Origin of the sequence: Daejeonella sp. (assembly GCF_030695525.1) — a bacterium.
Taxonomy (GTDB): domain Bacteria; phylum Bacteroidota; class Bacteroidia; order Sphingobacteriales; family Sphingobacteriaceae; genus Daejeonella.
Genome location: NZ_JAUYSS010000065.1, coordinates 57,672 through 115,342 on the forward strand (window position 1 = coordinate 57,672; position 57,671 = coordinate 115,342).

Here is a 57,671-nt window from a genome sequence, read left to right on the forward strand (position 1 = left end):
AGTGGTACGAACCACGGTATCCTGCAGGTCTTTACGAACATACATAAACCCAAACCCTTTACTACCCATGAGCCATTTGAAGGTTGAACAGGCAGCAAGGTCGATTCCCATTGCTTTAACATCAACCGGCACAGCACCAACACCCTGAATGAAATCGACATAGAGCACCGCCCCATTGGCATGGGCCAGGTCACTGATGGCCTTGACATCTTTTACCAAAAATCCATTCACATTGGAAACCAGAGTGATGGCTACCAGTTTTGTGTTTTTGTCAATAACCCCTTCAAAGTCTTTCACATCAAAACGCCAGTCATTATGTTTAATGATTTTCACTTTTAAACCATCACGCTGTTCACGCATTTTGTAACTGTAGAGACTGGCAGAATAGTGAAGGTCTGTGGTTACTACATTGCCCCCTTTGAAATCCATTCCATTCAGGATATTGTTTTCAGCTTCAACAGTAGTTCGGGCAAAGGAGATCTCGTCATTATCTGCATTGATCAATTTTGCAAAACTATCTTTACATTCCTGTCTGGTTTCTGAATAAAGGGGCCACCAGGGTTCTCCAACTTCGTTCTTCGCCCATTCTGCATAACGATGTAAAGCCGCTGCAGTGTAAATATTGATTGGGTGGGTGGAGGCATTATCCATGTATATCTCCTCTTTCACCCTCGGAAAATCCGCTCTGATTTTTGTAAAATCCGGCGAACTGCCGGTAATATGAGAGGGCATTACATCCGGATCGACGGAACTGTTTTCCGGTTTGCATGAACTCAGGGAACCCAGTCCGATGGTGCTAACACCCACTCCAGCCAGGGATTTTAAAAAGGTTGATCTTTCCATTTTTGTTTTATGTTTAATTAATTCTGTAGACAGTTTATCAAATCTATTGTGTCAGAGCTTATTATCCTGCTACTTTCATTTGGATTTACAATACTATCTTCTATCAGGCGTATCATAATACACCTGATAGAAAACAATCTGGCTTAATACTTAATTGTATCAATAACCCGGATTTTGTGTCATGTTCTTGTTCACATCAATTTCTGATTGAGGTATTGGTAACAGATAATTTCTTGAGGGATAAAATGTTCTGTTTTCGACCAGAATATATCCTGTTCCCCAGGTAACTTCACCTGTAGTTTGATTTACTGTACCCATACGGCTTCCATGAAATGCTCCGTTCATTACCGTTGGACCAATATTCCAGCGTTTGATGTCAAAATATCTTAACCCTTCAAATGCCAGTTCAACCCGTCTTTCACGGCGAACCAGTTCGCGGTTCAATACAGTGGCATTGATTTGTCCGGCTCGGGTCCTGACTCTATTTAAATACTCAAGTCCCAGAACCAGATTCTGACCGCTTTCCACCGCTGCTTCAGCATAGGTGAGGTACATTTCGGCTAATCTGATTACCATAATAGGTGCATCGAAATTCTGACGTTCAGCATTCTGAATTCCTGCATCAAGGTACTTTTTAGACATTTGAGCCGCTTTTGAGCCATCATTCAGGTAATAATCAGGATTTGAACTTCCACCAAACTGAGGATCCAAAGCTGTATATATTCTGCCAAACCAGTTGGAACCCGGATAAGCAATAGACATGGCCAACCTTGGGTCGCGGTTTGCAAACGGCTTATTTGAGTCATAAGCCGGATCCTGAGAAATTTTCAATCCGTTTATAGTTTCATATTCTTCTACAATACTTCTGGATACCGCATTTTCAGAATAACCGCCCTTCCATGCCGGAAGTCTTTGCCATGGGATTGAAGTCGCATAATCATTTTGAATATGCTGAATCTCAGCGATGGCTTCCTTATTATTTGCTTTATTCTGACGATAAAATAGTTGCTCATAATTTGGATATAGCTCATAAACGCCCATGTCGATCACAGCTTTAGATGAAGCCATGGCTTCGGCGTATTTACCCATATACAGCTCTAATCTGGCCTTTAATGCCAATGCGGAGCCTCTGGTTATATGCCCCTTTGCTGTGATGTTATTCTGTACTGGAAGGATCTTGCTGATCTTGTCAAGTTCATCCAGGATGAAAGCATAGATTTGCGCAACCGGAGTACGGGATGGTAATTCTGTTGAGGGAGTAGTTTTTGTGATTAGAGGCATGTCCCCGAAGAACATGGCTTTCAGAAAGTAATTATAAGCCCTTAAAAAACGTACTTCAGACTTTAGCCTTTCCTTCAATGCTGCATCTATGGTCATTCCCTCAATATTCTCGAGGAAGGAATTGTATTTTCTGATTTGGGCATAGCTGAAAACCCTTCCGCCATTACCAATGGAGACGGTTTGTGGGTTTACTGATCCATTTCCAACTTGCTGGTAACCCGTTACAGCCATCCAGCTATAATCATTGTCGGTCATCGCATCCCGCATAACCACATCCATCCCATTTTCCCAACCCCGATATGCACCCGCGAGTGCCATATTAATATCACTTTCTGTTTTCCAGAAAGTGGCCCCACTTAATTGATCATTAGGTACGGCATCCAGAAATTTTTCAGTACAGGAACTCATTCCTAAACTGATAAAGATCATTGAAAATATATATTTAAATTTTTTCATCTGTTTATTTGTTAGTTTTTCAATGGCGATGAATCGATCATGATTTGAATTTACCCTGCGGATTTTAGATAAATCATGATGGTTTCATAACCTTAAATTTCTATTAAAACAATTAATACTGTGTCTCCAATGATTAGAAGTTTACATTCAGACCAACTGTGTAGAATTTCACCTGAGGATAACTCCAGCCTGCAGCACCTCCAAAAACATGCCCATGGAATGCCGTATTATTTGCTTCCGGATCATATCCATCAGGGAACTTAGTGAAAGTAAGCAGGTTTTCACCACTCAGATATAGTCTTGCCCGCGAAATAAATGCCTTTTTTGTTAAGGAAGCTGGTATAGTATACCCAAGCTGGATATTTTTCATCCTCAGATAAGATGCATCATGTATTGAAAATCCACTGGCAACCACATTTTTTCCTCCAGCACCACCTTCCAGTTGTGTTTTAGGGAAATAACCTTCTTTTACAACTACTCCGTTTTGTACTATCATTCGATCAAGGTGCATGCTCAAAGCTTTACCGTTTCGCATAAATGGCATATAACCACGAACTCTCAAGTACCTTGATACACCTTCTGTGCCATGAAAAAAGGTTGAGAAGTCAAATCCTTTGTATCTGAAACCAAGGTTCATACCATAAGTGAATTTTGGAACTGTATTTCCAAGGACAACCCGGTCATTTCCATCAATTTTACCATCTCCATTCTGATCCTTGAACTTTAAATCTCCGGCACCAACACTTGGATGGTGAACAGCTCCTGCCTTTGCCTCTGCGTCGCTCATGAAATAGCCATCCCACTCATAACCTATGTAGGAGTTCCAGGGTGTTCCTTTCTCTCTTACAATTGCACCACCTTCGCCGGCAACATCGAAAATATCCCTGCTGAAATATTCTTCTACGTTGTTTTTGTTATATGAACCATTCAGGGAAACATCAAACTGGAATTCACCCTTCATTTTGGAATACCTCATCTCAGTTTCGATGCCCTTATTGCTCATTGCTCCGTAATTAACTGTAGGAGCAGGCAAGCCGAAAGCTCCTGATACAGGGACAACAGTCAGGATATCATCGGTATACCTATCGTAAGCATCAATGCTTAATGAGATTCTGTTCTTTAACATTTTAAGGTCTACACCAATGTTCTTCTCAGTGGTTGTTTCCCAGGTAATATCTGGATTGTTTGCAGTGGTCTGTGCTGCACCTGTGGCACTTGCACCACCGAAAGCGTAATTCTGACCTAATGTGATTAGAGGTAAATACATGAAATCAGCTATTCTGTGATTCCCCAACTGACCCCATGATGCCCTTAATTTTAAGAAATTAAGCCAGTTTATATCTTTCATGAAACTCTCATCGCTCATCACCCATCCTGCAGAAAATGAAGGGAACCATCCCCAGCGATTTCCTCTCGCAAATTTTGAGGAACCGTCTCTCCTTATATTAGCCTCGAACATATACTTGCCATCATAATCATAGTTTACTCTTGCAAAATAAGAGCCCAGCGTTGCTCTTCTGTTCGTGCCTGAATTTAAAAGACCGGCAGTGCTACCTGCACTGATTGCCGTGAGGTCATTTGACGGAAAGCCCAGGCGAAAGGCCATGGTAGAATACATGTCCTCGGTTCTGGTTGATGCACCCGCGAGGCCTTTTACACCATGTTTGCCAAACCTGTTATCATAGTTCAATAAAGATTCCATATCAAGTATTCCGAACCTGTCCAAAATCTCCTGATTTGAGGAAGGGCCTGAAACTTGTCCGCCACCATAAGTAAACTGAGAAATATGGTTGGTAGTTTCCCGGAACGTATAATCCAAACTCGCTCTGTTTCTCCAGGAAAGGCCTTTTATGATTTTTGCATCTGAGAATATAGTACCTACTAATTGATTGCCCTTGATTGCCCTTAGGTTCCCCTGATCAATCCATGCTGCAAAATTTCCAAGCGGATATTCCCCTGACCATGAGCCGTCAGCTAATTTAAGTTTTTGAGTAGGAGGAATATGAGTGACAGAATTGTAGAACTGCTGCAGGTCACCTCCACGGGTAAGTTCCGGACCGGTTAAGGGAAGGGTATTTACTGCACGGTTTAGTGCGGTATTAATACCCACATTTAGCCATTTATTGATCTTATTGTCAACGTTGAAGCGGAAGTTTAATTGTTCTGCATCAACTGACTTTATCACACCTTTTTGCTCGTTATATGCCATGGAGATGTTATATCTGGTAGCCTCAGTTCCACCCGAAAAATCCAGTCCGTGATATTGTGAGCCACCTGATCCTGAATACAATACACTCATCCAGTCGGTGCTTGGGAAGTTGGGGTCATTCCCAGCTCTATATCTGGCAATGGCATCAGCGGTAAAGGTTGGGGATAATCCGGCATTTGCCCTGGCCTCATTGTGAAGCTCTGCATAATCTGCAGAACCAAGAAAGTCGGGAACAGCAGTCGGGTCTTGCTTTCCAAAATAGGTATTGTATCTTATCTGGATTGGTCCTTCTTTTCCTCGTTTTGTTGAAACAAGAATTACCCCATTGGCAGCTCTTGTTCCATAGATAGATGCAGAAGCTGCATCTTTCAGCACGCTAATGCTTTCGATATCAAATGGGTTGATATTATCCATAGAAGATTCCAGGCCATCCACAATTACAAGTGGTTGTGAATCTCCCATACTTCCCTGACCTCTGATCAGTACATTCATCCCTTCAGCCCCCGGCTGTCCCGAATTTGTATGAATAAATACCCCTGAAACCTGACCTTCAAGCATTGAAGCAACGTTGGTCGCAGGTCGCGAGGACATTGCTTTTTCTACATCCACCGTAGAAACTGAACCGGTTAAATTAGCTAAATTAGAAGTACCATAACCAATCACAACAACTTCAGTCAATGCGGTATTGGCTGCTTCAAGAGTTACATCAATCGAAGAACGGTTGCTAACCACCACTTCTTTGGTTACATAACCGATATAAGTAAATACCAACACAGAATTATCCTCAGGTACCGTAATAGTATAATTACCATTTAGATCAGTAGTAGTACCTGTATTTGTGCCTTTTATTCGAACACTCACACCCGGGAGGGTTTCACCGGTAGCATCTGTGATTTTTCCTTTTACTTCTTTTGGAGGGGCTTCTTTAATGATTTGAAGTTCAGAATTTGGTGTAAACAGCTCCTTTTTTGATAGAATAATTGTTTTATCAACAATTGAATAATTCACAGGCTGGTTATAAAAGCAAATTTTAAGAACTTCATCAATTGAGGCTTGTTTCACATCAATATCAACTGACTTTACCTGTTTAATCCATTCCTGATTGTAAAAAAATAAATAACCCGTTTGTTTTTTTATCTCTTTCAAGACTTGCTCAACCGGAGCGTTCTGCCTTGATATCGTAATCTTTTGGGCAAATCCTGATGCACTTACCTGTAAACAGGCTATCAATAATACAACAGCGGTTAATTTCATCTTCAGGATAATTTGCCTTGTTAATTTGGCCTGATTAAGTTCTGTAACTAAAACCGGAAAAAAATCCGGACTAATGAATTTTATTGCTCGTATAAAATGAGAATTAGAGAACCTGCCCAGCTTACTGAAAGGTTCTTTTTTGCAAAAAGCATTAATTTGCATAACTTTACATGATTTAGGGTGAATAGAATATTACTTAACAGTGTGTTTTTAGCCCCTTTATTTTATTTCCGGGAACGCTGCAACGTTTCCGGATTTTTTTTGGGCCTTTTTTTGGAGTAGATTTATGGGTCCATAGGCTATATAATTAAGGTAAAACAATAATTTTTTTCTCTTCGACTTTGAATTTAACGCCACTGATTTCGAGTATTTTTAAGACCTGTGATAATTTCGAATCACGGGATATATAACCTCCAAAATGTTTTTCAGGAACAGAGCCTTTGTATTCGACCGAAACATCATACCACCTGCTAATTTGGTTCATCACCGTGCGCATATCTGTATCGTTGAATTGAAACAATCCATTTTTCCATGCTATATTTTGCTCAACATCTGCTGTACTCTTACTTAGTTTCGATCCTTGATTTGAAACTACCTGTTCACCTGGTTTGAGAGTAATGTTGCTACTGATATTGCTTACCTGAACAGAACCTTCTACAAGTGTAGCGGCACTATAGTTTTCATCGGCATAGGCCATTACATTAAACTGGGTTCCGGTTACAAACACATTCATATCGTTAGTCTTTACTTTAAAAGGTGTTTCTGTATTTTTTGCAACTTCAAAAAATGCTTCTCCTGTAAGTTCTACATTTCGTTCTTTTCCATTGAAAATGGCCGGAAAACGAAGTGAGGAAACGGAGTTTAACCAAACTTTGGAGCCATCAGGTAAAATGATCTGATATTTGCCGCCTTTTGGTGTTTCTATAGTATTGAATAGAACTGTCTCTGAGCTAAGTCCTGCCATTTCTGGCATATTATAAATTATAGATCCATCTGCGGCTTTACTTATATTAATCCCACCCTGTTCTGCAATAGTGCCTTTGTTTGCATCGTCAAGGATAATTTTGGACCCATCTGCGAGTGTTAATACCGCTTTATTGCTGCCTGGATTTTTGTCATAAACATTATTGATATTTTCCGTTTGTACTAATTCGGGCTCACTATCTTTTAAAAAGTTGCTGCTAATGCTGATCGCGATTAAAACTGCTGCTGCAATTGAAGTTCCCCATAGCATAATTCGTAAGCCCTTATTCTGAGTTTTAATACCACTCATCTTACTAATTTCAGACCACATCTCTAGCTTCTCAGTGCTGTAATCATCCTGTTCTGAGAGTACCGATTGTTTTGATGATTCTGATTGGTACCAATGCTCCACCAAGGCCTTTTCCTCAGTTGTGCAATTACCTTGATTATATTTTTTTAGGAGCTGTTTGGCTTCCGGTCCGGTCATAATTATTGTATATATTATGATAAGACAATTTTAAACGGGACAGGTAGTAGATAAATCGAAAATAAATTTCAAAAGCCTTATAATTATTATAGGCTTGAGATGTCGCTTGCCAGGCTGAGGCAGATGCTAAGGATGAGTATAAAAATGTCTAACCTTAAGCGCAGGATTTTAATGGCATTATTAATTTGCTTTTTAACTGTTTTGTCAGATATGTGCAGTTCTTCAGCAATTTCTTTGTGAGTGCGGTATTTTTTGCGGCTTAGTTCAAATATTTCCCGCATTTTACATGGAAGGTTCTGTATTTCTCTTTCTAAAGCAATTGAAAGATCTTTAGCAGTTAATTGGTCAAGCACTGAATTCTGATGATAGCTGGCGAAATGGCTTAAGGAAGATAAGTAGTTGTTCTTTATTTTATCATGTCTGATAAGATTGATTACTTTATTTCTTGCGGAAACATACAGGTAGGCAGACAAGTTAGTTCCGGGCTCTATATGTTCCACATTCAGCCAAAGGTTTGTGAATAGTTCCTGAACAAGATCTTTTGTTTCATCCTTATCACCGGTCATTTTAAGGACATGATGAAACATAAGTCCCCAATACCGTTCGTATATCTCAGCGAATGCCAACTGGTCACCCGATTTGATATAATCCAGTAAATGATTGTCAGTAAGGGAACTATAAACACTCATATTAATGCAACGCGTAAACGAATATATTAATTCTGCCTTAAAATAACAATTTGAAATTGTAACAAGAGCGTTTGAGTGATTTGATTATAGCTTTTCATAAATATCAAATCAGGTAAAAAAAACAGGCCCCTGGTATAAAGGAGCCTGTTTTTTTTACCTGATTTGCCGGAATCATTTTCCAGGCAAGGAAGCTTTATTTAATCGCTTCGTTTATTACCCTCCCAATATTGCCGTTTGGTTCCTGAATACGCAGGATTCCACTGATTGTAGGAGCAATATCAGTCATGTTATATGAAAGGTTTGTTTTCCCTTGTTTGATTCCCCAGCCCATGAAAAGCATTGGGATACGTGTGTCTGCCGGGTTCATGGTTCCATGGGTTGCTCCGGTTGCTCTGGGCGATGAGCCCGAATACCAGGCTGGTTCCAGTACAATCTGTATAACCCCGCTACGTTCAGGATGATACCCGTTTATTATTTTTTCTTTATAAACTTCCGGAATGGTAGCATTCTGAGCATTTGGAATATCAACTACAAAAGCAACACCTTCTTGCTTTTTCAGGAATTCCATCGTGCTCTTCTTGATTGCTTCTTCGTTTAATTTATTTGCATTAATTACTGCATAATTGAAACTTACTGCATAATTGCTAAAACTCAGTGCAATATTTTTAAACTTAAACTCAGCCTCAAGCTGATTATTTAATTCTCTTAACACTGTACCAGTAGGGAATACCCCGGCACTGATTTTATTGTCATTTAAAAACCCTGCATTATGTTGAGCGGCATGGTCAGCTGTAAGAAATACAGTATAATTTCCTTTTCCGACTTTTGTGTCAAGATAGCTAAAGAATACTGCCAGGTCGCGGTCTAATCGCAGGTAGGTGTCTTCAACCTCAACAGAGTTTGGGCCGAACTGATGTCCTACATAATCGGGTGAAGAAACACTGACTGCAAGAAAATCTGTAATTGCATCTGCTCCAAGCGCTTCATTTTCAACGGCAGCTTTTGCAAGATCCAGAGTCAGGGAACTACCATAGGGGGTATTGGTGATTAGGCCTAAACCATTGTTCAGCATTTCCGAAGTCTTTATAGGAAATGTAGATGTGCTCATGCCAGGGAATTTGCCTTCATAAGGAACATCATCCTTAGTACTTTGTATATAAGTATCGATAGGATAAAGGGTATTCCAATCCTGCTTCAAATATTTTTCTGCTAATTTTTGCTCATTGAACTTCGTAACCCAATCGGGAAGTTGGTTCATGTAATAGGTGCTTGTTATCCAGTTTCCGGAACTTCCATCGTACCAATATGCCGCATTGGCACTATGCCCACCGGGAATAATGGACCCGCGGTCTTTGGATGCAATAGCGATTACCTTAGATCTGAAATTCGTAGCAAGCCTCAATTCATCGGTCATACTTGTTACCAGTAAGTTTTTTGGTGACATTTTTCCGGCTGTTACTGAATTACTTCCCACCGTGCTTACTGTTGAATCGGCCGAGCAATACATGTTTTTTCCTGTCGCCTGTATAATCCAGTCATTCCCTGCAATACCATGAATTGCGGGTACTGAGCCGGTATAAACTGTAGCATGGCCAATTCCGGTAACACTTGGTATATAATTAATGTAGGCGTTTTCACAGGAAAACCCTTCGTTCAGCATTCGCTTGAATCCTCCGTTTCCATAACGCTCGTAGAAACGGTATAAATAATCCCATCTCATCTGATCCACCATTATTCCAACCACTAATTTTGGACGGGGGACGCTGGTATTCCTGACAGGTGTTTGTGTTTTTGATTGCTGTGCACTGCTAGTTAAGCTTGCCAGTACTAATGAAGTAAAAAACAGGAACTTTATTCTCATTGGATTTGGGATAAATAATTGATTGGTTTATTGTCTTGTATGTTGAATTTTCATAGATCAGTTACGAAGAATTTTTGTACATCTTTTGCTTATGCAAATGTCGCTTTATTAGAGTAGTCCATATGTAAAATTATACTATAGATTCTGGCAAGGAGAATAAGGGTTTCATGGATTTATAGCTTGAAAGAAAATCACAACAGGCAATAAGTATTATTTTGAGATTGGAGTACCCTCTTTTTTAACCTGTATGTTATCCATAGTCACATTCCCAATATAGATAGCACCAGTTTCAACCTGTAAGGAGTTTGTATGAAGTTCGCCCAGAATGTTGCCTGAGCTTTTTATGTCAATGGAATCTGCAGTAACATTTCCGTTAACGGTTCCAAAAACTACAATTTCCCTGGCCTTAATATTTCCCTCAATTATTCCGTCCTCACCAATGATTAAGCCCTCGGCAATTATCAGATCACCTTTGATATTGCCATCAATTCTCACAAAAACTTCCGACTCTATTCTGCCATGGACTACACAACCTTTACTGATCAGTGTCGGGGCAGATGTAGTTTGTCCGTTTTTAGAACCAGCCATTTGTTTAATTTATACTTAGGAAATTTTTTGGATTGACAGGTTTCCCATTCTTCCTCACTTCGTAATGAAGATGGTTTCCGGTAGAGTGTCCGGTTGATCCCACATGCCCTACCACCTGTCCTGTATTTACAGTTTGACCTACTTTCACATTAACCTTTGATAAATGGCCATAAAGAGTTTCAAGATTATTTTGATGTCTGATCTTTACGCATTGGCCATATCCCTGAAACCAACCTGCAATCACAACTTTTCCGTCTGCAGTACTCTTAACTGCGTCGCCCTTCCGGCCCTTAAAATCTATACCCGGATGAAATTCAACCCTTCCCCGCCTGATTGGATCACCCCGGTAACCAAAGGCTGAATTAATCACATAATTTGCAGGATATCCCATAGGGGTGAAGGCAACACCAAGGATAAAATCTTCAAGTCGTTCATCATATAATGCATAGGTTTCTTCCGGACTGAGTTCAGAGGAAGATTCATTATTGCCACCAACCTCATCCACAGTAAAACCTTTTATGCCTCTTTTAATAAGGTATTGATTGATTTTTTTTAGCTTGTTTTCAATGTTCTGAATATAGTTACGCGCCTGGGTACTATCGGTTGGTGGTGGAATCTGTTTTTTTAAATGGGCGATCTCCCGGTTATAGGCAATTCTTTCCTTTTCAATCTTACTGATTTCAAGTGATAGGAAAATTATTGTACAGGTTAGAATAAAGATAGTAATACCAATGCTAAGGGCATAATGTTTTAAGCGGTTGATGTGTTTTGTTTTGACGCGGAGTGATTTTGTTTCGCCTTTATTTGAGCCTACTATCAAAACAGTACTGAAATCTGATTTTGAAAATATCATTTATCTTGTTTTTTATGGATAAAAGCTATTTTATCCTACATACATTTTCAAAGCTATGATACAGCATTTTATTGTTTTTTTAAAACATTTTATCAATTTAATTATATGTTTATTCTAATTCAATAAAATTATCCTAATTTAGAGTGCATTTGTTTGCTTCGTATTCTCTCATTATGAATATATATATCCTTTCAAGAAATTTTATTCTTTTGAAACGAAATTTAGTAAAATTGAAATTAACACATATATAAACTCTAATTAAAATAACAGAATGTTTGCAATTCAGTCGTTTTCCAGCTTAATAGAAAATAGTAACGCCAATCTCAGTAATACATCCAAGGACCTATTGAATGGTTTAAAGATCTTTCATGAGAATCAGTGGTATATATGTGGTAATCTAGCTATGAGTGAGGGTCAACTGCCACATAAGTTTATTAATTCGGCTCCAACAGATCTCGATTATCAGTTACTTGTTAAAGCTGCATTGCTCTTGATATCAGATTCAGCTGAGCAGCCATTAACGATCACAACAGGTTTTCCGTATTCTACTTACAGGATATACAAAGATATGGCAACAGAATTTCTGAAGAAGACCCATATCATTGAATTTGATGCATCTACTTACAGCAACAGCGGGAAGAGATCTGTTATTTTAGATGTTCAGAATGTTGAGGTAATACCTGAGATTGTAGGCTGTACCATTGCATTAAGAAAAGGTGAACATCAGGCTGAAGGGAATTTCTTCGTATTAAGTTGTGGATTCGGGACATTTGAATCAGTTCTTAGTATGGAATCAGGAATTGTTGAACAGACTATGGTCAGTACTCATGGGTTAAAGTATGCTGTAAATATGATGATGAGTGAGCTTGAGAAGAGCCATTACCTTGGTTTCAGAAATGCACACCTGATGGATGAAGCCTTCCAGAAAGGTTATATTATTTTGAACAGAAAGAATGTTGATCTGAAAGAAATCAGAAAAAATGTCTTAAGGTCATATTATAACGAAGTTATTTCTCCAAATCTGAGAAATGTCATCACAGATGCAAACCTGATGAAATCCAACAAGGTATATCTCTGCGGCGGTGCAATGTTATATCAGGATTTGGTTGAATGCTTTAAAAATGAGTTTGGTGATGTCGCTCAACTTGAGTTTGTATCTGATCCCGCCAGCCTTGCAAGTAAGGGATATACACTAAATTCACTTCGTGTCTCAGGTGGTAAAAAGCAATCCTCCGTTGGTTTGGATATTGGTAATGCTACAACTGTAGTAACTACTCTGACGGAATGATCGGCCGGGCTGTAAATTTTATTAAGAAGTATCTCGATAAAAAAGACCGCCAAAAGGAGATAATTGCAGACTTTCACACTACGATAATCAGGGTTGAAGACAATTTTATTTCATCAACTTCTGTAATGCTCGACGAGCGATTAATTGGGAACATATATTCCCTGAAAGAAGTTACCGTAGCTTCAGGTGCTGAAATATCGGGTAATATCACTTCCAGGACAAGTAATATTCATGGTAAAGTAATTGGGGATATTATCTCCACCGAGTCAGCAATCATTAGAAGCTCGGCCATAATATGCGGGAATATCAGGGCTAAATCAATAAATGTAGAACCTGGATGTACTATAAATGGGATGATCCGGATTGAAGGGAATATTGATGAGCGCGATCTTATTGAGAAGGTTGAGAACAGGCTCCCTCCAAAAAGCCAGAAAGAGATTATTTCTTTGCCTTATTTGATTTCTGAGCCGGCTGAAACCGAAATGGAAGCTGTTGCCAAACCAACAAGTCAACATGACAGACCATCTGAGGTGAATAAGCGGGCGCCGGTTCCTGTGACTAAGACTAAGTTAGTTGTGCCTTCGGCCGATCAGGAGGAAGCTAACAAACCCAATACCAACAGCTGGTATTGATTCTGCTTCTATTTTGACACTAAGATTATAAGCAGCTCCTTAAATGAAATCTAAAATCATAATTTTGAAGGATATTTCCGGGATATAATCTACTGGAATATCCTGTACAATTATGGAAGAAACCTCTGCCCCGGACTCAAATTTAACCATACCATTTTCAGTTCTGGATCTGGTTCCTGTTTTGTCAGGGAAAGGCCCTTCCGACTCGTTTAAGAATAGTATGGATCTTGCCAGGAATTGCGAAAAATTCGGATATTCCAGGTACTGGATAGCTGAACATCACAATATGGCAGGTATTGCGAGTTCAGCCACCTCCATTCTGATCTCGCATATTGCAGCCGGCACAAACTCTATACGGGTTGGTTCGGGTGGAATTATGTTACCCAACCATGCACCTTTGATTATTGCAGAGCAGTTTGGTACACTTGAGTCTTTATTTCCAGGAAGAATAGATCTCGGACTCGGTCGCGCGCCGGGTACTGATCAGTTAACTGCTATGGCATTACGCCGAAACCTGGAAGGTGCGGGAGAAGATTTTGCAAAAAGTCTGATGGAACTGAGATCATATTTGTCATCAGATAATTCAGAGTCAGCAGTGAGAGCAATCCCCGGGGAAGGCCTGGATATTCCAATATGGCTGCTTGGTTCCAGTACCTACAGTGCCCAGTTAGCCGGAATTTTAGGTTTGCCATTTGCATTTGCAAGTCATTTTGCACCAGCTCAGCTATTTTCTGCATTGCAGGTTTATCGTGAAAGTTTCAGGCCATCTTTGTCACTGAAGAAACCCTACGCGATAGCTTGTGTAAATGCCATTGCAGCAGAAACTGATGATGAAGCCGAATTTCAGGCCACTTCTTTGTTTACTGCTTTTCTGAATGTAATCAGAGGAAAACGGACAAGTCTTCAAGCGCCAGTAGCTTCAATGGATATGATCTGGAATGAACAAGAAAGGTTTGCAGTGATGCAAATGCTCAAATATACCTTCATTGGTTCAGGAGCTAAAATGAAATCCCTTCTGTCTGAATTTGTTTCAAAAACCGGAGTTAATGAGATTATGATTAATTCTCATATTTTTGATCATAAAACAAGGGTTCGTTCCTATGAAATTATCTCGGAATTGGTATCCTGAAGAATCTCATGTATATTCAATCATGACAGAGGGAAAATATTTTTTGAATTTCTAAACTATGTCTAGTCTATCAACATACAAAGCTGCATCTGCTGTTGCATTAATTGCGGAAAAACATTTTGCAGACCATTTGGATGAGGCAATGCAAAGAGGTGAGCCAGATCTGGCAGCTGCACCATCGGCTATACAGATTGAAATTATGCTAGATATAGCATTCTGGGCAAGCTTAAGAAGAGAGGAGGGTAATTCTCCAAAAATTTCAATTGCTTTCCTTTCCCCTGAACAGGCAGGTTCTGCACTTCAGTTCGAGCAAAAACTTGCTTTTAACAGCAAAGTGCTCACTAAACTTGGTCCGGGGGTGGAGCGCCCCGGTATTCATTTGGGAGTATGGTATGATGAAAACGGCTTGTATATTTGGGGAACGACTCATAAAATCCCTAATTGCTGTTTTGTACTGGATGTTTCTGAACCCGGTCTGCTGGTTATAAAACATAGAAGGATGCGTGGCTTTGGAAAGTATACCAATATAATGGTACTCCGCGGTGACCAAATCAAGGTGGTCGATGAGAGTAGCGCAAATTTACCGGATTGCCCGATGTTATTGACCTCATTACTTGGTTTAACGTCAGAATCTGATGATAATTCTGTAAACGTGCTGATCCAGCTTGCCACCTCAATGCGTGCACACAAACATGGTGGAATTTTACTAGTCGTTCCTGCAGGTACTGATACATGGCGTGAATCTATATTAAAGCCTGTTAAATATGCTGTTTATCCGGCATTCGCCGGACTGACTGACCTGATGAATGATGATCAGAATAAATGGACATCAAGTGTATGGCTCGGGGAACTTAGCCGGGAAATTGAAAGCATTGCCGGTCTTACAGCAATTGACGGTGCAACAGTAATTACTGATAATTATGAGGTGCTGGCTTTTGGCGCTAAAATCAGCAGGATAGATGGGAGTCCGAGAGTTGAACGGGTGTTGTTAACTGAACCTGTGGTTGGTGGGGAAGGAAAAATTGTAAATCCTGCAAGTAGTGGAGGTACAAGACATATTTCTGCAGCACAATTTGTCCATGATCAGCGTGATTCTATTGCACTGGTAGCTTCTCAGGATGGACACTTTACCATCTTTACCTGGTCACCCTGTGAGAATATAGTACATGCCCACAGGATAGATAGTTTGCTGCTCTAATTTGAAGATTTGAAGATTTGAAAATTAGCAAATTTGAAAATGAGATTTGCGTATTCAGGAATGTTTATTACCAGGCATTAAATTATATATAATATTCTATCCAACTTGTTATTCTGCTTTAATTTCCCATGCTAGCGCAGATGTGTCGCGTGTACTTATTTAGTTCATTCATGGGACGCGTGGCACGCCCGTACCAGCAGCGTCATGCTATCCGTCCCAATGAAAAACAGCTCCGTGTAAAATAAACCTTGCCGGAGGAGGTAGCTTCCGGCTAATGGTAATTTGAAATAATAAGTATTTCTTGCCGGAACTAACCGGAGGAAAGGGCTGAACTAGCCTATAAAACACAGGCGCTGCTTTCCAAAATCAAATTATTATGCTCCAGAGCCTAATCTGACCGATTATAAAGTATTTTTTTACTCTTTCTTCTGTCGAACTCAGGTTAAATTAAATAAAACTCAATCCAACCTATGATTATGCTGTAATTTCTCTACTCCGGTATTTGCTGACTTAAACAGTGCAAGGTCCCAAATCCCCAGATCAGGTCTGTTGCATTTATTGGAATGATCTTTCGGTCAGGGAAACATCCTGCAATAATATTCAATGCCTCACGGTCTCTGTAATCATTAAATACCGGTACAAGGACTGACTTGTTTAAAATAAGAAAGTTAGCATAACTGGCAGGTAAACGGAGTCCATCGAAATCAAGCCTGGAAGGCATGGGCAAGATTACAATTTTTGGTGATTTTCCATTCTCTAATTTTGCCTCCTGAAGCCGTTTCAGGTTATCCTGTAATGCTTTATAATTGCTGTCCTTAGGATCTGATTCTATAACGGTGACAATCGTATGCTCATTCACAAATCGGCAGAGATCATCAATATGTCCATGAGTATCATCTCCGGTGATTCCATCCCCAAGCCAGATTACATTGCTCACTCCAAGGTACTCCCTAAAGACCGCCTCATAATCCGCGCGACTAAATCCAGGATTTCTTACCTGAATATCCGGATGCATCAAACATTCTTCTGAAGTAAGGAGGGTACCCTTTCCGTTTACATCAATGGCGCCTCCTTCAAGAATAACCGGTTTGCCATCTCGAAAAACAGGTGTCAGCGGTATGTTAAGATGATTGGCTACACTTGATGGTACCTGTCTGTCGAGTGTATAGTTCCTGTATTTTGCCCAGCCATTAAAATGGAAATTTAAAGCTTCCCTTTTATTACCATTTTTAACGATAATCGGACCAGAATCACGCATCCAGCTTCGGTTGGTTTTTTGAAAAATAAAATTCAGCTTTTCAAGATCTACATGAGCCTTTTCCAGCATCTCAGAGACTCTATTCTTCTGTTTTTCATCACTGACCAACAGAAAGACTTCTTCAAATTCAGCTATTTTTTTGATGAATTCGACAAAATCCCATTGTACAGCGGCAAATTTGCCCGGCCAGTCATTGCCATTGTGTGGAAAGCAAAGTAATATACCCTGCTGTTTTTCCCATTCAGCAGGAAATCTTCTACCTGTACTCATATTAATCTATGGCTCTTTTTGTGATATCGCCAAAGGCATCAATTCTTCTGTCTCTGAAGAAAGGCCAGTTTTGACGTACATTTTCCTGTAACTCGAGGTCGACCTCTGCAATAAGAATCTCTTCCTGATCGTGGGAGGCCTGGGCAAGTATCTCTCCCTGCGGACCCGCAATGAATGATGAACCCCAGAATTGAATCCCTGCAGTATCGGGTAAATATTGTTCGAGGCCAATACGGTTTGCAGCAGCAACATATACCCCGTTTGCAACGGCATGTCCTTTCATGACATTCATCCAGGCCCCATGCTGTTTTTCTCCATATTGTTCCTTTTCGAGCGGATGCCAGCCAATGGCCGTAGGATAAAAAAGTACTTCAGCACCCTGCAAAGCCGTTAATCTGGCTGCTTCCGGATACCATTGATCCCAGCAGATCAGCGTACCTATCTTTCCTTTTTTTGTTGGAAAAGTTTTAAAACCGATATCTCCGGGAGTGAAATAGAATTTCTCATAAAAATGTGGATCGTCTGGAATATGCATCTTTCGGTACAATCCAGCCTCCGAACCATCAGTATCAATGATATAGGCACTGTTATGATAAATGCCGGCCATTCTTTTTTCAAAGAAAGGAACAATAATCACTACACCAAGTTCTTTTGCCAGTGCACTGAAAGCAATAAATGAGGTGCTGTAGAGTGGTTCTGCCAGAGCAAAATTTGCGGTGTCTTCAGACTGGCAGAAATAATGACTGCTGTAAAGTTCTGGCAGTGAGATTACTTCGGCTCCTTTTTTTGCAGCCTCACGAACCCAGCTCAGGCATTTATTTAAATTGTTTTCCGCAATATCATTGAGGTTAAGCTGAATCACAGCAATTTTATAGGTACTTTTTGACATATGGAATCTTATAGGAACCGTAAAGCTGCAAAATTAATGAATTTAATTTAATAAGGCTGGCAGGGTTAACGAGAAGGCTGACAGGGTTTTAAACCCTGTCAGCCTTTAGATTAGCTTTTTCGTAACTTAGTTGCACAAGTCCTGAAGCGAAGGTTTGGCTATTAACAAGCTTGATGTTTTGTTCAGGCAGGCCATCCCTGAATAACCTGATCCCGCTTTCCAGAAGGTGAGGGATGATTGAAATAATCATTTTGTCGATTAGTGAATACTTTAGCATTTCTTTGATAGTTTCGGAGTCACCATCACAATAGATATCCTTTCCCGGTTCTTTTCTTAAGTCTGCGATAAGAGCTTTTACATCGTTAAAGTATTGAATATGAAGCTCTGATCCTGTTTTGGACTTAGAGAATACATAGACTTTTTGTCTTTATAAGGAAATTCAATTCCAAATGTTTTAACCTTATCGTATGTTTTTCTGCCCCAGATTATTGTGTCGACCGTTTTTGTAAATTCAGCGTATCCGTAATCTTCACCTGGGCTCTCAACTTTCGATAGAAAATCTATGGTGTCATCCTCTTTGGCGATATAACCATCGGGGCTCATTGCTATAAAGAGAATAACGTTTCTCGTCATGAATAAGCTCTGATTATTTAAAACAAAAACTTATTTAAATGTTAAACCAAGTCCCAGGCGGATACTGCCAATATCAAAGTTCTCTGAAACCTGAAAATTGGTGGGGAAGTCGATCTTTTGATAATTATATCCTGTTTGAAGTCCAAGATTGAGCCCGGGATTTACAGGTATTGAATAGGAGATACCTGCTCCTGCTGTCAGACCTCTGTTCAGATTATTGAAAAGCTTTACTGCATAGCCGCCATAGGCATCTAATTTGAGTCCGTTAAGTTGAGGGTCGATATAATATGATGCATTAAGTGTGATAGGGAGGGTATTGTAATTTCCTCCACCCGATTTGCGATAGTTATCAGTCCCTAATGCAAATCCAATTCCAAAATTTTCATTCAGGAGTTTAGTAACCCCTGTACGTGTTCTGAATCCATTAAATGTTGGGTTGCCCGTCAATGAGGTGCTGCCATGGATCAGAGCACTTATTTCAGTATAATTTATCAAACGTCTTTGCTGAGCAATTGCACTGTTGCTATGCAATAGGAAGACAGCAAACAAAAACAGAATTCCGGGAGAAAATGATTTTATATTCATAAGTTTCAATAGCAGATTGATTTATTTCTCCGGCTAATATAAATACATAAGCTGATGTCTTTAATCCTTTTTCTGTAAATTTATGGCCAAACTAAATTCAAATTTTTTTTTAACACGAATGGCATTAAGTTTTGCATCTTTAAATTCAGGGAGTAACGGCAACTGTTATTATCTTGAAAATGAGCAAGATGCAATTTTTGTTGATGCAGGGATTTCCTGCCGTGAAACTGAAAAACGGATGGATCGGCTGGGGCTCGCAATGAATAAAATCAGGGCGATCTTTGTTTCGCATGAACATGCAGATCATATCCGGGGAATTACGGTAATTGCTAAAAAATACAGATTGCCGGTTTACATTACTGATCTGACACTTAACCGATCGCGGCTTATTTTGGATTCTGATCTGATCAGAACCTTTAGAGCACATCAAGCGGTGAATATAGGCGATCTTGTCATTACCCCATTCCCTAAATTTCATGACGCTACTGAGCCACATAGTTTTACGATAAAGAGCAAAGGTTTTACCGTTGGTGTCTTCACGGATATTGGTTTTCCTTGTGAACATGTTATCCGGTATTTTGGCGAATGCCATGCTGCATTTCTTGAAGCAAATTATGATGAATATCTATTGGATAATGGGAGATATCCTTATCATTTAAAAGCTCGTATCAAGGGAAGGGATGGCCATCTTTCAAATAAGCAGGCACTTGATCTTTTTTCAGCCAATGGAACACATATGAGTCATCTTTTGCTTTCGCACCTTTCCAGGGATAATAACGATCCCCGAACAGTGATGGAGTTGTTTAAACAGGTAAAATGCAGCACTATAATTACTGTGGCATCAAGAGACCGGGAATCCGAAATTTATCGTATCGCAGATTCTGATCTGCCTGCAAAAAGATCCAATTCTGAAGCAATTCAATTTTCCTTATTCTGACATCGTAAGGTTGGGAAAAAATCATTGATGCAATCAGTCTGAATGTTTATATTCGAATCAGCTTTATTAATCAATCATGGTCTTAATAATCCTGAATATTATTTTCTGTCTTTCTTTCCTTGTCTTTGCCTGGTTTAATGTGAATGACAATGATTCCTGGCTTTGGGTTCCAATTTACCTGGCGGCTTCTGTTTTTTGCGGACTTGCAGGTTTTGGATTGTTTTTCCCTCTGCTTTATTTATTGCTGATTGGATTTTACCTGATTTATGCTTTAATTTTATTCTTTAGGAAGGATGGGGTTAAAGACTGGATTTTCAAATATAATCAACCAAGCATTACTGAAAGTATGCAGGCAACAAAGCCTTATATTGAAATGACCAGGGAGTTTTTTGGTCTGCTGATTATTTCTGCCGCTCTTGCTTTGAATTATTTTTGGTCGGGCGGGATTTGAGATTGTTTTCAAATGCTTCTAAATTCAAGTTTTTAGTTCTTATTGTGGTTAATTTTTGATATTTTTCGCAATAATTATTCCTTCTGGCTAAATAAAATTCAATTTCTTTGGACATGTTCGATTACGATGCAGAAAGATTAAGGGCACTCATTACAGAAGTAAGCCGTGCAAACCTCAGTCCGGATACCTGGACCTGGTTAAGTGAAAATTTAAGATCGGATGATGCCAGGTTAATCAATACCGCATTTGCGCTAATGCCCAGGAAAACCGGGAAATCTACTATTCAAATCAGTTCAGATCTGATCAGTAAAATTGATCATGTGAAGCCTGGTTTTACCATAGAAAATTGGCCCATTGATAAGCTGGGAAGGTTATGCTTATTACTGTATCTTGATCCTTCAGATCAGGAAAAGTATATTAAAACGATAGAAAATTTGTTTATGGCTGCAGAGGTTTCCGAACTTGTTGCGCTTTATTCATCCCTCCCTGTACTGGCATGGCCTGACCGCTGGAAGCTGAGATGTGCTGAAGGGATTCGCAGCAATATCGGTCTTGTGCTTGAAGCGATCATGTACCATAATCCCTATCCTGAGAAGTATCTTGATGAAAAAGCCTGGAATCAATTGATACTGAAGGCTTTTTTTACGGATAAGGATATCATTCAGATTCCTGGCATTGATGAAAGAGCTAATGCCGAGCTTGCTCTTACCCTCACAGATTATGCCCACGAAAGGTGGGCAGCAAAAAGAAGGATTAATCCATTTTTGTGGAGGTTTACGAGTAAATTTTTAGATGAAAGCCTGCTTGATGATTTAAAAAAAGTTCTTTTTGAAGGAAGTTTGAGGGAGAAACAGGCTGCTGCATTAACCCTGATCCAATCGGGTTCTGAATCAGCTGCAGAACTCCTGAAAAGCTATCCTGAACTTTTGCAGGCAATTAAAAATAATGAACTAAACTGGGCTAGTCTGGCTCAGGAAGAAGAAAACAAAAATTTAATTTAATATTCAAAATATGTGTTGCAGCCATTCATTTGAAGACAGAAGTCCACAGGTGCCTTCTGAAGCCATGGATCTTGGGATCATAAAAGGCATGAAATTCTTCGACCCTCATGTTCACATGAGCTCGCGTACAACGGATGATTATCAGGCAATGGCTGATGCCGGAGTAGTAGCTTTAATCGAGCCGGCATTTTGGCTGGGGCAGCCCCGTACAGGTATTGATAGCTTCAGGGATTATTACAGCAGCCTTGTAGGCTGGGAAAGGTTCCGGTCATCTCAATTTGGGATTAAGCATTACTGTACAATCGGATTAAATTCAAGAGAAGCCAATAACGAGAAACTGGCTGCCGAAGTGATGGAGATTTTGCCCTTATTCATTTACAAGGAAGGGGTTGTGGGGATTGGAGAAATCGGGTTCGATGATCAGACGGCTGCAGAAGAAAAGTATTATCGTCTTCAGTTGGAACTAGCCAAAGAGGCCGGACTCCCGGTTCAGGTACATACACCTCACCGTGATAAAAAGAGAGGAACCCAGCGGAGCATGGACATTGCAATTGAGCATGGTATTGACCCTTACATGGTTATCATTGATCATAATAATGAGGAAACGGTTAAGGAAGTTCTGGACAGGGGTTTTTGGGCTGCTTTTACCATCTATCCTTTTACTAAGATGGGTAATGAACGTATGGTAGAAGTTGCAAAGCAATATGGCCCGGAGCGCATCATGATCAACTCTGCGGCCGATTGGGGTATCAGCGATCCTCTGGCTATCCCAAAAACAGCTGCTCTTATGAAATTAAGAGGAATTAGTGATGAGGATATCCGCCTGATCACCTATTCGAATGCAATCACAGCATTTGCACAGAGCGGACAGATCGATGAGAATGACTTTAGCAAACCCCAATCTATCGATCAGTCAGAAAAGTTTGAAGGGAATACTGTACTGCGTGGAGGGCAACAGCCAAGAACAGATAAATCTTCAATGATTATCAGTTAATGCCTTGAAAAAACTATTGGTTTTTCTGCGTCTGACCAGGCCGGCAAATATCGTAACCTCGGTTGCAGATGTTTTGGCAGGAATAGCCATTTCTGGTTATTTTTTAGGAGCGGGGCAGGAATTGTTGCCTGTTTTTCTGCTTTGTCTTTCAACCATCGGTTTATATGGTGGAGGAATCGTTTTCAATGATGTTTTCGATGCAGAACTTGATAAGATCGAACGGCCTGAAAGAGCCATACCCAGTGGAGCGGTGAGTATCCGGGAAGCTGTAATTCTTGGGAGTGTTCTTTTAGCAACAGGACTTTTAGCGGCCTTCGCGTTTTCAGTTTGGTCGGGGTTGATTGCCTTTCTGATTCTTGTTTTTGCTTTGATTTATGACAAATTCGGGAAACACCACCCTTTTTTGGGACCCTTAAATATGGGGCTTTGCCGTGGACTAAATCTCCTGCTTGGAATCAGTATTCTCTCACTCTCGCTTCACAACCAGTACTATATGGGTTTGATTCCATTGATCTATATTTTCTCAATTACAATGATAAGTCAGGGGGAAGTTCATGGGTCAAACAGAAATAAACTTTACACAGGAGCATTGTTATATCTGATCGTGATTGGATCTATTCTGTATTTTGCTTATCTGCAACAGCAGATGCTATACGCAGTCCTTTTCCTGATTGCTTTTGCCTGGATGATATTCAAGCCTTTAGTTGCGGCTATAAATGATCCGGTTGCTAAGAATATAGGAAAGGCAGTTAAAGCCGGTGTGATCTCTCTAATTTTGATGGATGCGGCCTGGGCTTCCGCGTATGGACAGGTCTATTTTGCATTGCTCATCGCCTCGCTATTACCCTTATCATTATGGCTGGCAAAACGTTTTGCAGTTACTTAATGGAAATTTATCTTTAACAAATATAATCAGCTCCTACAGTTTGTTTGGATTTAGCAGGGGCATCAATCTTTATGAATTACTTGCAGCAGTCATTTACCGTTAAGTTCGAGTACAAGGTCTTTTTTACATCCGGTCTTTTTAGTCAGGCCAATCCCCTTTTAAATGATTTTTTGAAAGATATTGCAGTGGGAAATACTCCCCGTAAAATATTATTTGTAATTGATCAGGGATTCATGGATGCCGGGAATGACGTACTTGCTGAAATAAGAGCCTATTTTGAGTTGTATCATGCCGTACAACTTGTATCCGAGATCATTGTGGTTCCCGGAGGGGAAATTGTAAAGAATGATATTGCCTATTTTGACCGGATACTTGAGGCGGTAAACACCTGCAAAATAGACCGGCATTCTTATATAGCCGCGATAGGAGGAGGGTCAGTTCTCGATATGGTTGGTTATGCAGCAGCTGTTTCACATCGTGGTATCCGGCATATCCGGATCCCTACAACAGTATTATCACAGAATGATTCTGGAATTGGTGTTAAGAATGGGATCAACTACTTTGCTAAGAAGAACTTTCTCGGAACTTTCGCACCTCCGGTAGCTGTTTTCAATGATGAGCAATATCTGAAAACCTTAAATGAAAGGCACTGGCGCTCAGGGATTTCTGAAGCAGTTAAGGTTGCCCTGATAAAGGATCCGGAATTTTTCCACTGGTTAGAAAACAATGCAGGTGCACTTGTGGATAGGGATTTGGAGACGATGAACTATCTGATCAAGAGATGTGCAGAACTTCATATGCAGCATATTGCAGGTAAAGATCCATTTGAAAGCGGTTCTTCACGCCCACTGGATTTCGGTCATTGGAGTGCGCATAAGCTTGAACAACTTTCAAATTTTGAAGTGCTTCATGGGGAAGCTGTTGCCATGGGGATGGCCCTTGACACGGTTTATTCCAATTTATCAGGTCATTTGTCGGATTCTGAAAGCCACAGAATTCTGGATTTATTACTTAAACTGGGATTTGCACTTTCACACCCTGTTATGCAGATATCAGAGGGTAATTCAGCAATCTTATCAGGGCTAGAAGAGTTCAGGGAGCATTTGGGAGGTGAACTTACAATTATGCTACTCGATGGTATCGGTAAAGGATTTGAAGTACATTGTATTGATAATGAAATACTTAAAAGGTCTTCCGAATATTTAATAGGACTCAGTCATACTAGCAGCAAAGCTTAACCTGATTCTCAGATTTAATTTATGAAACTCGCATCCGGACATTTAAGCTATTGTACCAATATCCATTCGGGTGAGAGCTGGAAGGATCATTTCGCTGCATTAAAGGAGAATTTTCCGGGTATCAGGGAGCAGGTTTGCGGGAATCAGGCTATGGGCATAGGTTTAAGGCTTTCCAATTCTGCAAGTATGGATATCCAGGCTGCTGAAGAACTCAAAGAGTTCAAAGAATGGTTGGCCGCCAATAATGCCTATGTATTTACAATGAATGGATTTCCTTATGGAAATTTCCATCATGCAGTGGTAAAGGATAAGGTTCATGCCCCCGACTGGACGAGCAAAGAAAGAGTAGATTATACCATCCGGCTTTTTAATACACTTGCAAAGCTTTTACCTGAAGGAATGGAAGGTGGTATTTCAACCTCACCACTTAGTTATCGCTTCTGGTTTCCGGATAAGGATGATTTTCAAAATGCAATATTAATCGCTACTAAGAATATTATAGGGATAGCAGAAGAGCTGATCAGAATCAGGAATAATACTGGTGTAAAAATGCATCTGGATATTGAACCTGAACCCGATGGCATACTGGAATCGGCTGCTGAATTTATTGATTGGTTTGAGAATGTGCTTATTCCCATTTCAAAGCAAATCTTGCCTGATCGATTGAATATCAGTCCTGAAGAAGCTGAACTTCTTATTAAAGAACATATCTGTCTCTGCTACGATGTATGTCATTTTGCCATTGGTTATGAGGCACATCGGGAAGTTATTGAACTCCTTGACAGCAAGGGAATTCGGGTCGGTAAAATTCAGATCAGCGCAGCATTAAAGGCAGATCTTCCGTTTAATCCGGAGCTCAGATCGGATATCGCGGAAGCATTTGAAAACTATAATGAACCGACCTATCTCCATCAGGTGGTGGCAAGAAAAGAAGATGGAGATTATTTACGATATCGTGATCTCCCCGAAGCCTTAAGTGATTATACCAATCCATTGGTCAGAGAGTGGCGCGCGCATTTTCATGTACCCGTTTTTATCAGAGATCTTGGATTGTTGAAGTCGTCACAAGAGGATATTATTGAAGTGTTGAAAATTCAAATGAACAAGCCCTTTACTGATCATATGGAAGTAGAAACCTATACCTGGGAAGTGTTGCCGGATGCATTGAAAGCACCAATCGGCGAGAGTATAGTCAGGGAACTCAATTGGGTGAGAGAATTATTGGATCAAGATAAAGGACATGAATAAAACAGTAGTAATTGATGTTGTCGGATTGTCGACCTCTGTAATGGGTGAACATATGCCCTTTTTAAGGGAATATACAGAACGCAAAAATCTCATACGCATTGAGCCTGTTTTGCCGGCGCTGACTACCTCTGCTCAATCTACTTATCTGACCGGAAAATGGCCATCTGAAACCGGAATTGTTGGGAACGGATGGTATGACCGGATTGATTCTGAGATCAAATTCTGGAAACAATCCAATAAACTGGTGAGTGGCGAGAAAATCTGGGAAAGAGCAAAAAAAGTTGACCCGGCATTTACCTGTTCAAAGATGTTTTGGTGGTACAATATGTATTCAACGGCTGATTATGCGGTGACGCCACGTCCTAATTATCTCGCAGATGGCCGAAAAATGCCGGATTGTTATTCACATCCTGCGGGTTTGCGAGACATTCTTCAGGAAAAACTCGGCACTTTCCCTTTGTTTCAGTTCTGGGGCCCGGGTGCCAATATTGAATCATCAAAGTGGATTGCTGAAGCATCCATGATCACAGATAAACTTTATGACCCCACACTGAGCCTGATTTATTTACCTCATCTGGATTATTGCCTGCAAAAGTTTGGGCCAGACTTTTCAAAGATTTCGAAAGAGCTAGGCGAAATTGATGATTTGCTCAGGAAGTTGGTTGCATTTTATGAACAACGCCAAGCGGAAATAATAATTCTTTCTGAATATGGGATAGCACCTGTTAAGCATCCTTTACATCTAAACCGAATGTTCCGTGAACATGGACTGCTCGCAATCCGAGAAGAAAGGGGGCTTGAATTGCTGGATCCGGGAGCTTCTAAAGCCTTTGTTGTTGCAGACCATCAGATGGCTCATGTTTATATTAACGATTCTTCGGTAAAGGATCAGGTTATTTCAATTTTGAAGCAGGTTAAGGGTGTAGAATTGATTCTGGATAAGGCTCAGCAGGCTCAATATCATATTGACCATGAACGTTCCGGTGATCTGGTGCTTGTGGCAGATGAAGACAGCTGGTTTACCTACTATTTCTGGCTTGATGATGAGAAGGCTCCTGATTACGCCCGTTGTGTTGATATTCATAAAAAGCCGGGTTATGATCCGGTAGAGATGTTTATGAGTTCAAAATTACGTGCAGGATATAAACTCTTAAAGAAGAAAGCGGGATTCAGGTATGTGATGGATGTAATACCTCTGGATGCAGGTTTGGTAAGAGGCTCACACGGCAGAACAGGAGTGACACCAGAATATCAACCGGTATTAATTTCGGATGAAAAAAATCCTGGAGATAAGTTCATCGCTACCCAAGTTTATGATCTGATTTGGGAAATATTGACCAAAATGAAAAATTAGATTTTTTTCCTTCTGTTTAATAATTAACCTGAGGCTATTAATAAAATCCAAATGGTTGATCAGGATCGATATTTTTGTATTTATTTAAATGATTAATGTCAGGACGTAAACAATTCTTACAGCAGCTTGGCTTAATGGCCGGAGCTTTCTCAGCAAACAGTTTGTATAATCAATTACACGCTGCAGAAATCTCATCAGCCAATTCAAGAGTGAATCATCTTTCACCAATTACTGTGGCTTCAGATGAAGATTATTGGAGTGTTATACAACAAGCTTATACCGTTAGTCCTCAAATAATTAATTTGAATAATGGGGGTGTTAGTCCTTCGCCAAGGGTAGTTCAGGAAGCAGTTGAAAGGTATAATAAAATGACCAATGAAGGCCCATCTTACTTTATGTGGGAAATTCTTGATCAGGGCAGAGAACCTTTACGTGAGAAATTAGCTGAGCTTGGCGGATGCAATAAGGAAGAAATTGTGATCAATCGCAACGCTACAGAGTCTTTGAATACTGTAATTCTGGGTCTTGATCTTAAGTCAGGAGATGAGGTAATTGGTTGTAAACTTGATTATCCAAACCACATGAATGCATGGAAACAAAGAGCTATGCGGGATGGCATTGTTTACAAACAACTAAGTTTTAATTTCCCAATTGAGAATGATGAAGAAATTGTAGCGGCTTTCGAAAATGCAATTACACCTAAAACTAAAATTATTCATGTTACCCATGTAATTAATTGGGTCGGACAGATTCTACCGGTTACAAAACTAAGCGATATGGCTCATCGCCATGGTTTAGAGGTAGTTTGCGACGGCGCACACTCTTTCGGATTGTTAGATTTTAAAATTCCTGATCTGGGTTGTGATTATTTTGCAACCTCCCTCCATAAATTCCTGAGTGCTCCGATAGGCAGTGGTATGATGTGGATCAAACAGGATAAAATTTCGAAAATCTGGCCATTACTGGCAAATACTGATCCCCGCGGGACCAATATCAGAAAATTTGAAACTCTGGGAACCCGGAGTTTCCCTATCGAACAGGGTATAGGCGAAGCAATAAATTTTCACATGGCTATTGGGAATAAGCGAAAAGAGGAACGCGTAAGATATCTTAAAAATTACTGGGCTGAACAAGTTCTAAAGGTTCCAAATGTTAAGATAAAAACATCCCTTAAATCGGCCTATTCATGTGCAATTTGTGGCCTGAGTATCGATGGAATTGCACCCAGGGAACTTGCAAGAATTTTGTTTAGCAGGTATAAAATTCATGCGGTACCAATTGAGTATGAGAATGTTAGCTGTGTGCGCATAACTCCACATGTTTATACCCGCTTGCCTGAGCTTGATAAATTTGTCAGGGCAATCAGGGAGATCGCATTAGCAGCTAAATAATAAGATTAATATTCATAGTTTTCTTAAATATTTATTATCCTCCCGTGTTTTCGGTGGATGTTAAATTATATTCATTATTATTATATCATAAATAAAATGAAAGGTATGTCTGTATCTGAAAACACAAATCGCAGGGATTTTATAAAATCTACCGGAACTGTACTGGTAGGTAGTACGATCGGCCTCAATCTGGCATTTCCATTACAAGGATTCCCGAAAAGTAATGACGTTTTAAAGGTTGGTTTGATTGGCTGTGGAGGAAGAGGAACAGGGGCTGCAAGTCAGGCATTAAAGGCAGATCCTAACGTAATTCTTACTGCTATGGCAGATGTGTTTCAGGATCGTTTGGATCAGTCCTATGACATTCTTCTAAAGGCAGTTCCGGATAAAGTTAAGGTTCCAAAAGAGAACAGGTTCGTAGGCTTTGATGCCTATCAGCGACTGATTGATTCAGGCGTTGATGTTGTACTATTAACGACTCCGCCAGCCTTCAGGCCTGAGCAATTAACTGCCGCAGTAAATGCCGGTAAACATATATTCTGCGAAAAACCGGTTGCCGTAGATGCTCCCGGAGTAAGAAAAGTACTTGCTGCAGCTAAGAGGGCTAAGGAAAAGGGCCTGTCGCTCGTTTCAGGATTTACTTTCCGCTATGATCTCCCAAAAAGGGAATTGTTTGGAAGGGTACAGAATGGAGCAATCGGTGAGGTGAAAATGGTCAATTCTACACGGAATGGGGGTGGGCTATGGAATTTTGAGCGTAAACCCGAATGGACTGATATGGAATATCAAATGCGTAACTGGTATTATTACGACTGGCTTTCGGGTGATTTTATAGTGGAAATGGTTGTGCATAATCTGGATATGATGACCTGGGCAATTGGTAGTCAAATGCCAATTAGAGCTTTTGGAACCGGAGGAAGACAATCCAGGGTTGAAGCTAAGTATGGTAATATCTATGACCATTTTGCAATAGAATTTGATTTTGCTAATGGAGTTAAAGGCTACAATTTCTGCCGTCAGCAGGATGGTTGTGCATCCAAAAATTCGGTTGAAATCATAGGTTCTGAAGGCACAGCTTTTTACCAGGGTAATGTCCACAAAATCAGCGGGAAAAATAACTGGGAGTATCAGGGCGAAAAGAATGATATGTATCAGACACAGCATAATGAGCTATTTGCATCCATCAGAGCCGGTAAGCCGATGAACGATGGGGAAATGATGGCTAATAGTACGATGCTGGGAATTTTGGGTAGAATGGTGGCATACAGTGGTCAGTCAATTACCTGGGAGCAGGCAATGAATTCTAATCAGGTTCTCGGACCGGATTTTCACAAATACGACTGGGATTTGAAATGGCCGGTTCCTCCGCCTGCAATACCTGGAGTGACGAAGGTGGTATAGGGTTTGTCTCGCAAAGACGCTAAGACGCAAAGCGAGATAACGATTGTATTTCCCTTTGGTCGGTGTTCTCACCGACCATGGGATGTGAGTGCTTATGGTACGGAGAACACCGACCAGAGGAGCAATAAGAATTATAAAATGATTTTAGAACTGAAAAAACAAATTATGAATAACTCAATAAAAAAAGGACTGATGCTCCTTAGTATCCTGCTAATTAGCAGCCACTTATCTTATTCTCAGGAAACCTTGTTTGAGTTTGGTACATCCACAAATATGGATGCTGTGCTTTCCAAATCAAAGGCAAAGGAGAATAAATTGAAATGGGTAAATGTCAACACAACAAAAGATACCTGGAAGGTGATGAAAGATGGAACACTTTCAAATACAGGCCTTCCAATCGGAGTTATTCGCTCAGAGAAACAATATGAAAATTTTATTTTGCATGTGGAATGGAAGCATATGGAGGCTGGAGGAAATTCAGGAATATTTGCCTGGAGCGGTGCCAGGCCTGTTGGTACAAATCCGCTTCCAGATGGTGTAGAAATTCAGATGCTGGATCTGGAATGGGTTGATCTGAACATAAGAAATGGGGTAAAACCTCCAATTGCCTATGTTCATGGTGAACTTTTTGGTGTCCAGGGCGTAACAACAGTTCCGGATAATCCCAGAGGCGACAGAAGCAAGTCGATCGAAAATCGTGTGAAGGGCAAGGGTGAATGGAATACTTATGATGTTGTTTGTGTTGACGGAGTGATTAAACTCGCTGTAAACGGAAAGTTTGTGAATGGTATAAGCAAATCCACTCAAAAGAAGGGATATCTATGTCTGGAAGCTGAAGGTGCTCAGATTTTCTACCGTAATCTTAAAGTTATTGAACTAGCACCCGGTGTTACATCTGCTGAGCAAACTGCAGCTTTGCTTCCTTAATTTGGCAGTTTGAATAATTTCCTTTGTTAAAAAAAGCAATTATCTTTTAGACGCTTTTTAATTTTTCTATGGAATTGAATTTCTGATTATAATTTTGCGTATTACTTTCTGCTGCCATTGATTTATTCAAATGAAAAAATACACCCTGCTGTTTATAACTCTCCTTACCCTGATGTCATTTGTCATGGGCATGAGGTCAGGAGAATTTCTCTATTTTCCAGGTAATAATGGAGGTTTGACTGTTGAAAATACTGTGCTTTCATTCTCAAGGAATAAACCGGCTGACACTAATTGTAAAGAGGCTTTTGATGTTCCTGATAGCAGCCGCTTTACCCGAATTGTTCTTGCGCAGGGTTTCGATGAACCTCTTGGAATGGCAATTCTTCCCAATAATGATGTTTTGCTTGCTGAGCGTAAGGGAAGTGTGAAAATCTATAATAGAAAAACAAAGCAAGTCAAAACAATAAGGAACTTTAATGTATTCAGTGGCATTGAGGATGGTCTTTTGGGTATAGCCACCGATCCTGATTTTAGTAAGAACCATTGGGTCTACTTTTATTATTCGGTCGCAGGCGATCATGCCGTAAATCGATTATCGAGATTTGTATTGCTTGGCGATGTGCTGGTTCAGAATTCAGAAAAGGTTCTATTGGAAATCCCAACTCAGCGAAAATATTGCTGCCACTCAGCAGGATATATTTCATTTGATTCAAATGGATTACTTTATTTATCGACCGGTGATAATACCAATGCCGAGGAAACAGAGGGTTATACCCCGGTTGATGAGCGACCGGGACGAGCCCTGGCAGACGATCAGGCTACAGCAGCAAATACCAATGATCTGAGAGGAAAAATACTGCGTATTAAGCCTTTGGAAAATGGAACCTATGCTATTCCTGAAGGTAATTTATTTCCACCGGGAAATCCGAAAGGGCGTCCCGAAATTTATATAATGGGATTACGAAACCCTTATCGCTTTAGTGTCGACAGAAAAAATAATTATCTCTATTGGGGAGATGTTGGTCCTGATACCAAAGTAATGGGGGATGAAGGGGAACTGATGAGTTACGATGAAATAAACCAGGCAAGAAGGCCCGGCTTTTATGGCTGGCCCTATTTTCTTGGAAACAATCAGGCCTTCCCAAAATATGATTTTGAAACAAAGACATTAGGTGCTAAAAACGATCCTGTCAACCCGATTAATGATTCTCCGAATAATACGGGTGAACGGGATTTGCCGCCTGCACAAGCAGCGATGATCTGGTATGGAAAGAAGAACTCTAAAACATTTCCATTACTGGGAAATGGTGGAGCCTCTGCCATGGCAGGACCAGTATATTATGCAGATCTTTTTCCGGATGCACCTTATAAATTACCCAACTATTATAACGGTAAATTGTTTATTTATGAATGGATCCGTGGTTGGATAATGGCTGTCAGCTTTGATAAAAACGGAAATTATCTCAGCATGGAGCCGTTTTTGAAGCACCTTAATTTTAAGGCTCCTGTAGATATGCAGTTTGGTAATGATGGTGCTTTGTATGTATTGGAGTACGGCACAAACTGGTTCTCCAAAAATATGGATGCAAAATTGGTTCGTATTGAATATCAGGAAGGTAACCGAAATCCGGTAGCAGAAATACAGACTGATAAACAATATGGAGCAAGTCCATTTTCTGTACAGTTTTCGGGTAAAAAATCAATTGATCATGATCAGGATGATAAATTATTTTATACATGGAATATAGACAATAAGGAATTTAATGGCCCAATTGTTAATTATACATATACCAAAGTTGGAGCCCATACTGTAAGCTTAACTGTTACTGATGATAAAGGTGGCCGCGGGATTGCCAGTATTCAAATCTTTGCAGGAAATACACCCCCGGAGGTTCGGATTGAAACGATCTCTAACCGTAGCTTCTACTGGGATAATTCCTTGTTTGATTATAGCGTCGTTGTGAAGGATCAGGAAGAGACAACGATTAATCCGGAAAGGATCAAAGTTAGTTTTGGCTATCTGCCCCGTGGAAAAGATGTTGCTGTTATTTTAACCCAAAATCAGGATGCCGGGAATTTCAACTATTTAAAGGGGCAGCAACTGACTGCTACACTGGATTGCAAATCCTGTCATTCTGTCGATAAAGCCTCCGTTGGCCCAACATATCTCGCTATCTCGGAGCGGTATTCCGGTAAGCAAGGTGCCGCTAATTATCTTTCTGATAAAATCATTCAGGGAGGAAGCGGGGTATGGGGCGAACGTGCGATGATCCCTCATCCCGAGCTTTCTAAAATTGATGCAGAGGAGATCGTTAATTATATTTTTTCCTTAATCGATAAGTCTGAAGGAAATCGTCCGTTAAAAGATGGGATTGTATTAAAGGAACATATCGGGAAGGGCATAGATGGCCTATACCTTTTGAATGCAACGTATACCGATCAGGGTGCGAATGGAATTGAACCCTTGCAGAGCCGTGACTATATTACTTTAAGGAATCCATTTGTTCAGGCCGAAGATTTTGATGAAGGTAACGTCCGTCTGGGCACTATCACTACAGAATTCCTAAGCTATGCAACAAGCATCAATCATAACAGTTTTATACGTTTCAACTCAATTGATCTCCTGAATGTTAAGCAATTGAAATACAGGGTTCGCGCTCAGTCGGGTGGTTCAATTGAAGTCCGTCTTGGAAATAAAAATGGCCCGCTGATAAGTTCGATAACAATTCCAGCCAGAATCGCGGGAGCTCAGGCACAATGGATGGAAATGCTAACAGAGCTGAAGGAAACCAAGGCTGTAGGGGCTTTGTATTTTGTATTTACTGATGAAACAGATAAGAAGAATTTATTCGATATAGACTGGATCTATTTTTCAAACAAAAATTATAGATAAAAACTATACAATAGATTCTAACAATATCAATTGGCTTCAGCCATTGTTTAGAATGAAATAGGAACAGGTTTTAAGCGAAATCCGGCCAACGTTTCATCTCTTGCATCTGATTAAAAACAGGAAAATATTTGTGGGGATATACCAGCCAATGTACCCGGAATATATAATCGCCATTGAAAAATTACATTAGCAGCCACAAAATTTGACTATTTTTCATAATATTTACCTTTTTGTTCAGGGAAGACCAAATAATTAACATTAAGACAATTATAATGCAAAAACTATTTTTAATTTTTTTTTCAATTTTAAGTATCCAGGTTATGGCTCAAAAGGCAGATCCGATGTATGCCATAATTATTAAGGGCGGACATGTTATCGATCCAAAGAACAACATAAATGAGGTGATGGATGTGGCAATTGATAAGGCGGGTAAGATTGCAGCTGTGTCAAAAAATATGGATCTAAAATCTGCTGCCAGAGTCGTGAATGCAAAGGGTTTATATGTTACTCCGGGCATTATTGATATGCATACACATAATTTTGCAGGTACTGAGCCTGATAAATATTTAAGGAACAGTTATTATGCTAATCAGCCCGATGGATTCACTTTTCGTGTGGGTGTAACCACTGTTGTGGATGCAGGAAGCGCGGGCTGGCGCAATTTTGAGAAGTTTAAAGATCAAACGATTGACAGGTCAAGAACCCGTGTTCTTGCATTCCTTAATATCGTGGGCGAAGGCATGGCCGGGGGTGCAATAGAACAAGATAATAATGATATGGATGCGCGTCAAGCCGCCGATATGGCTTTGAAATACAAAGATCTAATCGTTGGATTTAAGGTTGCACATTATAATAAACCGGATTGGGTTCCTATTGACCGTGCGATTGAAGCTGGGAAAATTGCAGGCAATATCCCGGTGATCGTTGATTTTGGCGGCGGCGGATTGTCGTTGGAAGAACTGACCATGAAGAAATTCCGTCCGGGAGATATTTATACCCATACATATGGTGGCGGTGGTAAAGATCGGGAAGCTATCACCGACCCTGTAACAGGAAATCTTCGTCCTTTTGTTTTTGAGGCAAGAAACAGAGGGGTTATTTGGGATGTAGGTCATGGGGCTGCGAGTTTTTCATTTAAACATGCTATCCCGGCTACTAAAGCAGGTTTCTATCCGGATGTGATCAGCACTGATCATCATGGCGGAAGTATGAATTCGGCAATGAAGGATATTCTGAATGTGATGAACAAGTTTCTTACCCTTGGAATGGATGTTCCTGCAATTATAAATTCAGTGACCTGGAAGCCTGCTCAGGTTATTCATAGGGAAGATATTGGGAATCTTTCAGTAGGTTCGGAGGGTGATGTGACTGTTCTGCGAATCCGCAAAGGAAAGTTCGGTGTTTTTGATCAGATGGGTGAAAGGTTAGAGGGGAAGAAACGTTTTGAATGTGAAGTTACTGTAAAGGGGGGGCGTGTATTTTATGACCTGAATGGTTTAACAAATCCGCTGCCAAGAGTAGCTGGCGGACTTCCTGCCCTTTAATTTAATAAACGTATGAAAAGGAGAGAATTAATAAAAGGCCTGAGCCTCTTGCCTGTTGCAGGTGCGGTTTCAGTATCTAACATAGAATCTGTCTTTGCTGCTGGTCCAGTGATGGCTAAGCAGGCAGGCAAAAGTATTTATGAAGCCATAGGTGTTCGGCCGCTGATCAATGCAAGGGGTACGGTTACCGTGGTTGGCGCGAGCCAGATCCTTCCTGAAGTTCAAGTGGCAATGGATGAAGCGGTTAAGGAATACGTTCAGATTGATGAACTGATGGATGCAGTTGGTGCCCGTTTGGGTGAGCTGACCGGCACTGAGTTCGGTTATGTCAGTTGCGGTGCTTCGGCTGCAATTACTGCTGGTACGGCAGGTTGTGTAACCGGAGGAGATCCTGATAAGCTTTGGATGATTCCTGATCTGAGGGGTATGAAGGATGAGGTGATTATTCCAGCCTATTCAAGAACTGCCTATGATGCGGCGGCAAAAGCTGTCGGAGTGCGAATGGTAGAGGTCAGTACCCTGGATGATTTAAAACTGGCTATCGGTCCGCGTACGGCTATGATTCTTGTTCTTGCCGGTGGACGATCCGAGAACGGACCGCTATCCCTCAAAGAAATATCCTCAGTAGCAAAGCCCCTGGGTGTGCCAATTTTAGTGGATGCTGCTGCCGAAGTGCTGGAAGTTCCTAATCCGCATATTTCACAGGGTGCCGACCTTGTTGCTTATAGCGGGGGTAAATATATTCGCGGTCCACAATGTGCAGGTTTATTATTGGGACGTAAAGACCTGATTATCGCCTCGAGAATAAATGCCGGACCGCACCATGGATTTGGCCGTGGATTTAAGGTTGGCCGTGAAGAAATTATGGGTATGCTTGCTGCAGTAGAAACCTGGTTCAAGCGTGATCATGCGGCAGAATGGAAGACCTGGCTATCTTATGGGAATCATATCATTCAGCGTCTGGCGAATGTTAAGGGAGTTACAACAAGGCTGACTGAGCCTAAAGGAAGAAGTAACCGTGCGCCTTCTGTGACTATTAACTGGGATAAATCGATCATTCCGTTAACCGGCGAGGATATGGAAGGTCTTTTATGGGATGGTACTCCCCGTATTGCTGTAAGTGGTGCTGGAAGTTTTCTTCCATTTCCACCTAATTTGCAGCCCAATATCAGTATCCATACTCCGGCACTTCAGGCAGGCGAAGAGAAAATAATTGCCGACCGCATATATTCCATATTAACCAAACCTCCTCTGATAAAGAGAGCTGCCGGAGAAGCCGCTTTTGACCTTAGCGGACAATGGGACCTTAAGATGAAATTTTCTGCCAGCACGGTAGATCAAACCCTGATCATTGAGCAAAAGGGTAATGAATTTATTGGAACACATATTGCCAGTATAGGTTCCCGCGACCTTGACGGAACGCTTCATGGTAAACAGATTACAATACGGAGCTCGTACACCAAAGAGGGTGTTCGTATAAATTATACATTCACCGGAACTGCCGATGCAAATACGATGCAGGGTAAGGTTAGTCTGAGTGAGTATGGGGACGCAGAGTGGACAGCCAAGCGCCATGATTATCGCCCGGCAGGGGCAAGACGTACCGGGTAATAATTAAAAAAGGGGGATATATTGTGGCTTTGATCAATTTTAATAATCAGGAACTGATATGCGGGCTATAAGATCTGTTATTTTGCTTATTTGTCTAAGTACTCTGGTATTGTCATTCGCCGGCACCTATGATGTGCAGCCGCAGGATTGGAAAGCTCCGGCTTGGGCAGATACTTTATATAATCCATATCATATTGAGCCCCTGACACTTCCACAGGCACAGGAGGTGTATAGTTTATACTGTGTTTCCTGCCATGGCAATCAGGGACAAGGTTATCCTTTGGAACATACCAGTCAGCAAGTACCTGATTTTAAAGATGATGGGATTGTGGGACAAAGTGATGGTGCTTTATACTGGAAGATAAGGGAAGGCAAAGGAATCATGCCAGGCTTTAAATCCAAACTGTCGGATGAGCAACAATGGCAGCTTGTAGAGTATATCAGGGATCTTTCAAAACCCTTTCCTCTTCAGAAAAATCCATTTAAAACTCTTAATAATTGATTAATAATGCATTTTTTTCTTATATTAAATTATTCACAAAATATCAGACTATGAAAAAATTAATTTCATTTGGGTTTGTCCTGACCATGATTATTGCAAATTCTACTGAGCTTTTTGCTCAAACAGGCACGAAAGGTATCATCTATGCAGGTTCATCTTCGGCTAGAGGAAGTAAAGGTATTTATGTATTGGAATTCGACCAGCAGAAAGGCACACTAAAGGAATTGCAAACAGTGACAGAGGGTAGTAGCCCCGGCTTTTTAGCTTTCAGTCCGAAGAAAGATTTTTTATATTCAATTTATGGTACGGGTACACTTGGCGATGGCAATGGTGCCGTTATGTCTTTTAAAATAGATCCTTCTACAGGGTTCTTAAAAAAGGTAAATGAACAATCGGTGGGAGGGAAAGGACCGGCCCATATCAGTATTGATCCAAAAGGAAGGTTTGCTTACACAGCCAATTATGGAGATGCAAGTGTTACTGTATTCCCAATAAATGCGGATGGCTCGCTGGCTAAAGCCTCTGATTATGTTAAACATACTGGCAGCAGTATTAATCCGCAGCGACAGTTGAGGCCTCATCCTCACTCCAGTATTCCATCTGCTGATGGGAAGTTTCTGTACGTTTCTGATCTGGGTACAGACAGGATCGTGATTTATGAAGTTTTGAACGAGGGTAAGTTAAAGCCCGCTGCTGTTCCATTTGTACAGGTAACTGCCGGATCAGGCCCGCGCCATTTTAAGATACACCAGAACGGGAAATTTGCCTATTCTGTCGATGAATTATCCAATACTATTGTTGGCTTTAAAGTAAATAAGAAAACAGGAGCCTTAAAGACTATTGAGCGTTTAAGTATGCTTCCCGAAGGTTATTCAGAGGTGACCTATGCTTCTGATGTTCATTTCTCGCCGGATGGCAAATTTATTTATGCAACGAACAGAGGGCATGAAAGTGTCGTGATTTATTCGGTTAATAACAGGAACGGGAAATTGAAGATGCTTGGACATGAGTCGACCGGAGGGAAACATCCAAGAAACTTCATGATCAGCAAATCGGGCGAATATGTTCTGGTAGGCAATTCAAATACCGATAATGTGGTGATCTTTAACAGAGACAATAATACTGGTTTGATGAAGCCCAATGGAGTTCAGCATACTATCCCGGCTGTCACTTGTTTGATTGAGTTGTAAAGATCTTCTGGTCGCTGTCCACTGACCGGCCTATTGCTCGGTCCTCTGGTCGGTCCTCTGGTCGGTCCTCTGGTCGGTGTTATCACCGACCAGTCCATCACCGACCAGTCCATCACCGACCAGCCTTACAGATGCTCCATGTAATGAGTAAGAAGAGGATTGTGTTGGTTCAGATAGTAGTACTGGGCTGAAGAGAATAAATACTCTTCTGGTAATTTACAAAGTCCGGCCTTAACCGGATTGAAGTGCATGTAGTTTATTTTTTGTTCTGCAACCGCTCTTGTTAATATTCGGGCCCTGTAAGCTCTTCGCTCCCAGAAATGAAACTGTCTGTCACGTTGTGTGCTGGTATATTTAACTAGTTCATTTGGGTTGTACTCAAGTAAGTTGAACTTTATTTGTTGTGCGGTATATTTAAGAAAATTCTGCTGAACATTTTTTTCAATCCAGTCGTTCTGCTTACGCCAAAGTATGTGCATGTGATTTGGCATAATTACATAAGCATACAGCCATATCCGTTCATCCTTTACCAGGAACCCAAGGCTGTCAAGGATTATCTGCTTGTGTTTATCTTCATTAAGTAAGGTTTGCCAATTTAGGCAGGTAACGGTGAAGAACTCTATATCTCCGTGATTCATAGTTAAACGTAAACAAAGAGAATCATGATGTTTCCAGGAATGAGTAAGTGGTAGCATGCATTGAGTATTCGGAGGTTGTGGTGGGTAGTGGTCGGTGATAACACCGACCACAGGGAAAACATCAGGCTAGGGGTATGGTACGGTGATAACACCGATCATAGGGATTTCATGGTACGGTGATAACACCGACCTTAGGAAATCTAAAACACCGACCACAGGGACGACTACAGGTTTCCTGTAGTCGCGGTCTACCAATCGTCCCTCTGGTCGGTGTTATCACCGACCAGCTAACACCGGCCAGAGAATCTGTTAAAAAACCGGGTTATCCCTGATCGGGAGTTTGGCAAATTTTTCAACCTCGATCGCGGGGCAGCCAAAATCCTCGACTACTTTTCCAAGGATCAGATAGCAGCCCTTTCCTCTGAAAGGATAGGAAGGAGTATTATTCGGGAAATGAACTGTATCCAGGAATTCGCCCTCTGCATCTAGAAAAGTGCCGAACCACATTTTCTTATTGTTTTTTGTGCGGACTGTCTTTTCACAGACGTAATTGCCTGCTAAGCGGATTGTTTTGTTGAGGTGCTTTGATAAATCTTTTGCTGCAACATCCCCGCGGTATTCTGATTTCATCAGGTCGAACATATTCATGCTTATCGGGTAGCCCAATAACTCGAGTTCATTATAGGCATCTTCCAATACCGAGCTTTCCAGTTCGGGCAGATAGAGTTCTTTCGCTTCGGTACAGAATAGTTCGCTATCCTGTTTAGGTACCAGCTTGCTGCCGAGGTAATTATGTACTTCCCATAGCAGCTCTTTTTTGTTCTTCCCGCAAAATCTGAGTGCTCCGATACGGATCAGGATGATGGCCTGATCGAGTGCGATTCCGGTTCGTTTGATAAAATCAGCAAGGTCGCGGTAGGGGCCATTGGCTTCCCGTTCTGCCGGGATAAGCCCGATGTATTGGTTTTCAAGTCCCTGGAGGCCAATAAAACCGAGCCACGCATCTTTACCTCTGATATTAACCTTCGCTTCACTGTTGTTTACACAGGGTAAATGCACCCGGGCACCCGATTTCTGTAGCTCATGAACATAGACCCAGCGCTGGTAGAAGCCCCCGTAATTATTCAGTACAGCCACCATAAACTCCATGGGATAATAAGTTTTGAGGAAGAGACTTTGGTAACTTTCTACAGCGAATGAAGCAGAGTGGGCTTTTGAGAAACTGTACCCTGCAAAAGATGAGACCTGCCGCCAGACTTCTTCGGTAGTTTTCTCATCTCTTCCAATCTCTTTGGCACGGTCAAAAAATCGCTGAACCAGGCGATCAAATTCCTTTTTAGAACGGTATTTTCCGCTCATACCCCGACGCAAAACGTCGGCATCTGTGAGATCAAGCCCGGCATAATGATAGCAGATTTTGATCACATCTTCCTGATACACCATTACACCGAAGGTTTCCCGAAGGTGCTCCTTCATCACCGGATGCAGGTATTCGACATTTTCGGGGTCATGGTAATTGCTGATATAAGTCTTCATCATACCCGAAGAGGCTACTCCGGGGCGGATGATTGAACTTGCGGCAACGAGCGTCAGATAATTCTCGCATCCCAATTTTTTCAGCAGTTGCCGCATGGCAGGCGATTCGATGTAAAAGCAGCCGATAGTCTCGCCTGTTTTTAATTTCGAATTAATTTTCGGATCCTTCATGAAGGAACTGACCGCATGGATATCCAGTTTTGTTTTTTGATTTTCGAGGACGAGCCGGACCGCCTCTTTAATATGTCCGATGCCTCTCTGGCTCAGAATATCGAACTTTTCATATCCGATGGCTTCGGCTTCATACATATCCCATTGTACGACAGGCATGCCTTTGGGAGGCAGATCCAGTGCGGTATAATAGGTAATTGGCTCTTCCGAGATCAGCACACCTCCTGCATGGATAGAACGTTGATTGGGCATATGCTGCATCATGCTCTGAATGGCCAGTATCTTAGCGAAAGTCGGGTTATTCCGGTTCTGTTCCTGTTTTGTGGGGTCGGTAAAACTGTCTATTTCCTGAGTCGGCAAGCCCATCACCTTGCTGATCTCGCGGATGATGGACCGGTCTTTAAAGGTGCTCATCGTTCCAAGTAATGCGGTGTTATTGCTGCCGTAACGTTTAAATATATAGTCCTGCACATCTTCCCGTTCATCCCAGCTGTAATCGATGTCGAAGTCGGGCGGACTACTTCGCTGCCGGTTCAGAAAGCGCTCAAAATACAGGTCGAGTTCTATCGGATCCACATCAGTGATACGCATACAGTAAGATACGATGCTGTTTGCCCCCGAGCCCCTTCCGATATGGTAATAGCCCCTTGCCATCGAATAGCGGATGATATCCCAGGTGATCAGAAAATAGGCGGAGAAATGAAGCTCATTAATAACAGCAAGTTCTTTCTGTACCCGATTTAAAGCTTCCCTGTTCGAGCGGCCATAGCGGTATTCCATTCCTTCAAGGGCGAGTTTTTCGAGCAGGGCTTTATCATCTTTTGCCGATCCGGTAAATGTTTTCCGGTTCTTTGTGCCCTTTTCAAAGCTGCTGCTGCAGTCGTTCAGGAGCTTCTCGGTATTACTAATAATGAAGGGATAGGCCTCATAACGTTTTTTTAGTTGAACGGGGGGCAGGAACACCTCATCCTCATTGCAGCAGTCATTTTTCCCGATCTTGGAGAGCAGGGTGTTCAGGTCTATTCCCCTTAAATAGGTATGCAGGCGATGCTCGATCTTATTGCTGACAGTCACGCTATGCAGAGCCACAATCTTTTCCCTGATTCCGGATAATGGCTTCCCGAAAAGACTGTTCAGATCCCGGTAGGGGATACCCAGAAATTCATTTTCTTTCAGATCCCGGTGTTCTGAGCTGTATGGATATATGATGTAAACATTCTGAAAATCCCAGGGTTTGTCGGGCAGCTCCATACTGTTTAGATTGTAAAAGCTAAGGAAGTCATTCAATTCTTTCATACCCTCCCTGTTGCGGGCTATCCCGATAAACAAAAGTTGGGATGATCTCCGGAACTCAATACCTGTAATGGCTTTGATTCCTTTGCCCTGGCATTCCCTGATGAATTCCATAGCTCCCGTAGAGTTATTGATATCGGTAAGTGCCATTTGTTCTATCCCCATAATTTTGGCTTGCTCTACTAGTTTTTCGACAGAGAGGGTGCCGTAGCGCAAACTATATTGTGAATGAACATTCAGATACATGGCTCAGAGATTGATATCGATGCTGGATGCCAGTTTTACAGCCTTCTCTCCAAACCTGTTCCGGATGCGGTCCATCGCCTGATAAAGTTTATACTGTTCTTCGGAAGCACCATACAGACTGATTTGTTCATTTCCGCTCACCAGTTGCGAAAGTTTAACTCCAACCAGGCGAATCAGCATACGCCGGTTGTATAAGGTATCAAAGAGTTCTTTTGCTTTGCTGATCAGGAAGAAATCCAGGGAGGTATAAGGGATTCTTGCCTGCCGGGTATGGGTTTCGAAATTGGAGTAGCGGATGGTTACGGTGATACAGGCGGCCAGTTTTTGCTGCGATCTGAGCTGAAAGCAAATATCCATAACCATGGAACTGAGTAATTGTTTGATCATCCGGGTATCAATGCTGTCGTTCTCGAAAGTACTTTGTGTTCCGATCGATTTTTGCTCACGGTAAGGCAATACCGGCGAATTGTCGATCCCCCGGGCTTTCTGCCAGAGACTGGTACCATTATTTCCCAATACCCTGAATAATTGTTCCTGCGGAATCTGAGCCAGAGTATAGATATACCGCACTCCCATTTCACTCAGCCTGATATAGGTTGCCTGCCCCAGACCGGGAATCTTTTTAATGGACAGGGGGTTTAAAAAAGGCTGAACCTCATCTTTCGAAACCTGCCGCTCTCCGTTCGGCTTGCACTCATTGGTGGCGATCTTTGAAACTGTTTTGTTGACCGACAGACCGAAGGAAAGGGGAAGTCCGGTCTCCTTCATGACATACAGCCGCAGTTCATGGGCAAATTTCATGCAGCCATAAAAGCGATCCATTCCGGTCATATCGATGTAGTGCTCATCAATAGAAGCCTTTTCAAGCAGAGGAACCCGTTCCTGCAGAATGTCGGTTACTATATGCGAATACTTGCTGTACTCATCCATATTACCGCGGATAAAGATCGCATGCGGACAAAGCTGCCGGGCCATTCGCGATGGCATCGCAGAGTGGATTCCGAATTTCCGCGCCTCATAACTGCAGGATGCCACTACCCCGCGATCGGAGCTGCCTCCGATAATCACCGGTTTTCCAATCAGGGAAGAGTTCTTCAGGAGCTCTACGGATACAAAAAATGCATCCTGATCGATATGAATAATGTGCGTGTCTTTTGACATAATTTATTAGCAGGGGGAACAAATTTATGCTAAAAATTTTAGTAAAGTGGAAAATAGTTTGACAATTAGCAAATTAGCAAATGAGAGAATTAGCAAATGAGGGAATCACTAGTGTCCGGGGAAATTGAAATTGTAAAATAAAAGATCAAATTCTTAACTCATAATTATTCTCTCTACTTTTCCTGCAGCAGAAAAGTAGCATGCCGAGGAGGTACGACGAGACCATGAGTACCTTAAAAATAATAGAGAAAAACGAATAAATGCCGCCGCTGTCCCGAAGCTTCGGGACTATAAAAGTTAATGCTTTGGCTTGGACTGTACCTGCCGCACCAGCTGATGCGGAAAAAACGTTAACGGAGATTTTGTGCTTAGGCCAAAGCTTATGAACAGTCCTGTTGTTTTAGGTAAAATTTTGCAGATTTCAAGGTAGTGAAACTATAAAAAAAGATTCTAAACTTAAGTGGGGCTTGCTTTGTATCGGACTCTTAAAAACACACTTCGTACGATGTAAATGGCCATTTTATCTGAAATTTTATTTTAACCGGACACTAGTGATGAGGGAATTAGCAAATGGAAGGACTTACGAAATCACATAGGCGAGTTGAAAGTAGATTTCGTCAGTCACATCTTCCCAATGGGGTGTTATTTGTCGATGAGAAAAGTAATTAGCAAATGAGATAATTAGCAAATTAGCAAATGGGGAATAGGAAATGGAATTTGAATGGAACTCTGATTTCAGTGACCAACTAACCAACTAACCAACCAACAACTAACCAACCAACCGTCTACCGTCATGTCTCGACGAGCGAAACTAATTTTTAATTTATATGGATTTTTCCGCGAGGAGAGATCTGTTGCACGTTTATTTGAAAAATTGCAAAATAAATTAGGTACAAAAGAAAAAATGATTTATAATTGTCTACTAAATCCATAGGATTTATATTAATTAGTGAAATAAAATTAGATTTAGCATTAACAATAGATCATAAAAGCATTGAACGAAGTAAAAGGAAGGGTAGATTCCCAGGAAAAGCGATGGAAAAAAATTGCTTATTTATCCTTATTTAGTCTGGCAATACTCTTTATTGTGTATGCTGTTTATTCCTATGTTTCTTACCCGGCTGTTCTCGATTTTGGTAAAGAATTGTCTGTGCATATAGATGATAAATTTTTATTGATGTTGCTTGTAGGATTTTTAGCCCAGATGGTTGATGGTGCTTTGGGTATGGGCTATGGAGTGGTTTCTACCACACTCTTATTATCAGGTGGTATGAACCCTGCAGTAATCTCCGGGAGTATTCATACGGCAGAGATGTTTTCAAGCGGAGCATCGGGCTTTAGTCATTACCGTTTTGGTAATGTGAACATGAAGCTTTTTAAAACGCTCCTGATTCCGGGAGTTTTAGGGGCAATTGTCGGAGCTGTTTTTCTGGCCTATGCCGGAGAAAATTACGGTCAGATTATCCGGCCCGTTATCTCGGTATATACTATGATTCTTGGAATCAGAATCTTGACTAATGCATTCAAAGAGAAACGAAAGGCTCAAAAAGTAAAACGTGCCGGATGGCTGGCAGGTGCAGGTGGATTTCTTGATTCTTTCGGGGGAGGGGGCTGGGGACCCCTGGTTACCAGTACGCTCATTTCTAAGGGAAGAACTCCGAAATACGTTATCGGATCGGTTAGCTTAACAGAGTTTTTTGTAACCATGGCAAGTGCGCTGACCTTCTTTGTTATTTTGGGAGTAAGCCACTGGCAGACTATTCTTGGACTGATTATAGGGGGTGTAATCGCCGCACCAATTGCTGCAAGGTTTGTTGGCAAACTCCCAATAAAAAAGATGTTTATCGGTGTCGGTGTAATCGTGATTGTTTCAAGCCTGCGGATCATCTGGATTTCTGTGTTTAAGTTTTTTTGATGCTGGGGAATAGGAAATAGAAATTAGCAAATTGAGATAATTAGTAAATTAGCAAATGGGGTAATGACTTACGAAATCACCTGGGCGATTAGAAAGTAGATTTCGTCGGTCACATGAGTATAGGAGAATTAGCAAATGAGATAATTAGCAAATAGGGAATAGAGTTTGAATGGAACCCGGATTTCACTAACCAACTAACCAACCAACCACCTACCTACCGTCAATCTCGACGAGCGAATTAATTTTTAATTTATAAGGATTTTTCCGCGAGGAGAGATCTGTTGCAAGCTTATTCGAAAGAGACATCGGCAGTACTAAATTTCCCTCCCTTAATCCGGTTTTTATAAATACTTTTAATTTATAAAAATAAGGATGATAAAAATAGCAATAATAGGGGCTGGGTTTTCTGGGACAATGATCGGCGTTCATTTAATAAAAATGGCAAACGTACCGATTGAAATTAAGCTCATTAATGAAACGGATGCACTTAATACCGGAATTGCCTATAATCCTTATTCAAAAAAAGTCCTATTAAATGTTGTCAGTTCGAGGATGAGTGCATTTGCTTCGGATCCTGATCATTTTCTGAACTGGCTGATGCTACAGGATCATTTCAGGGATAAAGACAGAACATTGATCGCCAATTCCTTCTTACCCAGATGCCTCTATGGCGAATATTTAAAGGATATTTGGAAAGATGCACTGATACAGGCTGAGGGGAAGAAGATACAGGTAGATGTAATCAACTCATCAGTAAAGGACCTGACACTTTTAAATGATTCCATCGATCTTGAATTGAAGGATAAATCCAGATTGTCAGCAAATTATGCTATAATCGCCAGTGGCAATCATTTGCCCGGAAATCCTAAAATAAAAAGCTCGTTTTTTAGCAGGAGTGCAAAATATTTTCAAAATCCCTGGGATATCCGTTCAGTTTCAGGAATTAATTCAAAAGAGCCGGTACTCATTATCGGGAATGGTCTCACCATGGTTGATACCGTAATCGGCTTGCTCGAAAATGGTTTTCAGGGGAAGATTGTGTCAATATCTCCCAATGGCTTCAATATTCTTCCTCATCGGCATAATGGATTATCCTATACCAAACTTGTAGAAGAAATTGGGGAGAAGACCAGCTTATTTGAGTTGGTTAAATTGTTCAATAAACATATGAAATTAATCAGGGAGTATGGATTATCTGCAGAACCCCTGATCGACTCGCTCAGGCCTCTTACTCAAACCATTTGGAAAAGGTTGACAATTGATGAGAAGCGGATTTTTATGACGAGACTCAGACATTTATGGGGTGTGGCCAGGCATAGGATTCCTTTGCATATTCATGATAAATTGCAGCAGCTTAGAATCGAAGGTCGCCTCCATATAGTTTCGGGCAAACTTCTGGATATCATTGAGAATGAAGATAATATAATGGCCATGTATTATGACAAGAAGGAAAAGCAAACCGTCCAGTTAGCTGTTTCGAGAGTTATTAATTGTACAGGACCTGAAACAGATCTACTTAAGCTGGATGACAATTATTTAAAAAAGGCCTTACTACAGGGGATACTTAGCCAGGATGAACTGAAACTCGGAATTAATGCAGATCCGGATACCTTCGAAGCCCTGGATTCTTCCGGCCATATCCAATCCGGCTTATATGTGATGGGCTCAAATCTCAAGGGTTTATTATGGGAAAGTACAGCGGTTTCTGAATTAAGGGTACAGGCAGAGAAGATAGCCGGAGATATTAGAGGGAAAATAATTCGGGGTGCATAGTAGTAAGTATTGAGTATTGAGTATAGAGTATTGAGTATCAAGTATCAAGTTGCTTCACGGTTTACAGACAGCAAATATTTCAAAACCTTTGCCCATACCTGATTTTTTATTATTTTTAATATTAAAATCGGAGAAATATGCTAAGTAAATCCAAAACATTACTCTCAGTACTATCAATAGTATTGATGGTTTGTCTGACAAGCTTTGTGCCTGATACCAGGATCGCGGTTGAATCGATTAATGGTGCCTGGAAAACCCAACAGAGTACTTTAGAGCAGGTATTGCTGTTCTCAGACGGGTATTTTATGCATACCATTTTTGATAAGACAAACAAGCAGTTTATTCAGAGCAGGGGAGGGACCTATACCTTTTCAGGTAAAGATTTAATAGCCAAAATTGAATTTCATACCCTTGATAGGGAACAGATTGGTCAGTCAATTACCTACAGTTTCTCTGTAAATAAGAATAAATTAAGTACTGATATTAGTGGCAAAAAGGCTAGTTGGGATTTGCTGGATAAAGGCGAAGGGCAGATGGCAGGTACCTGGCGTATGTCAGGGCGTAAGACGGATGGGCAGATCGTAATGAGTCCGCCAAGAGCCCGTAAAACCCTGAAAGTCCTGACCGGAACGAAATTTCAATGGGCAGCGATCAATGCTGAAACCAAAGAGTTTTTTGGTACAGGCGGAGGTTCTTATACTTTTGTCAATGGAAAGTATACCGAAAACATCGAATTCTTTTCCCGGGATAATAGCAGAGTAGGTGCCTCACTGTCTTTTGACGGTAAATTAGTTGATGGGAACTGGCATCATTCGGGACTTAGTTCTACCGGAAATCCGATTTATGAAGTATGGTCAAAAGAACTGAAGCAATAAGTTTGTTTCCTTCCACCAGGCTTTTCTAAAGCCTTTCTCCTTAAATTAGCGCTATTTCGATATAAAATTTACAGGGGTAAATTAAGATTGAAGATTTTATCTTGTTTTGGGAAGCAGGGTCTGTTTCCCTTCGGTCCCGCTTTCCCATGTTCTTCCCTTATTTTTGCAACAGATTTAATAGATATCATGAAATTCAGTATTGCAAAAAAGCCAGAGCTGCCACCCGGGTTTATTTCAAATGGCAAATTGTCCTTTTTCCGGGCTACCCGTCCCTATGGAAAACAGCTCCGGGTAAAATAAACCTTGCCGGAGGAGGTATCTTCCGGCTATTGGTAATTTGAAATAGAACGGGATTTCTTGCCGGAAATACTCCGGAGGAAAGGGCTTAAATTACCTATAACACACAGGTATTGCTTTCCAAAATCAAATCATTTGGATCCAAAGCCTTACCTGGATAATTATAAGCCTGTATTTCAACCATACCTATATTGAACTCAGGTTAAAATATGATCTGGCAATTTTCAGGAACAATTAATATTTTGCTCCTGAAATCAAATCTTTCAGTTTACAATAAGCGCCTGCCGCAGTTGCATAGGCATAACTGGCGACTGCATTTTTTAAACTTTCCCGCTTTTTGAATTCCCAGATATCACTCTTCCATTTTGGAAAATTAATAGCATTGATCTGATCAAATATCACAGAAATATTTGTTGTCAGTGAAAGGGCTGTATGCCAGGTTCCACGGGGGATGAATAAGGTTTCACCCGGAAGAATTGTTCCATTAACCGGTGTCGCGTTTTTGAATTTAGGATGTATTGTATAGTCTGGATTAAAAATATTAACTAAAGAAACATATGGGTTCTTGGGATCAGGATAGAGCATTTCATCCTGCCCCTGAGGGAAAATGGTAATTTGTTTTTCTCCATATACCTGGGTTATCCAGGCATTGGTATAATACTGGTCAATGTGTGCGAAGGGAAACTGGCAACCTAAACCTCCGATAAATAATTCCAGGCTGTTACCCAGTTTGCCCGGAGGGAAAACCTTTTCTTCGAACCAATTGGGTTTAGCATACCCCATATTTACAGGTTGAATTAATGGGAGTAATTCCGGTAGCTGAGTCCGGATTTCAAAAATTGCAGGATATGGAGCCGGGTTTTCGGGAGTACTTACTGCAACATGATCTAATATTTCAGCAATGGTGTATTCTTTGAAATTGATAATGGTACTCCGGTCACTAAAATGTTCTCTCAGATAATCCGGAGTAATTAAGCCCTGGGCCTTCCAGTCTTTAGATGCGTTTTTAAAAATTAGAGGTATCCTTGGCTTATAGTGTTCCTCCATAAACTCTTCGTAAGATATTTCCGACTTTTTCTGAATAGTCATTGATTTTAGAATTAAATGAATGTGTTTATTATCATTTTATATCAAGTTTTGACTTAGGTATTAGAATTCAAAATTTAAATAATTTAGTTTTAGTTCATCCTGGCAAGCGATACTACCCATATATTCATGATCAATATTGAAACTTTTCACTTGCAAATTGCCTTTTAAACCTATAAGACCTTCATTAATGCTATGCCAGCCGTCGAGGCATGGAATATCCCTGAGTTCATCATCCAGTCCTTTGGAACTTGCTTTGGTAAGAGCCTCCTTGCGTGTCCAGAGCCTGAAAAACTGTTCTCTGGTATCAGCTGTTTGCTGAATACGGCTAATTTCATGCTCACTGAAACTATGTTTTAGGATGTCGGTATAATTAAAACCGGTCTCAATACGTTCGACATCAACCCCGATCTCTGTATCAGAGATGGCAATCAGAATCAATTCACCAGAATGCGATACATTAAACCTTAATTTATTTGATTCTGATCTCAATTCCGGCTTTTTATTTTTACCGGCAATAAATTCGATCTCTGGAGGGGAAATATTAGTATACCTGCTGAGGAGCAGTCTCAGGGCAGTTCTCCTGCAAATAAAAGAATCATGGTCTTTGGGGTGAAGAAAACGGGATGCCTTTAAAAGCTCATCCTTACTGAGAATATTTTTTGGCATAAAGTTGCAATCCCCTACACTAATTTTCCATATATCGACCTGATTTTCTGGATGGCCTAAAGTTCCGCTTTGCCAAACGGGGCTGATCTGTTTGCAGAAAATCAGGGTGGATGACATGTGAGATGTTAAATTTCCCTCTTTTTTAAAGCCGACTCATCAAGACATTTCTGAAGAATTTCTGCAAACTCTTTATCATTTGGAGGAGCAAAAATATAATTATGCTCTCCCGGGATCTCATGTATCCTGATTCCCTTTAATGCAAACGGTTTCCAGCCGAGATACTCAAAATCATCCATGTAAAAAGTTCGCTTTTTTGCTCTGAAGAGTTCGATTGTTCCATTGTAGGGAGTAAATACATATTTTTCCCAGGCTTCTACATTCTTTACATCGATATTATTGGCATAACCGAAAAATCCTACCTGATTTTGATCCTGACCATATTTCAGTTTCCAGTAGAATTGGATGAACCTGCGTTTAATTGCTTCAGTTTTATATTCAATTGTTCGTTTAGGGTCTTCACTGAATAAGGTAAATGTGTAAAGCAATTGTTTACTGAGGTACCTTGTTTTATTGAATAATTTTGTAAGTGTAGAATCGTATCGGTCAGACTGGTAAGCATAGGTATCAAACATGGCGAGCATTTTTACTTCTTTGCCCATAGCCTTAAACTGTTTTGCCATTTCAAATGCAATGATCCCACCGAAAGAAAAACCTGCAATAGCATAAGGTCCTTTTGGATTATGTTTTATAATTTCAGAGATGTAATAAGCCGCCATATCCTCTATTTTTTCCAAAGGCTCGTCTATACCATTCAATCCCTTGGCCTGTAAACCATATACCGGTTGATCAGTATCCATATTTTTTGCCAGAGTATTAAAAAAAAGCACATTCAGTCCGGCTCCATGAACTATGTAAAGCGGCATTTTATTCCCATGAGGTTTGATAGCTACTAATGAGTCCCAGGTAATGGATTTTGCATCCATTTCGAGCATTAGTGCCATCGATTCTACGGTACTGTGTTCAAATAAGCTAGCTAAAGGCAGGCGCTTTCCAGTCTCTTTCTCAAGTTGATTGAGAACCTGAATAGCCATCATGGAATGACCACCTAATTCAAAAAAATCATCGTAAACACCCACAGCATCAAGCCCCAGATGTTCAGCCCAGATCTGTGCGACAAGATCTTCAACATCCGTTCTGGGTGGAACGTAGTCTGTTTTGGAGTCTTGATTGGTATTATGTTTATCTTTCTTTAAGTCAGATTCAATTTTCTGGCCTTGATTTCTGATGTTACCTTTAGCAAGATCATACTCTTTAGCGAAATCTGTAAGCCCTGAGATCTTGAACAAGGTTGTAATTGGCAATTTAACTCCGGTCTCTTTTTCAAGGCGAATCATTACCTGAACGGCCAATAGGGAATGTCCACCCAAATCAAAGAAGTCGTCATTTAAGCCAATAGAATCAATAAGCAGGACATCCTTCCAAACCTCTGCTACCAATTTCTCTGTTTCGGTCTTAGGTAATTCAGGCTTTTTGTTCTTCTGAAGGTTCTCATTAAGCTTGGGAAGTGATTTTCTATCAATTTTTCCATTTGGGAGTAATGGAAATTTACTAAGAATGACAAAATCACCGGGAACCATGTATGATGGCAATATCTCCTTAATACCTTGTTTCCAGGAGGTTATCTGAGATGAATCCAGATTGTTAGCCTCTGCATCAGGAATAATATAAGCTACCAGCCTTTGATCTCCGGGACGGTCCTCCCTGGCAACTACTAAGGATTCCTTAACCTTGTCCTGTTCATTTAAGGCTTCCTCAATAGCACCTAATTCAATACGATATCCCCTTATTTTTACCTGATTATCAACCCTTCCAAAACACTGCACCTCTCCATTATCCAGAAATTTTCCCAGATCGCCACTGCGATAGATTCTACTTGATATTTCAGGTGATATAGGATTTTGAACAAAACTATTTGCCGTTAGTTCAGGTTTATTCAGATAAGCTCTTGCAAGTCCGGCGCCACCAATATAAATTTCCCCTGTGCGCCCTGCAGGTACCGGTCTCAGGCCCTGGTCTAGTATATAAATTTGTGTATTATCAATAGGATGGCCGATACTGATTTGTGCATCAGTATCTTTAATCTGTTTTACTGCCGACCAAATAGTAGTCTCAGTTGGCCCGTACATATTCCATAGTGAGGTACATCTGTGCATTAATGCCTCTGCCAGATCTTTACTGAGTGCTTCTCCACCACACAGTGCTTTAAGTTCAAGCCGCTCATTCCAATTGCTCTCTACCATCATTCGCCAGGCAGATGGGGTAGCCTGCATAATACTTACCTTCTCAGTTCTAATCAGGTCAAGCAGTTCTCTGGCATCTTTTGCTATCTCAGCATCAGTAATCAGAAGTTCTGCACCGCTGATTAGTGGGAGATATAATTCAAGTCCGGAAATATCAAAAGAAATGGTAGTTACCGCCAGTAGCTTATCCTGAGCAGAAATTCCAGGCTCTTTCTGCATGCTGCATAAAAAGTTACACAGGCTATGGTGTTCTATGGCTATACCTTTAGGCATACCGGTTGACCCGGATGTATAAATAACGTAAGCAAGGTCAGTTCCTTTAACCTCTATGGTTGGATCGTGTGAAGGGTAATTAATTAGCTCGGGATAAATTTCTTCAAGTATGATCTCTTGTGTTCCCTCCCTGGTAAACTGACTTTTATATTTATGAGAACTGATTAACACACTGGCTCCAGAATCTTCAAGCATATACTCAATCCGCTTGAGCGGGTATTCCGGATCTACAGGAACATAGGATGCTCCTGTTTTCATAATAGCCAGCAAACATACCAGGAGTTCAGCAGAACGGTCAACTGCCAACGCAACTGAATGCCCCGGAAAAACCTTTTTTTCAACCAAATAATGTGCAAGCTGATTAGCTTTCTCATTCAGCTCGCCGTAAGTGATGGCATTATCCTTGTGTTTTACAGCAATTTTATCGGGATGTTTCCCGGCATTTTCTGAAACAAACTGAAAGATCGGTTTATCTGCAGGATAGTAAACCTGAGTTTCGTTCCATCCGGCAATTTTTTTAAGAAGATCAGATTGGTCACCAACAAGAATGTCTTTTAACTTTATCTGAGGATCCTGAGTTAGGGTACTTAGCAGAGAATCAAATTGATCCATCATTATTTTGATGGTTTCTGCTTTAAATAACTGAGTGTTATAAGTCCATTCTAATTTAAAATCTTCTTCTTCAATTGTTGCATTGATAAAGAGTTCGAAATTTTCATAATCTCTTTTATTGGATATGACTTTTGTTGTTAATCCCTCCAGATGCAACATCCCACCCAAACCCTGATCAAGACTGAATACGACAGAAACCAGGGGTGGCCTGGAAGGGTCGCGGGGGATATTCAGAGTCTTTAACAGACTTCCGAATGTAAATTGCTGATGATCGTATGCATCGAGGGTGGCGAACTTCCTTTCTTTAAGATATTGGGTGAAAGTCATTTCATCCCTTAGCCTGCATCTGATTGGAAGCAGGTTGATGCAATGCCCCATCAGGTGGTAATTATCCGTAATCGCCTGACCGGCTGATGGAAGTCCTAAAACAATATCATCCTGGCCACTTAATTTAAAGAGTAAAATCTCAAATACGGTCCGAAGGGTAATTGCAAGGCTTGATCCCTGCTTATTACTAAAGCCCTTTATCTCATTGAATAAATCCTTGTCCAGGATGGTATCTAAACGACTGCTTTTATTGGTTTTAATGGCTGGCCTGGAGAAATCTGTTGGCAATTCGAGTACAGGTACGCTATCTTTAAACTGGTCTTGCCAAAATTGTTCAATTTGTTTGTACTCCTTGCTTTGTGAGAACTTTTTTTGATCCAGGGCATATTGGGTAAACGAATTTGCTTCAGGTAATCCGGAAGGCTCATCTTTAATACGTGCCGAATATAATTTCCCTAATTCATCCAGGAAAATTCCCATAGACCATCCGTCACAGATGATATGGTGGGCAGTAAATATCAGTAAATGGTTATTATTTTCAAGTTTGAATAAAGATAGTTTGTATAGGGGCCCATTGTGAAGATTGAAGACAGTATTGACTTCAGATTTTATGAAAATGTTAATAAAGTCTTTCTTGTAAACGTCATCTTTATTGCTCAGGTCCTCAAAATAGAGGTTTAGTAATTGTTTAGAAGAGATACATATCTGAGAAGCATCTGATGTAAAGACCGATCTTAGTGAGTCATGCCTTTCGATAAGTTCATTCAGACTTGACTCAAGAAATGTTCGGATAAGCGGACCGGAAATTTCGAGGCTAACTGAAAGATTATAGGCCCGGCTTGCTTCATCACCGCCCAAAATACAGGAAACCAAAATTTCCTTTTGAGATTCTGTTGCAGCCACAAAGGCCTTTTCCGGGTTTAGTTGAACGTTGTTTCTTGCAATGTTATTCATAAAGAGGCCTCTGAGAACAGGGGGGCAAACTCTTCTAAAGTAGTAAATTTAAACAAACTTGTCAAAGGTAATCTTAAACCTGTTTCTTTCTCCATTCTGATCATAACCTGTACGGCAATAAGTGAATGCCCACCTAACTCAAAGAAATCATCATGCAAGCCAACAGACACTAGTCCTAAGGTCTCTGCCCATACTCTTGCTACCAGTTTTTCGGTGGCTGTTCGAGGCAGAGCCTTTTCCTGGTTTACCTGTGTCTTCTCCTCAGGTTTAGGTAATGCCTTTCTGTTGGTCTTGCCATTAGGAAGTAAAGGGAGTTTTTTCAGCAGCACAAATTCAGCCGGTATCATTTGGGCAGGGAGCAATTCTTTCAGACCTTCTTTCCACTCGATTAGTTGTTCTGTTGTGGCAGTAAGGTCTCCTGAATAAGGATCTCTGGCATAATCAAAGGCTGAATAAAGATTTGGATGAAGAATCTCCCCAGCTTCCGGAAGCCTGTTTTGCAGCTCAATGGGAACAAATATTACGTCAAAACAACCATCCGAACCATCGCTGGTCCAGCGCACATGACTAAGATAGCCCAGTTCAGATCCCAATTCCCAGAAAGGATGTGGGTTAAGTCCCTGCTGGGTTGAAGTCAGTAAGGTTTTGGCTTCTTTTACCGTTGCGTCTTCACTGATTTTGCTTAGGATTTGCTGAAGGGAATAGTCCTCCATTGTCCTGGTATTGAATACGTTATGTAGATGAACAACTTTTCCAGGGTATTTTTTTAGTTCGTTTTTTATCCAGTCTATATTATTTCCAGCTTCCCATTTGATCTGAATATCAGCTTTTATACTTGCTGAACCATCATTGACATAAAGCCAGATATCATAATGGTATTTGGTGGTTTCGTTGATATGTTTTCCTTCCCTTAACTGAACATTCACCCCACTGATTGCAGGAATCAGTTCAGGTAGTTTATAGAAAAAACCCGGATCGGCAACCAACTCATCTTCAAGCTTTACCCGGCGATCACATATCTTTTTAAATTCAGAAATTTTTAAGTTTCCATCAGTTCTATTCAACTGATCAAAAGCATGATACATTGGCAAAGTACTTTTCCCCTGCATATCACCGATGTAGATGCAACCTCCATTTTTTATAGCCATGGATGCCTCTTTTATTACCTTCACCAGGTATGAGGCATCAGGAAAATACTGAACAACACCATTAATGATCACCAAATCCAATGAACCATTATTCACAAATGAGAAATCATCAGCCGGGGCTGTTATCGCAATGACGTTTTTGTATTTTTCAGGTTCAGCGCTCAGTTTTTCCTTTAATTTAACTATGGCGGTCTCTGCATAATCTGTGGCAATGAAATTTTCGGCATAAGGAGCAAGTTCGAATACCAACTGACCGGCACCACAACCCAGCTCCATAACTGTCTTAGCATTAATTGCTTTGATGCGGTCTACCGATTGCTTAAGCCATTCTTCAACTTCCTCACGGATATCAGTTCTTCCACTAATTTCCTGAGCCACAGCAATGTCAAGCTGCTGCTCCCCAATGCTAAGTTCACTTTCAGATTGAATTCCGCGTTTGTAAAGATCTTCCCATCTTTCCTGCCATGATGGTGCTTTATTGGTCCCTTCCGCATATTCAGGTACGATATAAGCTACCAAACGTTTATCGCCCGGATGATCTTCCCTTGCAATCACAACAGCCTCTTTAATTGATTTTTGCATTAAAAGTGACTCCTCAATTGCCCCAAGTTCAATACGATGTCCCCTGATTTTAACCTGATTATCTATCCTTCCAAGACATTGGATATCACCTTCTGCTGTGTACCTGCCAAGATCACCGGTACGGTACATTTTTTTATCTGATTGATCTGAAAATGGATCCTTAACAAAGGCGGCCGCTGTCAACTCCGGATTATTAAGATAGGCTCGGGCCAGGCCATCACCGGCAATATAGATTTCGCCGGTTCCTCCCTTCCTTACCGGTTTTAGATACTGGTCAAGCAGGTAAACCTGGGTATTGGCAATTGGTCTGCCGATTGTTATTGGCTGATCAAAATTGCTGATCTGTTTCAGGGTCGACCAGATAGTGGTTTCCGTCGGGCCATACATATTCCAAAGTGAACTGCACCTTTCCTTCAGACTTCCGGCAAGGTCCCGCGATAGGGCTTCTCCTCCACAGAGTACTTTTATGTTTATTGCTTCATCCCATCCGGCATCCAGAATCATTCTCCAGGAGGAAGGGGTTGCCTGCATGATGCTGATCTTTTCATTCCTGATCAAATCGAGCAGAAGCCGGCCATCCTTCACTGATTCTGAATCAGCTACAACCAATTCAGCACCGCTGATGAGCGGCAGATATAGTTCAAGTCCGGCAATATCAAATGAAATTGTCGTGACTGCCAGAAGGCGTTCGTCCGGACTTATGCCCGGTACTTTCTGCATACTGAAAAGGAAATTTACCAAACTATGATGTTCAATTTGGGTTCCTTTTGGTTTGCCGGATGAGCCGGATGTATAAATTACATAGGCAAGGTCAGAACCATTTACGACCAGTGCAGGATCTTGTTCAGAACATCCCTCCAGTTCATTTTGCAAATCATCAA

At 40.9% G+C, this 57,671-nt stretch carries 43 protein-coding genes (2 of these 43 cut by a window edge); 23 read left to right on the top strand and 20 right to left on the bottom strand.

Annotated elements, in window-relative coordinates; genetic code table 11:
* The 8 genes from Q8S11_RS15055 to Q8S11_RS15090 form a co-directional block, all read right to left on the bottom strand.
* Positions 1 to 843, bottom strand: partial view of an aminotransferase class V-fold PLP-dependent enzyme gene (locus Q8S11_RS15055; RefSeq protein WP_305662948.1) — the 5' portion only. It extends 441 nt beyond the left edge of the window; only the first 843 of its 1,284 coding nucleotides appear in the window; it begins with the start codon at positions 841 to 843; the stop codon falls past the left edge of the window.
* Positions 844 to 1,002: 159 nt separating this feature from the next.
* Complete coding sequence (locus Q8S11_RS15060) at positions 1,003 to 2,580, bottom strand: RagB/SusD family nutrient uptake outer membrane protein (RefSeq protein ID WP_305662949.1); 1,578 nt, start codon at positions 2,578 to 2,580, stop codon at positions 1,003 to 1,005.
* A gap of 133 nt (positions 2,581 to 2,713) precedes the next feature.
* Entirely contained in the window at positions 2,714 to 6,043 is a 3,330-nt protein-coding gene (locus tag Q8S11_RS15065) for a TonB-dependent receptor (protein ID WP_305662950.1), read from the bottom strand.
* 307 nt (positions 6,044 to 6,350) lie between these two features.
* A complete protein-coding gene (locus Q8S11_RS15070; RefSeq protein WP_305662951.1) occupies positions 6,351 to 7,493 on the bottom strand; it encodes a FecR family protein in 1,143 nt (380 codons plus the stop codon).
* An 86-nt stretch (positions 7,494 to 7,579) separates the two neighbouring features.
* Entirely contained in the window at positions 7,580 to 8,182 is a 603-nt protein-coding gene (locus Q8S11_RS15075) for an RNA polymerase sigma factor (protein WP_305662952.1), read from the bottom strand.
* A 193-nt stretch (positions 8,183 to 8,375) separates the two neighbouring features.
* Positions 8,376 to 10,043, bottom strand: coding sequence for an alkaline phosphatase PafA (gene pafA, locus Q8S11_RS15080; protein WP_305662953.1), 1,668 nt, complete (start codon positions 10,041 to 10,043; stop codon positions 8,376 to 8,378).
* 210 nt (positions 10,044 to 10,253) lie between these two features.
* Positions 10,254 to 10,631: a polymer-forming cytoskeletal protein gene (locus Q8S11_RS15085; protein ID WP_305662954.1), complete on the bottom strand. Its 378-nt coding sequence runs from the start codon at positions 10,629 to 10,631 to the stop codon at positions 10,254 to 10,256.
* A gap of 4 nt (positions 10,632 to 10,635) precedes the next feature.
* The gene (locus tag Q8S11_RS15090) at positions 10,636 to 11,484 is read right to left on the bottom strand and encodes a M23 family metallopeptidase (protein ID WP_305662955.1); all 849 of its coding nucleotides are present in this window, start codon (positions 11,482 to 11,484) and stop codon (positions 10,636 to 10,638) included.
* A gap of 271 nt (positions 11,485 to 11,755) precedes the next feature.
* Here Q8S11_RS15090 and Q8S11_RS15095 point away from each other — a divergent pair, with 271 nt between their 5' ends.
* From Q8S11_RS15095 to Q8S11_RS15110, 4 genes are all read left to right on the top strand, one after another.
* Complete coding sequence (locus Q8S11_RS15095; RefSeq protein WP_305662956.1) at positions 11,756 to 12,772, top strand: hypothetical protein; 1,017 nt, start codon at positions 11,756 to 11,758, stop codon at positions 12,770 to 12,772.
* The gene (locus Q8S11_RS15100) at positions 12,769 to 13,404 is read left to right on the top strand and encodes a polymer-forming cytoskeletal protein (RefSeq protein WP_305662957.1); all 636 of its coding nucleotides are present in this window, start codon (positions 12,769 to 12,771) and stop codon (positions 13,402 to 13,404) included. Before Q8S11_RS15095 ends, Q8S11_RS15100 begins: the two co-directional genes overlap by 4 nt.
* A 112-nt stretch (positions 13,405 to 13,516) precedes the next feature.
* Positions 13,517 to 14,533 carry an LLM class flavin-dependent oxidoreductase gene (locus tag Q8S11_RS15105; RefSeq protein ID WP_305662958.1) on the top strand — a complete coding sequence of 339 codons (1,017 nt, stop codon included), beginning with the start codon at positions 13,517 to 13,519 and terminating at the stop codon, positions 14,531 to 14,533.
* Between the two features lie 58 nt (positions 14,534 to 14,591).
* The gene (locus Q8S11_RS15110; protein ID WP_305662959.1) at positions 14,592 to 15,731 is read left to right on the top strand and encodes a putative sensor domain DACNV-containing protein; all 1,140 of its coding nucleotides are present in this window, start codon (positions 14,592 to 14,594) and stop codon (positions 15,729 to 15,731) included.
* Positions 15,732 to 16,221: 490 nt separating this feature from the next.
* On the opposite strand, the gene Q8S11_RS15115 is transcribed toward Q8S11_RS15110, so the two are convergent.
* The 5 genes from Q8S11_RS15115 to Q8S11_RS15135 form a co-directional block, all read right to left on the bottom strand.
* Positions 16,222 to 17,259: an agmatine/peptidylarginine deiminase gene (locus Q8S11_RS15115; protein WP_305662960.1), complete on the bottom strand. Its 1,038-nt coding sequence runs from the start codon at positions 17,257 to 17,259 to the stop codon at positions 16,222 to 16,224.
* A gap of 1 nt (position 17,260) precedes the next feature.
* Entirely contained in the window at positions 17,261 to 18,148 is an 888-nt protein-coding gene (locus Q8S11_RS15120; RefSeq protein ID WP_305662961.1) for a carbon-nitrogen hydrolase, read from the bottom strand.
* Positions 18,149 to 18,236: 88 nt separating this feature from the next.
* On the bottom strand, positions 18,237 to 18,524 hold the full coding sequence (locus Q8S11_RS15125) for a dihydrofolate reductase family protein (protein WP_371135185.1): 288 nt from the start codon (positions 18,522 to 18,524) through the stop codon (positions 18,237 to 18,239).
* Positions 18,503 to 18,781, bottom strand: coding sequence for a dihydrofolate reductase family protein (locus tag Q8S11_RS15130; RefSeq protein WP_305662962.1), 279 nt, complete (start codon positions 18,779 to 18,781; stop codon positions 18,503 to 18,505). Before Q8S11_RS15130 ends, Q8S11_RS15125 begins: the two co-directional genes overlap by 22 nt.
* Positions 18,782 to 18,811: 30 nt before the next feature.
* A complete protein-coding gene (locus Q8S11_RS15135) occupies positions 18,812 to 19,366 on the bottom strand; it encodes a hypothetical protein (RefSeq protein WP_305662963.1) in 555 nt (184 codons plus the stop codon).
* A 118-nt stretch (positions 19,367 to 19,484) separates the two neighbouring features.
* Between Q8S11_RS15135 and Q8S11_RS15140 the strand changes: the two genes are divergently transcribed.
* The 16 genes from Q8S11_RS15140 (at position 19,485) to Q8S11_RS15215 (ending at position 38,934) form a co-directional block, all read left to right on the top strand.
* Positions 19,485 to 20,303, top strand: a complete 819-nt coding sequence (locus tag Q8S11_RS15140) for an MBL fold metallo-hydrolase (RefSeq protein WP_305662964.1) — start codon at positions 19,485 to 19,487, stop codon at positions 20,301 to 20,303.
* A gap of 76 nt (positions 20,304 to 20,379) precedes the next feature.
* Positions 20,380 to 20,754, top strand: a complete 375-nt coding sequence (locus tag Q8S11_RS15145; protein WP_305662965.1) for a transmembrane 220 family protein — start codon at positions 20,380 to 20,382, stop codon at positions 20,752 to 20,754.
* A gap of 113 nt (positions 20,755 to 20,867) precedes the next feature.
* Positions 20,868 to 21,755: an EboA domain-containing protein gene (locus Q8S11_RS15150; protein WP_305662966.1), complete on the top strand. Its 888-nt coding sequence runs from the start codon at positions 20,868 to 20,870 to the stop codon at positions 21,753 to 21,755.
* Positions 21,756 to 21,765: 10 nt separating this feature from the next.
* Entirely contained in the window at positions 21,766 to 22,749 is a 984-nt protein-coding gene (locus tag Q8S11_RS15155; RefSeq protein WP_305662967.1) for a TatD family hydrolase, read from the top strand.
* A gap of 4 nt (positions 22,750 to 22,753) precedes the next feature.
* Complete coding sequence (gene eboC / locus Q8S11_RS15160; RefSeq protein ID WP_305662968.1) at positions 22,754 to 23,635, top strand: UbiA-like protein EboC; 882 nt, start codon at positions 22,754 to 22,756, stop codon at positions 23,633 to 23,635.
* A 71-nt stretch (positions 23,636 to 23,706) separates the two neighbouring features.
* Positions 23,707 to 24,873, top strand: a complete 1,167-nt coding sequence (locus tag Q8S11_RS15165; RefSeq protein WP_305662969.1) for a 3-dehydroquinate synthase — start codon at positions 23,707 to 23,709, stop codon at positions 24,871 to 24,873.
* A 21-nt stretch (positions 24,874 to 24,894) separates the two neighbouring features.
* Positions 24,895 to 26,121, top strand: a complete 1,227-nt coding sequence (gene eboE / locus Q8S11_RS15170) for a metabolite traffic protein EboE (protein WP_305662970.1) — start codon at positions 24,895 to 24,897, stop codon at positions 26,119 to 26,121.
* Complete coding sequence (locus Q8S11_RS15175; protein WP_305662971.1) at positions 26,114 to 27,475, top strand: alkaline phosphatase family protein; 1,362 nt, start codon at positions 26,114 to 26,116, stop codon at positions 27,473 to 27,475. The genes eboE and Q8S11_RS15175 overlap by 8 nt, the downstream gene beginning before the upstream one ends.
* Positions 27,476 to 27,570: 95 nt before the next feature.
* Positions 27,571 to 28,866: an aminotransferase class V-fold PLP-dependent enzyme gene (locus Q8S11_RS15180; RefSeq protein ID WP_305662972.1), complete on the top strand. Its 1,296-nt coding sequence runs from the start codon at positions 27,571 to 27,573 to the stop codon at positions 28,864 to 28,866.
* A 105-nt stretch (positions 28,867 to 28,971) separates the two neighbouring features.
* Entirely contained in the window at positions 28,972 to 30,267 is a 1,296-nt protein-coding gene (locus tag Q8S11_RS15185) for a Gfo/Idh/MocA family protein (RefSeq protein ID WP_305662973.1), read from the top strand.
* A gap of 165 nt (positions 30,268 to 30,432) precedes the next feature.
* Positions 30,433 to 31,194 (top strand): DUF1080 domain-containing protein, encoded by a 762-nt coding sequence (locus Q8S11_RS15190; protein WP_305662974.1) that lies wholly within the window; start codon positions 30,433 to 30,435, stop codon positions 31,192 to 31,194.
* A gap of 130 nt (positions 31,195 to 31,324) precedes the next feature.
* Positions 31,325 to 34,087: a PQQ-dependent sugar dehydrogenase gene (locus Q8S11_RS15195; RefSeq protein WP_305662975.1), complete on the top strand. Its 2,763-nt coding sequence runs from the start codon at positions 31,325 to 31,327 to the stop codon at positions 34,085 to 34,087.
* Between the two features lie 272 nt (positions 34,088 to 34,359).
* Positions 34,360 to 35,631 (top strand): amidohydrolase/deacetylase family metallohydrolase, encoded by a 1,272-nt coding sequence (locus Q8S11_RS15200; protein ID WP_305662976.1) that lies wholly within the window; start codon positions 34,360 to 34,362, stop codon positions 35,629 to 35,631.
* Positions 35,632 to 35,643: 12 nt separating this feature from the next.
* A complete protein-coding gene (locus tag Q8S11_RS15205) occupies positions 35,644 to 37,242 on the top strand; it encodes an aminotransferase class V-fold PLP-dependent enzyme (RefSeq protein WP_305662977.1) in 1,599 nt (532 codons plus the stop codon).
* Positions 37,243 to 37,300: 58 nt separating this feature from the next.
* Positions 37,301 to 37,744 (top strand): cytochrome c, encoded by a 444-nt coding sequence (locus tag Q8S11_RS15210; RefSeq protein WP_305662978.1) that lies wholly within the window; start codon positions 37,301 to 37,303, stop codon positions 37,742 to 37,744.
* A 50-nt stretch (positions 37,745 to 37,794) separates the two neighbouring features.
* Complete coding sequence (locus Q8S11_RS15215) at positions 37,795 to 38,934, top strand: lactonase family protein (RefSeq protein ID WP_305662979.1); 1,140 nt, start codon at positions 37,795 to 37,797, stop codon at positions 38,932 to 38,934.
* Between the two features lie 125 nt (positions 38,935 to 39,059).
* Here Q8S11_RS15215 and Q8S11_RS15220 read toward each other — a convergent pair whose 3' ends face one another.
* The 3 genes from Q8S11_RS15220 to dinB all read right to left on the bottom strand — a co-directional run bounded on the left by Q8S11_RS15220 (position 39,060) and on the right by dinB (position 43,979).
* Positions 39,060 to 39,572: a hypothetical protein gene (locus tag Q8S11_RS15220; protein WP_305662980.1), complete on the bottom strand. Its 513-nt coding sequence runs from the start codon at positions 39,570 to 39,572 to the stop codon at positions 39,060 to 39,062.
* Positions 39,573 to 39,881: 309 nt separating this feature from the next.
* A complete protein-coding gene (locus Q8S11_RS15225) occupies positions 39,882 to 42,818 on the bottom strand; it encodes a DNA polymerase III subunit alpha (RefSeq protein ID WP_305662981.1) in 2,937 nt (978 codons plus the stop codon).
* Positions 42,819 to 42,821: 3 nt separating this feature from the next.
* A complete protein-coding gene (dinB, locus tag Q8S11_RS15230; protein ID WP_305662982.1) occupies positions 42,822 to 43,979 on the bottom strand; it encodes a DNA polymerase IV in 1,158 nt (385 codons plus the stop codon).
* A 994-nt stretch (positions 43,980 to 44,973) separates the two neighbouring features.
* On the opposite strand from dinB, the gene Q8S11_RS15235 reads away from it, so the two are divergent.
* The 3 genes from Q8S11_RS15235 to Q8S11_RS15245 all read left to right on the top strand — a co-directional run bounded on the left by Q8S11_RS15235 (position 44,974) and on the right by Q8S11_RS15245 (position 48,542).
* A complete protein-coding gene (locus Q8S11_RS15235) occupies positions 44,974 to 45,894 on the top strand; it encodes a sulfite exporter TauE/SafE family protein (protein ID WP_305662983.1) in 921 nt (306 codons plus the stop codon).
* 372 nt (positions 45,895 to 46,266) lie between these two features.
* On the top strand, positions 46,267 to 47,667 hold the full coding sequence (locus Q8S11_RS15240; RefSeq protein ID WP_305662984.1) for an FAD/NAD(P)-binding protein: 1,401 nt from the start codon (positions 46,267 to 46,269) through the stop codon (positions 47,665 to 47,667).
* 137 nt (positions 47,668 to 47,804) lie between these two features.
* Positions 47,805 to 48,542 (top strand): hypothetical protein, encoded by a 738-nt coding sequence (locus Q8S11_RS15245; RefSeq protein WP_305662985.1) that lies wholly within the window; start codon positions 47,805 to 47,807, stop codon positions 48,540 to 48,542.
* Positions 48,543 to 49,073: 531 nt separating this feature from the next.
* On the opposite strand, the gene Q8S11_RS15250 is transcribed toward Q8S11_RS15245, so the two are convergent.
* The 4 genes in view from Q8S11_RS15250 to Q8S11_RS15265 are tightly spaced (at most 60 nt apart) and all read right to left on the bottom strand, a layout consistent with a single transcriptional unit that may run on beyond the window.
* The gene (locus Q8S11_RS15250) at positions 49,074 to 49,928 is read right to left on the bottom strand and encodes a cupin-like domain-containing protein (protein ID WP_305662986.1); all 855 of its coding nucleotides are present in this window, start codon (positions 49,926 to 49,928) and stop codon (positions 49,074 to 49,076) included.
* Between the two features lie 60 nt (positions 49,929 to 49,988).
* Positions 49,989 to 50,711 (bottom strand): 4'-phosphopantetheinyl transferase superfamily protein, encoded by a 723-nt coding sequence (locus Q8S11_RS15255; RefSeq protein WP_305662987.1) that lies wholly within the window; start codon positions 50,709 to 50,711, stop codon positions 49,989 to 49,991.
* 8 nt (positions 50,712 to 50,719) lie between these two features.
* Positions 50,720 to 55,060 (bottom strand): amino acid adenylation domain-containing protein, encoded by a 4,341-nt coding sequence (locus tag Q8S11_RS15260; RefSeq protein WP_305662988.1) that lies wholly within the window; start codon positions 55,058 to 55,060, stop codon positions 50,720 to 50,722.
* Positions 55,057 to 57,671, bottom strand: the 3' portion of a protein-coding gene (locus Q8S11_RS15265; RefSeq protein ID WP_305662989.1) for an amino acid adenylation domain-containing protein. It continues 1,792 nt past the right edge of the window; only the last 2,615 of its 4,407 coding nucleotides appear in the window; its start codon lies beyond the right edge, outside the window; its stop codon occupies positions 55,057 to 55,059. Before Q8S11_RS15265 ends, Q8S11_RS15260 begins: the two co-directional genes overlap by 4 nt.

What these genes read in the sequence shown, in the direction of transcription:
- Q8S11_RS15060 (WP_305662949.1), bottom strand. Translation starts at nt 2,580, where the DNA reads ATGAAAAAATTTAAATATATATTTTCAATGATCTTTATCAGTTTAGGA.
- Q8S11_RS15065 (WP_305662950.1), bottom strand. Translation starts at nt 6,043, where the DNA reads ATGAAATTAACCGCTGTTGTATTATTGATAGCCTGTTTACAGGTAAGT.
- Q8S11_RS15070 (WP_305662951.1), bottom strand. Translation starts at nt 7,493, where the DNA reads ATGACCGGACCGGAAGCCAAACAGCTCCTAAAAAAATATAATCAAGGT.
- Q8S11_RS15075 (WP_305662952.1), bottom strand. Translation starts at nt 8,182, where the DNA reads ATGAGTGTTTATAGTTCCCTTACTGACAATCATTTACTGGATTATATC.
- pafA (WP_305662953.1), bottom strand. Translation starts at nt 10,043, where the DNA reads ATGAGAATAAAGTTCCTGTTTTTTACTTCATTAGTACTGGCAAGCTTA.
- Q8S11_RS15085 (WP_305662954.1), bottom strand. Translation starts at nt 10,631, where the DNA reads ATGGCTGGTTCTAAAAACGGACAAACTACATCTGCCCCGACACTGATC.
- Q8S11_RS15090 (WP_305662955.1), bottom strand. Translation starts at nt 11,484, where the DNA reads ATGATATTTTCAAAATCAGATTTCAGTACTGTTTTGATAGTAGGCTCA.
- Q8S11_RS15095 (WP_305662956.1), top strand. Translation starts at nt 11,756, where the DNA reads ATGTTTGCAATTCAGTCGTTTTCCAGCTTAATAGAAAATAGTAACGCC.
- Q8S11_RS15100 (WP_305662957.1), top strand. Translation starts at nt 12,769, where the DNA reads ATGATCGGCCGGGCTGTAAATTTTATTAAGAAGTATCTCGATAAAAAA.
- Q8S11_RS15105 (WP_305662958.1), top strand. Translation starts at nt 13,517, where the DNA reads ATGGAAGAAACCTCTGCCCCGGACTCAAATTTAACCATACCATTTTCA.
- Q8S11_RS15110 (WP_305662959.1), top strand. Translation starts at nt 14,592, where the DNA reads ATGTCTAGTCTATCAACATACAAAGCTGCATCTGCTGTTGCATTAATT.
- Q8S11_RS15115 (WP_305662960.1), bottom strand. Translation starts at nt 17,259, where the DNA reads ATGAGTACAGGTAGAAGATTTCCTGCTGAATGGGAAAAACAGCAGGGT.
- Q8S11_RS15120 (WP_305662961.1), bottom strand. Translation starts at nt 18,148, where the DNA reads ATGTCAAAAAGTACCTATAAAATTGCTGTGATTCAGCTTAACCTCAAT.
- Q8S11_RS15130 (WP_305662962.1), bottom strand. Translation starts at nt 18,781, where the DNA reads ATGACGAGAAACGTTATTCTCTTTATAGCAATGAGCCCCGATGGTTAT.
- Q8S11_RS15135 (WP_305662963.1), bottom strand. Translation starts at nt 19,366, where the DNA reads ATGAATATAAAATCATTTTCTCCCGGAATTCTGTTTTTGTTTGCTGTC.
- Q8S11_RS15140 (WP_305662964.1), top strand. Translation starts at nt 19,485, where the DNA reads ATGGCATTAAGTTTTGCATCTTTAAATTCAGGGAGTAACGGCAACTGT.
- Q8S11_RS15145 (WP_305662965.1), top strand. Translation starts at nt 20,380, where the DNA reads ATGGTCTTAATAATCCTGAATATTATTTTCTGTCTTTCTTTCCTTGTC.
- Q8S11_RS15150 (WP_305662966.1), top strand. Translation starts at nt 20,868, where the DNA reads ATGTTCGATTACGATGCAGAAAGATTAAGGGCACTCATTACAGAAGTA.
- Q8S11_RS15155 (WP_305662967.1), top strand. Translation starts at nt 21,766, where the DNA reads ATGTGTTGCAGCCATTCATTTGAAGACAGAAGTCCACAGGTGCCTTCT.
- Q8S11_RS15165 (WP_305662969.1), top strand. Translation starts at nt 23,707, where the DNA reads ATGAATTACTTGCAGCAGTCATTTACCGTTAAGTTCGAGTACAAGGTC.
- eboE (WP_305662970.1), top strand. Translation starts at nt 24,895, where the DNA reads ATGAAACTCGCATCCGGACATTTAAGCTATTGTACCAATATCCATTCG.
- Q8S11_RS15175 (WP_305662971.1), top strand. Translation starts at nt 26,114, where the DNA reads ATGAATAAAACAGTAGTAATTGATGTTGTCGGATTGTCGACCTCTGTA.
- Q8S11_RS15180 (WP_305662972.1), top strand. Translation starts at nt 27,571, where the DNA reads ATGTCAGGACGTAAACAATTCTTACAGCAGCTTGGCTTAATGGCCGGA.
- Q8S11_RS15185 (WP_305662973.1), top strand. Translation starts at nt 28,972, where the DNA reads ATGTCTGTATCTGAAAACACAAATCGCAGGGATTTTATAAAATCTACC.
- Q8S11_RS15190 (WP_305662974.1), top strand. Translation starts at nt 30,433, where the DNA reads ATGAATAACTCAATAAAAAAAGGACTGATGCTCCTTAGTATCCTGCTA.
- Q8S11_RS15195 (WP_305662975.1), top strand. Translation starts at nt 31,325, where the DNA reads ATGAAAAAATACACCCTGCTGTTTATAACTCTCCTTACCCTGATGTCA.
- Q8S11_RS15200 (WP_305662976.1), top strand. Translation starts at nt 34,360, where the DNA reads ATGCAAAAACTATTTTTAATTTTTTTTTCAATTTTAAGTATCCAGGTT.
- Q8S11_RS15205 (WP_305662977.1), top strand. Translation starts at nt 35,644, where the DNA reads ATGAAAAGGAGAGAATTAATAAAAGGCCTGAGCCTCTTGCCTGTTGCA.
- Q8S11_RS15210 (WP_305662978.1), top strand. Translation starts at nt 37,301, where the DNA reads ATGCGGGCTATAAGATCTGTTATTTTGCTTATTTGTCTAAGTACTCTG.
- Q8S11_RS15215 (WP_305662979.1), top strand. Translation starts at nt 37,795, where the DNA reads ATGAAAAAATTAATTTCATTTGGGTTTGTCCTGACCATGATTATTGCA.
- Q8S11_RS15220 (WP_305662980.1), bottom strand. Translation starts at nt 39,572, where the DNA reads ATGAATCACGGAGATATAGAGTTCTTCACCGTTACCTGCCTAAATTGG.
- Q8S11_RS15225 (WP_305662981.1), bottom strand. Translation starts at nt 42,818, where the DNA reads ATGTATCTGAATGTTCATTCACAATATAGTTTGCGCTACGGCACCCTC.
- dinB (WP_305662982.1), bottom strand. Translation starts at nt 43,979, where the DNA reads ATGTCAAAAGACACGCACATTATTCATATCGATCAGGATGCATTTTTT.
- Q8S11_RS15240 (WP_305662984.1), top strand. Translation starts at nt 46,267, where the DNA reads ATGATAAAAATAGCAATAATAGGGGCTGGGTTTTCTGGGACAATGATC.
- Q8S11_RS15245 (WP_305662985.1), top strand. Translation starts at nt 47,805, where the DNA reads ATGCTAAGTAAATCCAAAACATTACTCTCAGTACTATCAATAGTATTG.
- Q8S11_RS15250 (WP_305662986.1), bottom strand. Translation starts at nt 49,928, where the DNA reads ATGACTATTCAGAAAAAGTCGGAAATATCTTACGAAGAGTTTATGGAG.
- Q8S11_RS15255 (WP_305662987.1), bottom strand. Translation starts at nt 50,711, where the DNA reads ATGTCATCCACCCTGATTTTCTGCAAACAGATCAGCCCCGTTTGGCAA.
- Q8S11_RS15260 (WP_305662988.1), bottom strand. Translation starts at nt 55,060, where the DNA reads ATGAATAACATTGCAAGAAACAACGTTCAACTAAACCCGGAAAAGGCC.